General features: G+C 62.3%; 59 protein-coding genes (2 of these 59 cut by a window edge). 41 read left to right on the top strand and 18 right to left on the bottom strand.

The window, feature by feature from the left end:
* Positions 1–891, bottom strand: partial view of an acyl-CoA carboxylase subunit beta gene (locus ACWGTO_RS12740; RefSeq protein ID WP_454575204.1) — the 5' portion only. Its footprint begins 642 nt before the window's first position; only the first 891 of its 1,533 coding nucleotides appear in the window; its start codon is at positions 889–891; its stop codon lies off the left edge, out of view.
* A 63-nt stretch (positions 892–954) separates the two neighbouring features.
* Between ACWGTO_RS12740 and ACWGTO_RS12735 the strand changes: the two genes are divergently transcribed.
* The 3 genes from ACWGTO_RS12735 to ACWGTO_RS12725 all read left to right on the top strand — a co-directional run bounded on the left by ACWGTO_RS12735 (position 955) and on the right by ACWGTO_RS12725 (position 3,263).
* On the top strand, positions 955–1,191 hold the full coding sequence (locus ACWGTO_RS12735) for a transcriptional regulator (RefSeq protein WP_454575203.1): 237 nt from the start codon (positions 955–957) through the stop codon (positions 1,189–1,191).
* A gap of 6 nt (positions 1,192–1,197) precedes the next feature.
* Positions 1,198–1,485, top strand: a complete 288-nt coding sequence (locus ACWGTO_RS12730) for a type II toxin-antitoxin system RelE/ParE family toxin (protein ID WP_454575202.1) — start codon at positions 1,198–1,200, stop codon at positions 1,483–1,485.
* Between the two features lie 341 nt (positions 1,486–1,826).
* The gene (locus ACWGTO_RS12725; RefSeq protein WP_454575201.1) at positions 1,827–3,263 is read left to right on the top strand and encodes a DEAD/DEAH box helicase; all 1,437 of its coding nucleotides are present in this window, start codon (positions 1,827–1,829) and stop codon (positions 3,261–3,263) included.
* 97 nt (positions 3,264–3,360) lie between these two features.
* On the opposite strand, the gene ACWGTO_RS12720 is transcribed toward ACWGTO_RS12725, so the two are convergent.
* Together ACWGTO_RS12720 and ACWGTO_RS12715 are read right to left on the bottom strand one after the other, a co-directional pair.
* The gene (locus ACWGTO_RS12720) at positions 3,361–4,335 is read right to left on the bottom strand and encodes an alpha/beta hydrolase (RefSeq protein WP_454575200.1); all 975 of its coding nucleotides are present in this window, start codon (positions 4,333–4,335) and stop codon (positions 3,361–3,363) included.
* A 71-nt stretch (positions 4,336–4,406) separates the two neighbouring features.
* Entirely contained in the window at positions 4,407–5,228 is an 822-nt protein-coding gene (locus ACWGTO_RS12715) for an SDR family oxidoreductase (RefSeq protein ID WP_454575199.1), read from the bottom strand.
* 216 nt (positions 5,229–5,444) lie between these two features.
* Between ACWGTO_RS12715 and ACWGTO_RS12710 the strand changes: the two genes are divergently transcribed.
* Both ACWGTO_RS12710 and ACWGTO_RS12705 read left to right on the top strand, forming a co-directional pair.
* Positions 5,445–6,479: a cysteine synthase A gene (locus ACWGTO_RS12710; protein WP_454575198.1), complete on the top strand. Its 1,035-nt coding sequence runs from the start codon at positions 5,445–5,447 to the stop codon at positions 6,477–6,479.
* Entirely contained in the window at positions 6,479–7,222 is a 744-nt protein-coding gene (locus ACWGTO_RS12705; protein ID WP_454575197.1) for an alanyl-tRNA editing protein, read from the top strand. The genes ACWGTO_RS12710 and ACWGTO_RS12705 overlap by 1 nt, the downstream gene beginning before the upstream one ends.
* 50 nt (positions 7,223–7,272) lie before the next feature.
* Here ACWGTO_RS12705 and ACWGTO_RS12700 read toward each other — a convergent pair whose 3' ends face one another.
* Both ACWGTO_RS12700 and ACWGTO_RS12695 read right to left on the bottom strand, forming a co-directional pair.
* Positions 7,273–8,112 carry an alpha/beta fold hydrolase gene (locus tag ACWGTO_RS12700; protein WP_454575196.1) on the bottom strand — a complete coding sequence of 280 codons (840 nt, stop codon included), beginning with the start codon at positions 8,110–8,112 and terminating at the stop codon, positions 7,273–7,275.
* A 34-nt stretch (positions 8,113–8,146) separates the two neighbouring features.
* The gene (locus ACWGTO_RS12695; protein WP_454575195.1) at positions 8,147–8,983 is read right to left on the bottom strand and encodes an Lpg1974 family pore-forming outer membrane protein; all 837 of its coding nucleotides are present in this window, start codon (positions 8,981–8,983) and stop codon (positions 8,147–8,149) included.
* 269 nt (positions 8,984–9,252) lie between these two features.
* Between ACWGTO_RS12695 and ACWGTO_RS12690 the strand changes: the two genes are divergently transcribed.
* The gene (locus tag ACWGTO_RS12690; protein ID WP_454575194.1) at positions 9,253–10,455 is read left to right on the top strand and encodes a cytochrome P450; all 1,203 of its coding nucleotides are present in this window, start codon (positions 9,253–9,255) and stop codon (positions 10,453–10,455) included.
* Between the two features lie 9 nt (positions 10,456–10,464).
* Here ACWGTO_RS12690 and ACWGTO_RS12685 read toward each other — a convergent pair whose 3' ends face one another.
* Genes ACWGTO_RS12685 through ACWGTO_RS12675 form a run of 3 tightly spaced genes read right to left on the bottom strand, consistent with a single transcriptional unit; the run spans position 10,465 to position 12,586 of the window.
* Positions 10,465–11,253: a Stf0 family sulfotransferase gene (locus tag ACWGTO_RS12685; RefSeq protein ID WP_454575193.1), complete on the bottom strand. Its 789-nt coding sequence runs from the start codon at positions 11,251–11,253 to the stop codon at positions 10,465–10,467.
* Between the two features lie 35 nt (positions 11,254–11,288).
* Positions 11,289–12,155 carry an alpha/beta hydrolase gene (locus ACWGTO_RS12680; RefSeq protein WP_454575192.1) on the bottom strand — a complete coding sequence of 289 codons (867 nt, stop codon included), beginning with the start codon at positions 12,153–12,155 and terminating at the stop codon, positions 11,289–11,291.
* A complete protein-coding gene (locus tag ACWGTO_RS12675; RefSeq protein WP_454575191.1) occupies positions 12,155–12,586 on the bottom strand; it encodes a hypothetical protein in 432 nt (143 codons plus the stop codon). Before ACWGTO_RS12675 ends, ACWGTO_RS12680 begins: the two co-directional genes overlap by 1 nt.
* A 114-nt stretch (positions 12,587–12,700) precedes the next feature.
* On the opposite strand from ACWGTO_RS12675, the gene sseA reads away from it, so the two are divergent.
* The 3 genes from sseA to ACWGTO_RS12660 all read left to right on the top strand — a co-directional run bounded on the left by sseA (position 12,701) and on the right by ACWGTO_RS12660 (position 14,793).
* Positions 12,701–13,552, top strand: coding sequence for a 3-mercaptopyruvate sulfurtransferase (gene sseA, locus ACWGTO_RS12670; protein WP_454575190.1), 852 nt, complete (start codon positions 12,701–12,703; stop codon positions 13,550–13,552).
* A 5-nt stretch (positions 13,553–13,557) separates the two neighbouring features.
* Entirely contained in the window at positions 13,558–14,121 is a 564-nt protein-coding gene (locus ACWGTO_RS12665) for a GNAT family N-acetyltransferase (protein ID WP_454575189.1), read from the top strand.
* Between the two features lie 204 nt (positions 14,122–14,325).
* Positions 14,326–14,793 (top strand): DUF1203 domain-containing protein, encoded by a 468-nt coding sequence (locus ACWGTO_RS12660; protein ID WP_454575188.1) that lies wholly within the window; start codon positions 14,326–14,328, stop codon positions 14,791–14,793.
* A 383-nt stretch (positions 14,794–15,176) separates the two neighbouring features.
* Here ACWGTO_RS12660 and ald read toward each other — a convergent pair whose 3' ends face one another.
* Positions 15,177–16,292: an alanine dehydrogenase gene (ald, locus tag ACWGTO_RS12655; RefSeq protein WP_454575187.1), complete on the bottom strand. Its 1,116-nt coding sequence runs from the start codon at positions 16,290–16,292 to the stop codon at positions 15,177–15,179.
* Between the two features lie 155 nt (positions 16,293–16,447).
* Here ald and ACWGTO_RS12650 point away from each other — a divergent pair, with 155 nt between their 5' ends.
* Positions 16,448–16,921 carry an Lrp/AsnC family transcriptional regulator gene (locus ACWGTO_RS12650; protein ID WP_112395099.1) on the top strand — a complete coding sequence of 158 codons (474 nt, stop codon included), beginning with the start codon at positions 16,448–16,450 and terminating at the stop codon, positions 16,919–16,921.
* Here ACWGTO_RS12650 and ACWGTO_RS12645 read toward each other — a convergent pair.
* Together ACWGTO_RS12645 and ACWGTO_RS12640 are read right to left on the bottom strand one after the other, a co-directional pair.
* Positions 16,918–17,331 (bottom strand): hypothetical protein, encoded by a 414-nt coding sequence (locus ACWGTO_RS12645; protein WP_454575186.1) that lies wholly within the window; start codon positions 17,329–17,331, stop codon positions 16,918–16,920. The two genes, ACWGTO_RS12650 and ACWGTO_RS12645, sit on opposite strands and share 4 nt — an antisense overlap.
* A 152-nt stretch (positions 17,332–17,483) precedes the next feature.
* The gene (locus ACWGTO_RS12640; protein ID WP_454575185.1) at positions 17,484–18,155 is read right to left on the bottom strand and encodes a 5-formyltetrahydrofolate cyclo-ligase; all 672 of its coding nucleotides are present in this window, start codon (positions 18,153–18,155) and stop codon (positions 17,484–17,486) included.
* 179 nt (positions 18,156–18,334) lie between these two features.
* On the opposite strand from ACWGTO_RS12640, the gene ACWGTO_RS12635 reads away from it, so the two are divergent.
* Together ACWGTO_RS12635 and ACWGTO_RS12630 are read left to right on the top strand one after the other, a co-directional pair.
* Positions 18,335–19,600: an NAD(P)/FAD-dependent oxidoreductase gene (locus ACWGTO_RS12635; protein ID WP_454575184.1), complete on the top strand. Its 1,266-nt coding sequence runs from the start codon at positions 18,335–18,337 to the stop codon at positions 19,598–19,600.
* 139 nt (positions 19,601–19,739) lie between these two features.
* On the top strand, positions 19,740–21,719 hold the full coding sequence (locus ACWGTO_RS12630; RefSeq protein WP_454575183.1) for a bifunctional 2',3'-cyclic-nucleotide 2'-phosphodiesterase/3'-nucleotidase: 1,980 nt from the start codon (positions 19,740–19,742) through the stop codon (positions 21,717–21,719).
* 33 nt (positions 21,720–21,752) lie between these two features.
* On the opposite strand, the gene ACWGTO_RS12625 is transcribed toward ACWGTO_RS12630, so the two are convergent.
* Positions 21,753–23,003: a class I SAM-dependent methyltransferase gene (locus ACWGTO_RS12625; RefSeq protein WP_454575182.1), complete on the bottom strand. Its 1,251-nt coding sequence runs from the start codon at positions 23,001–23,003 to the stop codon at positions 21,753–21,755.
* 262 nt (positions 23,004–23,265) lie between these two features.
* Here ACWGTO_RS12625 and ACWGTO_RS12620 point away from each other — a divergent pair, with 262 nt between their 5' ends.
* From ACWGTO_RS12620 to ACWGTO_RS12595, 6 genes are all read left to right on the top strand, one after another.
* Positions 23,266–23,400 carry a hypothetical protein gene (locus ACWGTO_RS12620; RefSeq protein WP_454575181.1) on the top strand — a complete coding sequence of 45 codons (135 nt, stop codon included), beginning with the start codon at positions 23,266–23,268 and terminating at the stop codon, positions 23,398–23,400.
* A 115-nt stretch (positions 23,401–23,515) separates the two neighbouring features.
* Positions 23,516–23,806, top strand: a complete 291-nt coding sequence (locus ACWGTO_RS12615) for a Dabb family protein (RefSeq protein WP_454575180.1) — start codon at positions 23,516–23,518, stop codon at positions 23,804–23,806.
* A 324-nt stretch (positions 23,807–24,130) separates the two neighbouring features.
* Entirely contained in the window at positions 24,131–25,030 is a 900-nt protein-coding gene (locus ACWGTO_RS12610; RefSeq protein WP_454575179.1) for a VOC family protein, read from the top strand.
* Positions 25,027–25,875, top strand: a complete 849-nt coding sequence (kdsA, locus tag ACWGTO_RS12605) for a 3-deoxy-8-phosphooctulonate synthase (protein WP_454575178.1) — start codon at positions 25,027–25,029, stop codon at positions 25,873–25,875. The genes ACWGTO_RS12610 and kdsA overlap by 4 nt, the downstream gene beginning before the upstream one ends.
* Before the next feature lie 86 nt (positions 25,876–25,961).
* Positions 25,962–26,165 carry a dodecin family protein gene (locus ACWGTO_RS12600; protein ID WP_454575177.1) on the top strand — a complete coding sequence of 68 codons (204 nt, stop codon included), beginning with the start codon at positions 25,962–25,964 and terminating at the stop codon, positions 26,163–26,165.
* An 85-nt stretch (positions 26,166–26,250) separates the two neighbouring features.
* Positions 26,251–26,616 (top strand): PRC-barrel domain-containing protein, encoded by a 366-nt coding sequence (locus tag ACWGTO_RS12595; protein ID WP_454575176.1) that lies wholly within the window; start codon positions 26,251–26,253, stop codon positions 26,614–26,616.
* A 69-nt stretch (positions 26,617–26,685) separates the two neighbouring features.
* On the opposite strand, the gene ACWGTO_RS12590 is transcribed toward ACWGTO_RS12595, so the two are convergent.
* Positions 26,686–26,808 (bottom strand): hypothetical protein, encoded by a 123-nt coding sequence (locus tag ACWGTO_RS12590; RefSeq protein ID WP_454575175.1) that lies wholly within the window; start codon positions 26,806–26,808, stop codon positions 26,686–26,688.
* Positions 26,809–27,006: 198 nt separating this feature from the next.
* Between ACWGTO_RS12590 and eno the strand changes: the two genes are divergently transcribed.
* From eno to ACWGTO_RS12535, 11 genes are all read left to right on the top strand, one after another.
* Entirely contained in the window at positions 27,007–28,281 is a 1,275-nt protein-coding gene (gene eno, locus ACWGTO_RS12585; protein WP_454575174.1) for a phosphopyruvate hydratase, read from the top strand.
* Between the two features lie 138 nt (positions 28,282–28,419).
* Positions 28,420–28,743, top strand: a complete 324-nt coding sequence (locus ACWGTO_RS12580) for an FtsB family cell division protein (RefSeq protein ID WP_352558862.1) — start codon at positions 28,420–28,422, stop codon at positions 28,741–28,743.
* 196 nt (positions 28,744–28,939) lie between these two features.
* Positions 28,940–29,986, top strand: coding sequence for a pyruvate dehydrogenase (acetyl-transferring) E1 component subunit alpha (gene pdhA, locus ACWGTO_RS12575; protein WP_454575173.1), 1,047 nt, complete (start codon positions 28,940–28,942; stop codon positions 29,984–29,986).
* 15 nt (positions 29,987–30,001) lie between these two features.
* Positions 30,002–31,387, top strand: a complete 1,386-nt coding sequence (locus tag ACWGTO_RS12570) for a pyruvate dehydrogenase complex E1 component subunit beta (protein ID WP_454575172.1) — start codon at positions 30,002–30,004, stop codon at positions 31,385–31,387.
* Positions 31,388–31,405: 18 nt separating this feature from the next.
* A complete protein-coding gene (locus tag ACWGTO_RS12565; protein WP_454575171.1) occupies positions 31,406–32,791 on the top strand; it encodes a pyruvate dehydrogenase complex dihydrolipoamide acetyltransferase in 1,386 nt (461 codons plus the stop codon).
* Between the two features lie 14 nt (positions 32,792–32,805).
* Entirely contained in the window at positions 32,806–33,231 is a 426-nt protein-coding gene (locus ACWGTO_RS12560) for a hypothetical protein (protein WP_454575170.1), read from the top strand.
* On the top strand, positions 33,228–33,869 hold the full coding sequence (locus tag ACWGTO_RS12555) for an SGNH/GDSL hydrolase family protein (protein WP_454575169.1): 642 nt from the start codon (positions 33,228–33,230) through the stop codon (positions 33,867–33,869). The genes ACWGTO_RS12560 and ACWGTO_RS12555 overlap by 4 nt, the downstream gene beginning before the upstream one ends.
* 82 nt (positions 33,870–33,951) lie before the next feature.
* Positions 33,952–35,418 carry a dihydrolipoyl dehydrogenase gene (gene lpdA / locus ACWGTO_RS12550; RefSeq protein WP_454575168.1) on the top strand — a complete coding sequence of 489 codons (1,467 nt, stop codon included), beginning with the start codon at positions 33,952–33,954 and terminating at the stop codon, positions 35,416–35,418.
* Positions 35,419–35,520: 102 nt separating this feature from the next.
* Positions 35,521–35,778, top strand: a complete 258-nt coding sequence (locus tag ACWGTO_RS12545) for a GlsB/YeaQ/YmgE family stress response membrane protein (protein WP_181056890.1) — start codon at positions 35,521–35,523, stop codon at positions 35,776–35,778.
* A gap of 126 nt (positions 35,779–35,904) precedes the next feature.
* Complete coding sequence (lipA, locus tag ACWGTO_RS12540) at positions 35,905–36,882, top strand: lipoyl synthase (RefSeq protein WP_454575167.1); 978 nt, start codon at positions 35,905–35,907, stop codon at positions 36,880–36,882.
* A gap of 57 nt (positions 36,883–36,939) precedes the next feature.
* Positions 36,940–37,401, top strand: a complete 462-nt coding sequence (locus ACWGTO_RS12535; RefSeq protein WP_454575166.1) for a type II toxin-antitoxin system RatA family toxin — start codon at positions 36,940–36,942, stop codon at positions 37,399–37,401.
* On the opposite strand, the gene ACWGTO_RS12530 is transcribed toward ACWGTO_RS12535, so the two are convergent.
* Positions 37,377–37,886: a CinA family protein gene (locus ACWGTO_RS12530; RefSeq protein WP_454575165.1), complete on the bottom strand. Its 510-nt coding sequence runs from the start codon at positions 37,884–37,886 to the stop codon at positions 37,377–37,379. The genes ACWGTO_RS12535 and ACWGTO_RS12530 overlap by 25 nt on opposite strands.
* Positions 37,883–39,106 (bottom strand): bifunctional 2-C-methyl-D-erythritol 4-phosphate cytidylyltransferase/2-C-methyl-D-erythritol 2,4-cyclodiphosphate synthase, encoded by a 1,224-nt coding sequence (locus tag ACWGTO_RS12525; protein WP_454575164.1) that lies wholly within the window; start codon positions 39,104–39,106, stop codon positions 37,883–37,885. Before ACWGTO_RS12525 ends, ACWGTO_RS12530 begins: the two co-directional genes overlap by 4 nt.
* Before the next feature lie 139 nt (positions 39,107–39,245).
* Here ACWGTO_RS12525 and dusB point away from each other — a divergent pair, with 139 nt between their 5' ends.
* From dusB to hflX, 8 genes are all read left to right on the top strand, one after another.
* Positions 39,246–40,268 carry a tRNA dihydrouridine synthase DusB gene (dusB, locus tag ACWGTO_RS12520; protein WP_454575163.1) on the top strand — a complete coding sequence of 341 codons (1,023 nt, stop codon included), beginning with the start codon at positions 39,246–39,248 and terminating at the stop codon, positions 40,266–40,268.
* Entirely contained in the window at positions 40,265–41,410 is a 1,146-nt protein-coding gene (locus ACWGTO_RS12515) for a two-component system sensor histidine kinase NtrB (protein WP_454575162.1), read from the top strand. The genes dusB and ACWGTO_RS12515 overlap by 4 nt, the downstream gene beginning before the upstream one ends.
* On the top strand, positions 41,407–42,864 hold the full coding sequence (ntrC, locus tag ACWGTO_RS12510) for a nitrogen regulation protein NR(I) (RefSeq protein ID WP_454575161.1): 1,458 nt from the start codon (positions 41,407–41,409) through the stop codon (positions 42,862–42,864). The genes ACWGTO_RS12515 and ntrC overlap by 4 nt, the downstream gene beginning before the upstream one ends.
* Positions 42,865–43,006: 142 nt before the next feature.
* Positions 43,007–45,295: an ATP-binding protein gene (locus ACWGTO_RS12505; RefSeq protein WP_454575160.1), complete on the top strand. Its 2,289-nt coding sequence runs from the start codon at positions 43,007–43,009 to the stop codon at positions 45,293–45,295.
* Positions 45,285–46,646 carry a nitrogen assimilation response regulator NtrX gene (gene ntrX, locus ACWGTO_RS12500; protein WP_181056899.1) on the top strand — a complete coding sequence of 454 codons (1,362 nt, stop codon included), beginning with the start codon at positions 45,285–45,287 and terminating at the stop codon, positions 46,644–46,646. Before ACWGTO_RS12505 ends, ntrX begins: the two co-directional genes overlap by 11 nt.
* 102 nt (positions 46,647–46,748) lie before the next feature.
* Entirely contained in the window at positions 46,749–47,609 is an 861-nt protein-coding gene (locus tag ACWGTO_RS12495; RefSeq protein ID WP_454575159.1) for a D-amino-acid transaminase, read from the top strand.
* Between the two features lie 145 nt (positions 47,610–47,754).
* Positions 47,755–48,000 carry an RNA chaperone Hfq gene (hfq, locus tag ACWGTO_RS12490; RefSeq protein WP_006202172.1) on the top strand — a complete coding sequence of 82 codons (246 nt, stop codon included), beginning with the start codon at positions 47,755–47,757 and terminating at the stop codon, positions 47,998–48,000.
* Positions 48,001–49,392 (top strand): GTPase HflX, encoded by a 1,392-nt coding sequence (hflX, locus tag ACWGTO_RS12485; RefSeq protein WP_454575158.1) that lies wholly within the window; start codon positions 48,001–48,003, stop codon positions 49,390–49,392.
* A gap of 6 nt (positions 49,393–49,398) precedes the next feature.
* On the opposite strand, the gene mazG is transcribed toward hflX, so the two are convergent.
* Both mazG and ACWGTO_RS12475 read right to left on the bottom strand, forming a co-directional pair.
* Entirely contained in the window at positions 49,399–50,223 is an 825-nt protein-coding gene (gene mazG, locus ACWGTO_RS12480) for a nucleoside triphosphate pyrophosphohydrolase (protein ID WP_454575157.1), read from the bottom strand.
* An 81-nt stretch (positions 50,224–50,304) separates the two neighbouring features.
* Complete coding sequence (locus ACWGTO_RS12475) at positions 50,305–51,489, bottom strand: amino acid aminotransferase (RefSeq protein ID WP_454575156.1); 1,185 nt, start codon at positions 51,487–51,489, stop codon at positions 50,305–50,307.
* Between the two features lie 194 nt (positions 51,490–51,683).
* On the opposite strand from ACWGTO_RS12475, the gene ACWGTO_RS12470 reads away from it, so the two are divergent.
* On the top strand, positions 51,684–52,841 hold the full coding sequence (locus ACWGTO_RS12470; protein ID WP_454575155.1) for a TIGR03364 family FAD-dependent oxidoreductase: 1,158 nt from the start codon (positions 51,684–51,686) through the stop codon (positions 52,839–52,841).
* Positions 52,841–53,653, top strand: coding sequence for a phosphonoacetaldehyde hydrolase (phnX, locus tag ACWGTO_RS12465; RefSeq protein ID WP_454575154.1), 813 nt, complete (start codon positions 52,841–52,843; stop codon positions 53,651–53,653). Before ACWGTO_RS12470 ends, phnX begins: the two co-directional genes overlap by 1 nt.
* Positions 53,654–53,673: 20 nt before the next feature.
* On the opposite strand, the gene ACWGTO_RS12460 is transcribed toward phnX, so the two are convergent.
* Positions 53,674–54,105 (bottom strand): DUF3592 domain-containing protein, encoded by a 432-nt coding sequence (locus ACWGTO_RS12460; RefSeq protein ID WP_454575153.1) that lies wholly within the window; start codon positions 54,103–54,105, stop codon positions 53,674–53,676.
* Positions 54,106–54,285: 180 nt separating this feature from the next.
* Here ACWGTO_RS12460 and ACWGTO_RS12455 point away from each other — a divergent pair, with 180 nt between their 5' ends.
* Both ACWGTO_RS12455 and ACWGTO_RS12450 read left to right on the top strand, forming a co-directional pair.
* On the top strand, positions 54,286–54,807 hold the full coding sequence (locus ACWGTO_RS12455) for a sigma-70 family RNA polymerase sigma factor (protein WP_454575152.1): 522 nt from the start codon (positions 54,286–54,288) through the stop codon (positions 54,805–54,807).
* A protein-coding gene (locus ACWGTO_RS12450; protein WP_454575151.1) for an anti-sigma factor family protein crosses the window boundary here: on the top strand, positions 54,804–55,449 show its 5' portion. It continues 131 nt past the right edge of the window; 646 of the gene's 777 nt are visible here — the first part of the coding sequence; its start codon is at positions 54,804–54,806; its stop codon lies beyond the right edge, outside the window. Before ACWGTO_RS12455 ends, ACWGTO_RS12450 begins: the two co-directional genes overlap by 4 nt.

Genomic DNA, 55,449 nt, shown 5'->3' with positions numbered 1-55,449 from the left:
GAAGAAATCGCCTTCGTCGGCAACTTTGAGGATCAATTCCTTGATATCATAGGGTTTGTTGGCGTTATCCGGGATCAGCCGATCGAGCGACATGTCGTGGTCCGTGACCGACTGGTAGCATTCGATCTCGGGAAGCTCCGACGTGTTGGATGCCGGCAAAAGATCGACCAGCCGGCGCATCTGCAAGAGCGCTTCGACGTCATTGTCATAGGCGCCGTCGGCGATCGAGGACTTTGTCGTGTGGACGGAAGCGCCGCCAAGACTCTCGGCCGTCACTGTCTCGTTGGTGACGGTCTTCACCACATCCGGCCCGGTGACGAACATGTAGGAGGTGTCGCGGACCATGAAAATGAAGTCGGTCATGGCCGGTGAATAGACGTCGCCGCCGGCGCAGGGGCCCATGATCACGGAGATCTGCGGGATGACGCCGGAGGCCAGCACGTTGCGCTGAAAAATTTCGGCATAGCCGCCAAGGGCCGCCACGCCTTCCTGGATGCGGGCGCCGCCGGCATCGTAGAGGCCGATGATCGGCGCGCGGTTGCGCAGCGCCATCTCCTGCACCTTGATGACCTTCTCGGCGTGCGCCTCCGACAGCGAACCGCCGAACACGGTAAAATCCTTGGCGAAGAGGTAGACTGGACGGCCGTTGACCGTACCCCAGCCGGTGACGACGCCATCGCCGGCGATCTTGGTTTTTTCCATGCCGAAATCGGTCGAGCGGTGCTCGACATACATGTCGAACTCCTCGAACGAGCCTTCGTCGAGAAAAACCTCGATGCGTTCGCGGGCGGTGAGCTTGCCCTTCTTGTGCTGGGCATCGATGCGCGCCTTGCCTCCACCCAAGCGGGCGATGTCGCGGCGGCGCTCGAGTTCCTTCAGCACGTCCTTCATCGCTCGGTCCCCTATGCGCGATACTTCTTGGCAGGCATTCGCCAGATATGGCAGAATAAGCCTATGAAGAACAACGTAGAAATATCCGAGGACCTGAACCGACGGATCGAGATGCTGACCTCGCGCTCAACGCTGACGCGCGGTCAGATCATTGAGGATGCCCTATCCCATGGGCGTTCGCTGGCGTGGCAAGAAAAGTGGATCGCAGGCGTTCAGGCGGGAATAGAGGCCGCCGACCGTAGCGACTTTGCTAGCGAAGAAGAGATCGCTACGGTCCTCAACAAGTACAGCCAGGCATGAGCCTCGGTGCGAATTGTCTGGACCCGACACTATCTGATCGAACTTGCATCAATCGGCGACTACATTGGCCAACATAATCCGCGGGCCGCTGCCAGGGTCGTCAATGAGATTCACTCAAAGACCGCGCGCCTGTTATCAGCCAATCCGTTTATCGGCCGAGTTGGTGAGATCAGGGGCACGCGTGAACTGGTTATCCCTGGCACGCCCTACATCGTTGCGTATCGGGTGAAGGAAACTCAGATAGAAATTCTGTTTGTCCAACATGGCGCCCGGAAATGGCCCGACGAGGTTTGAGCGGTCATTTACGGCCGGTCTCTGATCAGATTTGTTGCACTGCAACATAGTGCCCCTTGCATTCCGGAGCGAACTCAGCCATATGCAGCCCATAGGCGCTTGGGCCGGGAGATTCCGGCCTTCTCGACGAATGAGACTGGTTGCGTCTGTTTTCCCTCTTTCCGTTTGAACGGCAAGGTGGCGGAAAAGCCCCGTGGCATGATGCCTGCGGGCACGACAGCGCAGCCGAGTGGACGTTACCGTCCGCCCGCCTTGTCGTTTCATATCAAATTTATCGACGGCAGGTTGCGCCCTGCCGCCATCGATGTTTGCGGCCGCAGGCCGCGTGAAAGAAGACTATTTTGACCAACGAAAACACCTCGACCGGTAGCAACACTGTGACTGGCAACACTGCGGAACTCACCGGTTTCGCAGCACTTGGAATTACCGGCGCTCTGCTTAAGGCGACCCTTGGCGCCGGCTTCACCGAGCCGAAGCCGATCCAGATGCAGGCGATCCCGCCGCAGATGGAAGGCCGTGATATCTTCGGCATCGCCCAGACCGGCTCCGGCAAGACCGCTGCCTTCGCGCTGCCGATCCTGTCCAAGATCATCGCGCTCGGCACAAAGCGTCGGGCCAAGACCACCCGTGCGCTGATCCTGGCGCCGACGCGCGAACTCGCCGTGCAGATCGAGGACACCATCAAGATCCTCGCTAAGGGCGCGCATGTCTCGACCGCACTCGTGCTTGGCGGCGTTTCGCGCTTCAGCCAGGTGAAGAAGGTTGCTCCCGGCGTCGACATCCTGATTGCCACGCCCGGCCGTCTGACCGACCTGGTGCGCGAGGGCGACCTCATCCTCTCCGATACCAAATGGCTGGTGCTGGACGAGGGCGACCGCATGCTCGACATGGGCTTCATCAATGACGTCAAGCGCATCGCCAAGGCGACCGCGCCCGACCGTCAGACGGTGCTGTTCTCTGCCACCATGCCCAATGAAATCGCCGAACTGGCGAAGGGCCTGTTGAAGAACCCGATCCGTGTCGAAGTGGCGCCGCAGAGCACCGCGGCGGCCGAGATCGTGCAGGGCGTCGTCTTTGCCCGCACCAAGCAGAAGCGCCAGGTGCTGTCGACGATGCTCGCCGACGCGGCGATGAAGTCTGTCATCATCTTTTCGCGCACCAAGCATGGCGCCGACCGGGTGACCAAGGACCTCGAGCGCGACGGCTTCAAGGCCGCCGTCATCCACGGCAACAAGTCGCAGAACGCCCGCCAGAAGGCGCTCAACGATTTTCGCGAGGGTTCGGTGCGCATTCTGGTCGCGACCGATATCGCGGCACGCGGTATCGACGTGCCCGGCATCAGCCATGTGGTGAATTTCGACCTGCCGGACGAAGCGGAAAGCTACGTCCACCGGATCGGCCGCACCGGCCGCAACGGCATGGACGGCATCGCGATCACGCTTTGCGATCCTTCCGAAAACAGCAAGCTGCGCCAGGTCGAGCGTATTATCCGCAGCAAGCTGCCGATCGTTGCCGACCATCTCGGCAGCCCCGATCCGGCGCGCAATCCGGCTGAAAAGAACGAGCGCTTCGAACCCGCGAACGATCGCAACGACCGCAATGGCCGTCGCGACGGCAGGCGGCCCGGTGGCCAGAACAATGGCTTCGGCAAGAAGCGCTTCGGCGACAAGCCGGCCTTTGCAGGTGCCGGCGAGCGCAAGCCGGAAGGCGCCAAGCCGTTCAAGGGCAACAACAAGCGCCGCTTCGGCGGCAAGCGCCCCGCGGCGCGGGCTGCCTGATCGGACAATAGGCCAAGCTCGTCGAGAGCTGGCTTGATTGCTGACTGTAGAAATGAGGACGGCCGGAGCAACGCTTCGGCCGTCTTTTTGTTTGTGGCTACTCGGTAATTGCCTTCACCCAAACGACAACCCGCTGCGCCAGGAAGGCCGTGGTCGATGGCGACAGCGCGTCGCCGGCAATGACGTGGTTGTCGGGATCGCCATTGTCGTCGACCGGCACCAGTTCGTGCGGTGCGCCCCAGCGGCCGGCGATTTCGCGGGTGCGGTCTTGGCGCACGACTGAGTCCGAATCCGAGAAGATGAACAGGGCCGGTATCGTCGCTTTTTCTACCGGGGTCGCGTAAGCGAGCTCGGTCAACGCCGCCATCGGCACTACGGCGGCCATCGGATAAGTATGGGTCCAGAGTTTCGCGTGCAGCGCATTGCGGGTCGGAAAGCTGCGCTCCTTGCCGCCGACGAGTTCGGCAATCTGCTTGCCCCACGGCATGGTCAAGAGTTCGGCGCCGGAGGCCCTGACGCCGAAATTCGGCGAGATGAACGCGATGGCGGCGACGCCCACCGACGCGCCAGGCTCGGTCGCCGCCCATGCCGCCAGCGATCCGCCGGTCGAGGTGCCGATGACGATCACCTTGTCGCCGATCGCTCGGCCGATGGCGAGCGCCTCCTCATAGTCGTTGATCCAGGCATTGACGCTGCCTTGCGCCATTGCGGCGCCGTCCTGCCCATGGCCGGTGAGGCGGGTGTAGAAAAGGTTGGCGTCGAGCTGGTCGGCGACCTCGTCGGCCAGCGGGCGAACCTCGCCCTTCGATGCCGAGAAGCCATGGATGTAGACGACTGCCAGCGGCGTCCTCGCGTGAACCATCGGATCGGCCCAGATGATTTCCTTCTCCAGCCCGTCGCGGATATTGGGAACGGCAGCCTCTTCGCGCGCCAGATAGGCCTGCGGATCGTCGCCGATCACTTTGGGATCGAAACGGATCGTGGTGTCGACGGGAACGCGCGGACCAAGGAGGAAGGCCAGGATAAGGATGACAACGACCCCCAGCACCGCAAGCACGATCCGTCGCCCCATCGCAGACTCCACGCAACAAATTTCAACCTATGGCGGCAGCTGCGCCCGGGCAACAGCCGGCCTGTGGACAGTTATTCGTTCGGCGGCTTGCGATCGAAATTCAGTGGCCGGCCTGTCCAGCGGGTCGCCGTGCTGATGAACCAGCGGATAACCGGCCTGGGCAGAAGCGCCAGCAGCTTCAGCCCCCAGCTCAATCGGCGCGGGAAGGTGACCTCGAAGCCGCCGGTTTCGATGCCGCGCAGCATGCGTCGCGAGGCGCGGTTGACCGGCATCAGTCCCGGCATCGGCAGCATGTTCTTTTCGGTCAGCGGTGTGTCGATGAAGCCCGGATTCATCACTTGGACGCGGACATTCATCTTGTCGAAATCGTATTTCAGCGACTCTGCCAGGATGTTGATCGCCGCTTTCGAGCCGCCATAGGCGGCCGTGGTCGGCCAGCCGAAATAGGCGGTAACCGATCCGACGAGCACAATATGACCCCGCGCGCGGATGCGCATGCGCTCCATCAGCGGGACGAGACCATTGATGATGCCGAAATAGTTGACCTCGAAGGACTGGCGAAAATCGCGGACCCTGAGGTCTTCGCCGGGCGTGGCGATGTAGTTGCCGGCGTTGAAGACGGCGAGCACAATCGGGCCAAGATCCTTTTCGATCGCCGCCACGGTGCTTGCCATGCGCGGCTCGTCGGTGACGTCGCAAGGGTAGGCAACCACGCGTCCCGGCATCTGTGCCGTCTCGACGATGAGCGAGTCGATCGGATGCTCGTCGAGCGCGCTCACCGCGACGGCAAAGCCCTTTGCCGCAAGATCCTTGGCCAGAGCGCGGCCGATGCCGCTGCTGCCGCCGGTGATCCAGGCGACGCCGTGCTTCGGGTTGGCCCGGTAAAGTGTCATTCTGCGCCCTGCCGATCTGTCATTAGTGCTCTAGCGGTGAAAAAATCGAATGAAAAGAGCGCTTTTCCGCATAGGGGTGAAATGATCGTCATCGCGCGTCATCCGGCGGCAGGAGATTGCAGTACCCGAAATGCGACTGGACCAGGCGAATTCTTGCCTTGAAACGCAAGCTTCGGGTTTCTAGGGTCTCGCCGCAGCTACATGAAGGAATCCCGAATGCCCCGTTCTGTGATCGAAGCGATCGGCAACACGCCCCTGATCCGCCTCAACAAGGCCTCGGAAGCAACCGGCTGTGAGATTCTGGGCAAGGCCGAGTTTATGAATCCGGGGCAATCGGTCAAGGACCGCGCTGGCCTGTTCATCATCCGCGACGCCGAACAGCGGGGGCTGTTGAAGCCGGGCGGCGTCATCGTCGAAGGTACGGCCGGCAATACCGGCATTGGCCTGACGCTGGTCGCCAAGGCGCTGGGCTATCGCACCGTGATCGTCATTCCCGACACGCAGAGTCAGGAGAAGAAGGATACGATCAAGCTGCTCGGCGCGGAGCTGATCGAAGTGCCGGCGGTGCCTTACAAGAACCCCAACAATTACGTGAAACTGTCGGGACGGCTGGCTGAGCAGATGGCACGCTCGGAGCCGAATGGCGCGATCTGGGCGAACCAGTTCGACAATGTCGCCAACCGCGATGGCCACATCCGCACCACGGCGGAAGAGATCTGGGCGCAGACCCACGGCAAGGTCGACGGCTTCGTGTCGGCAGTCGGGTCGGGCGGAACGCTGGCCGGCGTCGCCTTCGGGCTGAAGGCCAAAAGCAAGGGCGTCAAGATCGCGCTCGCCGATCCGCTCGGCGCCGCACTTTACTCCTTCTACACCAGCGGCGAATTGAGGTCTGACGGCAACTCGATCACCGAAGGCATAGGGCAGGGGCGCATCACGGCAAATCTCGAAGGGTTCACACCGGACTTCTCGTTCCAGGTGCCGGATGAGGAAGCGCTGCCGATCGTCTTCGACCTGATCCAGGAAGAAGGCCTGTGCGTCGGCGGTTCGACCGGCATCAACATTGCCGGTGCGATCCGGTTGGCGCGTGAGCTTGGTCCGGGCCACACCATCGTGACCATCCTTGCCGACTACGGCACGCGCTACCAGTCGAAGCTGTTCAACCCGGAATTCCTGCGCGAGAAGAACCTGCCGGTGCCGGGCTGGATGGACGAGCGCAGCACAATTCCGGTGCCGTACGAGAAGGTCGTCTGATGGCGCACATGACCGAAGCGCTGTTTCGTGACGACGCCTATTTGAAGGCGGCCGAAGCCACGGTGGTCGCGATCAATGAGCGTGGCGGCATCATTCTCGATCGGACGATCTTCTACGCCACATCGGGCGGCCAGCCGGGGGACACTGGCGCGCTGGAGCGCGCCGACGGCAACCGCATCGCCATATCAGCTACAATCACCGGCGAGACCAAGGACGAAATCATCCATGTGCCCGCGCCGGAGCAGGCCGTGCCCGAAATCGGCGAGCGGGTGAAACTCGCCATCGATTGGGAGCGGCGGCATCTGCTGATGCGCATGCACGCTGCCTGCCACCTGCTCACCGTCGTCTGTCCGTTTCCGATCACCGGGGCTGCGGTTTCCGAGGATGACAGCCGTGTCGATTTCGACGCCCCGGAAGCCGGCTTCACCAAGGAAGATGTTACCGCCAGGCTGATGGAACTGGTGCGTGCCGATCATCCAATCTTCATCAGGCTGATCACCGACGAGGAACTGGCGGCCAATCCGGGCCTGGTGAAATCCAAGAATGTCCGGCCGCCGGTCGGCACCGGCAAGATCCGCCTGGTCTGCATCGGCGACAATGCTTCGGTCGACAGCCAGCCCTGCGGCGGTACCCATGTCAAAAGCACCGGCGAAGTCGGCGAGATCCATATCGGCAAGATCGAGAAGAAGGGGCGCGAGAACCGGCGTTTTCGCATTCGCTTCGGACCGATAATGGCGAATTAAGGCCAGATAGGCCCAGTCTATAATTGCTGAGGCGGTCCTGAAACGCTTGCTTACCCAAGGTGTCGGAAGCTGGACAGTGGTCGCTCCACCCACGCTTCGATCTGCTCGGTGACGAACCTGGCTGCCTGATGGTGGATGAAATGACCGGCGCCGGGCAGGGCTATCAACGCGGTCACATTGTCGACCTCACGGAAGGTGCCATCGAAAGCACTGGCCGGAACATAGGGGTCGTCGGTGCCGAATAGCACAAGGGTCGGCGCCTTGACCAAAGGCAGTTGGCCCAGATCCGGCACTCTGCCAAGCGGAATGTTGGCCCTGTAGTAGCCCAGCATCGCTTCCGGATCGGATTGCCTGAGCGAATCGACCAAAGCCTGCCTGTCCTGCGGATCGCTGACCCAGGTGGCAAGTTCGTCGATATCCAGCATCTGGGCGGCGCCCGGGACCTGGAAGCGACGTATATATCCGGTGATCTCGGCATTGACCGGATCGGCAATAGCACGCAGATGGTTGCGGGGGTGAGGCGTCGACAGCAGGACGAGATGGCGCACGACCTGCGGTACGCGCATAGCCAGCCACCACGCGATGATCCCGCCCCAGTCATGGCCGACAATGGCAGCCTGGGTCAGCTTTTCAGCGGCGAGAACGGCCAGCACGTCGTTGATTAGGTTCGTCAGCACATAATTGCCGTGGCCCTGTGGCGCATCGCTTTGTCCGAAGCCCCGCAGGTCCGGCGCAATCACCCGGTAGCGGCCGCAAAGCGCTTGCATCTGCCGGCGCCAACCCATTCCGTGATCGGGAAAGCCGTGCAGAAAAACGATCGGCGGGCCGGAGCCCGCCGCCGTGTAGTGCAATTTGACGCTGCCGTTGACCGCGATCCTGGCTTCGAACATCGCGTCCAAGCTCACCGCGTGCGGGTTACTACGATCACATTTTGACTTCGAGACGAAGGAACGGGCCGTGGAAGGTCTGCGTGGTGCTGTCCGCATTGAGAAGCAGATTGTGCCACTGCTCGATCTTGTAGCCTGCCGTAAAGGTCGCACCTTCAAGGGGCATCCAGCTCAGGCCGGCAGAGGCGTCGAGATTTGTCACTGTCTGGCTCTTGGACTCGCTCCCCAACGGGATAGAGCCCTGTTGACCCGTTGTGAAGTCGTAGTTGAATCCGGCGCGGTTTTCACGGCGGCCCCACATGACGGAGCCGGAAACAGCGCCTGTCAGCCCCCAGGTTTCGTTCAGCGGGTAGTACGCCTCGGCGCCGACACGCGGGCCAATGCCCCAATATTCCGACGATCCTATCTTGTCGACGGTGCCGCCCTTGTCGGCTGGATTATCCGGGTTGAAGCTTTCGGAGACAACAACTCTTTCATCCGAATGCACCAGGCGCAGACCGCCAAAGAAGCGGATATCGGCGGCCTGAACCTTGACGTGCTTGCCGACGTCGAAATCGATCGCCTGGAAATTGTAGTCGTCGCCGTAGCCTATGGTCAAAAAGCCTTCTGGTATCTGGCCACTCTCTTCCCAAGAACGGTTCTTGCCCAAGTGAAACGCACCTGCAAGGCGCCAATCCATGTCCGACGAAATCTGCTTGGTCAGCGCGATCGAACCTGAGAAGTCACCGTTGCTGTTTCCAAGCTTGTCGGTTCCGCCGGTCTTGTCGTCCTCATGGACGTTGTTTTGAAAGAACGCGCCCTCGAAGGCGATTTTGACGCGCGAATCGATGACCGACGGGTCCATGACCTTCGCATCTTCTGCATGCGCGGACATCACGCCCGCCGAAGTCACAGAAGCGGCGGATGCCGCGACAGTCGCCAATAGTTTACCCGGTGCCTTAGCCCGCATTTACTTAACCCCGCCCAGAATCTTGCCCTAAAACCCAGCATTACAGACATAACCTAACGGGACATTGCAGCAAGTCCGGCCAGCAATTTTATAGGATGGTGTTGCGGCCTTGCCACGGTGCCCGGTAGCGCCGCTGGACAGATGTGGTAAGCGTCGCGTTGGGGCTGACCGAGCCGCGGCTGACAGGGGGTTTGGTGGACAATCCAGCGCAAATCGAAAGCGTGCTCAACAACCTTGTCTATGCGCTTTTCGCCCAGAGCGGGCAGGTGGGGCCGAACGGGAGAGCCCGAGATCTCGGCAATCTGACTGTCTTCGACAATCCCGAGGCGGTCGACGTCATCGTCAAAGCGCCGGAGCTCTTTCGAAAGAACTTCTCCCTGATCTCGGCGCTGGGTTTCAGCCGCTTCAACACCAATGATGAGGACTGGTCTGTCCGGCGCGCCATTACCCAGGATACATACTTGGCGGCCGCCAGGCCGGCGCAGCAGCATTCCGTGGCGGAAATCTTCGCCGCCTGTCTGTCCAATAGCGACGCTACGTTGCCAGCCATCCAGCAAGCGTTGTTCGCCGCGTCGATGACGATATTTTATCGGGCTTTCGGCCTTGTTCCTGATATGGCGGCGACGCTTTTGCTGCTCGACAGGGTACGCGACGTACTGAGGCGTCTCCAATACTATTCCTGGGTGACGCCGACGACCGCAGAACGTGGGAACGCCATCCAGGACGCTCGCGCGGTGGTCGCCGATTTCGCATCGCTGCTGATGGCGGATCCCCGCGCCGCTGCGGAGATGGACCGCTTTAGAAGCGAAGCCACAGATGTCGAAGGCTTCTCGCCGGTCGAGGAGTTCGTCATGAACTTCTTCGCTGGCGTTGAGACAACGGTGACAACCGCGCTTTGGGTGGCCGACCGACTGGGGGCGAACCAGAAGGTGCAGGAGCGTATCCACGCAGAGGTTCTCTCGGGCGCTGCGCAGACGCCGTACATCGATTGCATTATCAACGAGACGATGCGTTATTTCCCGCCGATACCGTTTCTGACCCGGGAGGTCGGCGCCGATACGGTTCTCGACGGCCAGAACCTCTATGCTGGGCAACTGATCATGGTATCGATCATCGGCGTGCACCAGAATCCGGCTTTCTGGTCAAACCCGCATATCTTCGACTCCAGCCGCAGGGAATTCCTCGAGAACAGCTTTGATCGACGGGCCTTTATTCCCTTCCTTACCGGACCGCGCATGTGCGGTGGCGCGCGTCTCGGCCGGCTGGAAGTCAGGGAGGCGGTCCTCGCCATCGTGCGGCAGTTCGCTTTCAGCCGTACCGACGATGTGATTCGGTTCGACTACGCGCTCGCATTGCGTCCAGCGCAGGGGTCTTCCGTCAGTGTTTCGCGCCGATGAAACGCCAAGTCAGATATGGTCCTGCCAGAACCGGCGGAGGTAGTCCCCAAATTGCCTTTTGATCATGGTCTTGAATTCGACATCATGCGCATAGCGCGTGCTCGCCGATATGGCCTTTGATTTCGGCTCGAAGCCCGGGAACCAGTTGCTCATTGTGGCGGAAACGTCTTCTTGCTGGTTCGCTACAAAGTCCTCATAGCAGACGTGGGCCACTCTGCGGCGATCAACAGTGTTCAGATAATTTTTCCACCTGATTTCGCTATCGAGAATGTGCAGCGCGACATCCTTGACAACCTTTTCGCTCAGAGTTGTCACCATGGGAACTCCAGCCAGTGTCTCCTGGCTGTCGAACGGCTGTCCCGTATGCAGCATCGAGAGCAGGCTTATGGTCTGATCGATCTTGTTTCTCCTGGAGAGGAAGACATAGAACGAGTTGCCGTCGTCATCGCCGATTGAACTGCGCGCGAATGGCAGGTTTTCGAAGAAGATCTTGGCGGCGAATACGCCGTTCTCAGTCCTTTTTGCCAGGAGACGGCTACCATAGGCGGGCGCCAGCTGATTGAGCTTTTCAAGGTCCATGCTGTCGTCGGCCGACCACCGTCTCATCAGCGGCAAGGCATACTGCCACTGGAAATACTCCGTGGGTATTCCCAGACCCAACTGCTGCAAGACCTGACAATAGGAGTGGCCCGCCGTTCGCGGAGTCGTGCAAATCAGGATTTTAGCTGGGTTTTCTGCAGAGCTTTGGCGATCATATGTCGCGGCGATATACTCGCTGTATAGATCGTCGAAATGCATTTCCGGAACCAACCTCACCACTACACGCCAAATTTTCAGACGGCAGACAGGAACCCCAGGATGAGCAGTGCCTGGTCCAGTGTCATCAATGACGGAGGATCGCCCGCGTCGATATTGTCGACAAGCCACAGGTCAGGCCGTGTCAGCCGCGTGCGGTCGATGGCTTGCCTGTCAATGACCTGGCTGCCACGGCTGTACATCAGCAGGATGCGGGCGTCGATTCGGGCGGCGATTGGGAACAGATCGTATTCGCGGCCGGTCAGGGCGGCGAAATTTCCCGTCGTGGCCGGGTCATAGGCGAGCCGGAAGCCATTGGGGCCGGCTGCGATCCTGTTCTCGACATAGCGATTGAACACTGCGTCCTCGACAGGGCCTGTGACGGCTCTGGTGGCGCTCAGATAATCCTTGGCTGCTGCGCGGGTTTCGAATGCAAGCGTACTTTCTCTGAGGACTTCGTGTCTCATCGCGTCGACTCTTGGTCCGCCTAGCATGGGTACGTCGTTGAGAACGATTCTAGCGGCCTTGGAGCGAGTCATCTGCAGAAACAGCAGCAAAATCGTGCCGCCCCACGAAGTGCCGATGAAGTGGTTCTCCGTGCCGGCGAAGTCGCCTAGCGCAAGCAGGCATTTGGAGTAGACGTTGATGTCATATCCCGAACCCAGATAGGCGCTGCGCCCGCGTCCCAACAGGTCGGGACAGATCACCAGGAAGCCGTTACGGCACAGGAAGGTGGCGAGGTAATCAAAGTCGGCACCGTTGCCGGTAAAGCCATGCAGGCAGAACACGGTTGCGCGCGGGGTACCGGCGGGCTGCCAGATGCGCACGAACATTGCGGCATAGCGGTCGTCCAGCCGGATGAGGATCTCTTGCGTCAGCGCCTCGGCGGAGCCGGCCGTATCCATCAGACGTCACGCTTGCGGACGGCACGCTTGACCGAGCCGCGGTTGTCGATGAAGTCGCGCTTCCAGAATACCGATTTGTCCAGGTTGATGCGCTTGGCTTCTTTGATCATCGGCAGGATGTGGGACGAAGACCGCGTCGCCAGCACCGTCACGGCGGTGGCATCGCCGCCGGGAAAGGGGTTGAGTGGCCCGCCATTCGTCGCCCAGGCCTCCGCTATCTCGCGGCTGGTTTGGATCCAGCCTACATAGGCGACGATGGCGTCGTCGATCGACCCGATCATGTGGGTTTGCTGGTCCAACTGATAGCGTAGCGTCTTGACCATCAGGCCAAATTCGTAACCGTCGAACGGTGGATAGTGCGCAATGAAGTTGCAAACAAGCCCAAGCGAAAGCGGATTGCTGGGGATACGGGAAAACAGAAGACTGCTCATGCCAGGATTCTTGACCCCACCCACCCCAGATCATAACCATCAATCCGTACTCGCCATAAAATGCGAAAACAATTGGAATTAGCATGCTGCCAAAGACGAAGCAGGAGAACAACAATGGCCGATGACAGCCCTTTCACCGTCGATGCGGACTGGTTGCAGAGCCGTCTTGGCGAACCCGGCCTGACGATTGTCGATGCGTCCTGGTATCTGCCGGCACAGAAGCGCGACGCGCGCGCCGAGTATGAGGCGGCGCATATTCCGGGCGCCCGTTTCTTCGACCACGATGCGGCCTCGGACCCGGATGCCAAGCTGCCGCATACGCTGCCTTCGCCACAGCATTTCGCGCAGTATGTCGGCACGATGGGCATTTCGGCCGACGACACCATTGTCGTCTATGACGGTCCGGGCTTCTTTTCGGCGCCGCGCGCCTGGTGGATGTTCCGTGTCATGGGCGTGTTCCAGGTCTATGTGCTGGACGGCGGCTTCGACCGCTGGAAGGCGGCGGGCGGGCCAGTGACGGCGGAACCAACCAAGATCGCGCCAAATGTGTTTCATGCCGATTTCGACGCCGTCCGCGTCGCCAGCCTTGCCGACATGCGCCGCATCGTCGAAACGAAAGAGAGCCAGATAGCGGATGCCCGTGGCGCCGGCCGCTTTACCGGGGTCGAGCCAGAGCCTCGCGCGGGTGTGCGTTCCGGCCACATGCCTGGCGCGCGCAATGTGCCTTATTCGGCGCTGTCGCAAGATGGCGCGCTGTTGTCGAAGGATCAACTGCGCAAGGCCATTGAAGATGCCGGCATCGACCTGTCGAAACCTGTCGTCACCTCTTGCGGCTCCGGCATAACGGCGGCTGTGGTCACGCTGGCGCTGGAGACGCTCGGCCACACCGACAATCGGCTCTATGACGGCTCATGGACGGAATGGGGCGGATTATCCGATACGCCCGTTGCAACGGGCAAGGAATGATGGCGATGGAAAACGGTGCGCTGGAAGACATCGAAGTTACGGTGACGTTTCTGGAAATGCACGTGCCGCCGGCCTATTCGCCGCCCGTGCCCTACAACAAGCAGGTCGCGCTGTTGAAGACCAAGGACATTCCACTGCACTTCTACCGCTATCTGATGGATCGCGTCGGGCGCAAATGGCACTGGGTCAATGTGCTGCGGCTGGACGACGACGAGCTTGCCGCCGGCATCCACCGCGAGGACCGCGATATCAGGGTGCTTTATCTCGACGGCGCGCCGTCGGGTTTTTTCGACCTCAAGCCGCATCTGCCTGAGGAAGTCGAGCTCGCTTATTTCGGCATGATGGAGCATGCGACCGGGCAAGGCATAGGCCGTTGGTTCCTGGGCGCGGCGATCGCCGCCGCTTGGTCCTACGGCCCGAAGCGCGTGACGGTTCAGACCTGCACGCTCGATCATCCGGCCGCCTTGCCGCTCTACCAGAAGCTCGGTTTTGCGCCGGTGGCGCAAAAGAAGGAGACCGTGCATCCGCTGCCGTTTTCCGAGCGCTCGGCCAGCGTCATGCGGCCGTAATCTCTCTCCGAAAACTGAACCATCTGTTCGTCGGCGCTTCTGGCCGCCTTTGCCATGGTGACGCCCACACTGACGCGACCGATATTGAAGCAGCCCGGCTTGAAATAGCCGGGCTGCCGGCGGTCTCACAGCCTTGGCAGGAATCGGGTGGGAAGCACCTGCGTGGCGGCATACTTTCCGGTCAGCGACACCGGAGATTCAGCCATGACCGTTCTGTTCAAAGCCTTGCCGACGGAAGATGTGAGAGCGCTGCAGCGCGGCGGGCCGGACGCCTACGGGCAGACGCCCGAGCGCAGGATTTCCGGCGGCGACGGCGTGCCGTGCCGGCATTGCCTAAGCAATGTCTCGGCTGGCGAGGGCTATCTGATCCTGGCTTACCGGCCGTTTCCGGCGTTGCAGCCTTACGCCGAGACCGGGCCAATCTTCCTGCATGCTGACGAATGCGAACGCGCAGCCGAGGCTGAAGCGCTTCCAGACATGCTTGAGAGCAGCGACTATATCGTGCGCGGCTATGGAGCAGATGACCGCATTGTCTATGGCAGCGGCGGTGTCATTCCTACGGAGGCCATCCTGGCGCGGGCAGAGACGCTGTTTGAGCGCGACGACATCGCCTATGTCCATATCCGCTCGGCGCGAAACAATTGCTATCAGTGCCGCATCGAGCGCGCGTGACGGCAAGGCAAAAAGATGCCCGCCGGTGGTCTGGCGGGCAGTTGGGAACCGTGTGACGGCACGCGCCGTCAAGTTGGCCGCTCTGTCTGCGCAGGTTTTTCGAATGCCCGATGTGAAGCACTTCACACAGCGCCGCCGATCGTCGCGAACACGGCGGCGCGCGCAGCCGTAGCCGGTTGAGAGTTGTCGCACTCCCGTCGCATTCGTCCTGTAGAAAATGAGTGTCGATGGATTTGCCGACCGCGGATGAACCGGCGGGAATCTCGACGACTGAGGAAGCGGGGCTTTGGCTCCGCTTTTTTGTTGCCCGCTCTATTCCGCGCCAAGAAAAAGCCCGCCGGAATGACCGGCGGGTGAGGAGGCAGAAACGTCTTGAAGTCTGGTCAGGCGGCCAGAACCGCCTTCGGTTCGACCAGCTCATAGCCGAGCGCTTCGGCGACAGCGCGATTGGTGATCTTGCCCCTGTGGACATTGAGACCGTTGCGCAGATGATGGTCGTCGACCAGCGCCTTCAGGCCCTTGTCGGCCAGCTGCAGGCCATAATGCAGCGTCGCGTTGTTGAGCGCGTGCGCCGAGGTGACAGGCACGGCGCCTGGCATGTTGGCGACGCAATAATGGATGACGCCATCGACCTCATAGGTCGGCTCGGCATGGGTGGTGGCGTGCGAGGTCTCGAAGCAGCCGCCCTGGTCGATGGCGACGTCGACCAGCACCGAGCCCTTCTTCATGCCCGACAGCATTTCGCGAGTCACCAGCTTGGGTGCAGCCGCGCCCGGGATGAGCACCGCGCCGACGACGATGTCGGCGGAGAAGCATTCTTCTTCCAGCGCCTCGACAGTGGAATAACGGGTATGGACGCGGCCGGTAAAGAGGTCGTCGAGCTGGCGCAGACGCGGGATCGAGCGGTCGATGATGGTGACATCGGCGCCAAGGCCGACCGCCATGCGGGCGGCATGCAGGCCGACGACGCCGCCGCCAAGCACGGTGACCTTGCCGGGCAGCACGCCGGGCACGCCGCCGAGCAGCACGCCGCGGCCGCCATTGGCCTTTTGCAACGCGGTGGCGCCGGCCTGGATCGACAGGCGGCCGGCGACTTCCGACATCGGCGCCAGGAGCGGCAGGCCGCCGCGGTCGTCGGTTACCGTCTCGTAGGCGATTGCCGTGACGCCGGAGGCGAGAAGACCCTTGGTCTGTTCCGGATCCGGAGCCAGGTGAAGATAGGTGTAAAGGATCTGACCGTCGCGCAGCTGCGCCCATTCATTGGGCTGCGGCTCCTTGACCTTGACGATCATGTCGGACTTGGCGAACACGTCGGCGGCGGTCTTGGCAATGGTGGCGCCGGCGGCGCGATAGGCATTGTCATCGGCGCCGATGCCGGCGCCGGCGCCGGTCTCGACCAATACCTCATGGCCATGCGCGACATATTCGCGGACCGAGCCCGGCGTCATGCCGACGCGGTATTCGTGGTTCTTGATTTCCTTGGGGCAACCGACGCGCATCGTCTTCTCCTGATCCGGCCCTTGGGGCTCGTTCCCTGTATGAACTCAGTGAACCACGAATCGTTGCGCAGGTGTTTGCGAATGCGCTTGCGTGGGATCGCCTGTTTCGATAATCGTTGCGCCAAATCGCATGATTTTCGCAGGAATCACGAAAAATGCCGCTCGACAGGATTGATATCGCCATTCTCGAGACTTTACAGAAGGATGGGCGCATACCCAATGCGGCGCTCGCCGAAAGGGTCGGGCTGTCGCAATCGGCCTGTTCTCGTCGCCTCGACAATCTGGAGAAATCCGGGACCATTCGCGGCTATCACGCCCGGCTTTCGAATGCCGCGCTCGGCCACCAGATGACAGCGATCGTGCATATATCGCTGTCGGGACAGTTCGAAAAGACGCTGTCGGATTTCGAGGCGGCGATCAAGCGCTGCCCGAATGTGCTGTCCTGCCACCTGATGTCGGGCGAATACGACTACATCCTGCGCATCGCGGCCAAGGACCTTGTCGACTATGAGCGCATCCACAAGGAATGGCTGTCCGCGATGCCGCATGTGACCAAGATCAATTCGTCGTTTGCCTTGCGCGAGATCGTCGATCGGACCGCCATGGGCATGAAGCCGGAACTGGCTTAACGCCAAAGGCAAATCCGGACGTCCTTCCCAATATAGCAGGCGCCTTCGCGGCGAAGCTCTTGCCAACGTTCATCGCCGTGCGTTGCGCGAATGTCGGAGTTCGCATAGCCCGCCCACACATCACCGTCCTTGTAGACAACCGCCCAGTAATCTTTCGACATTTCACCAGCGCCACTATGCGTATCAGGGTAGTCGATACCGGCAAAAACCTGCCGAGGCCCCTGGATATTAAAATCGCCGCCAGTCTCGATTTGATAGGAGCATCTTCCGGAGATGCGAGTCTGACCGTCAACAACGAGCAAGCAGCGGCCCCATTTGTAGCCGCCCGGTAAACGATGCTGTGGTTGCGCATGCAAAGGCGAGAACGAAAACGCAATTGCAAGGGCAGCCGCTAAAGTTCGTCCGAGCATCTCGTCATCCGTTGTGATGCAGCCAATCCAAAGAGTGACCGGACACTGTTGGATCCGCCCAGAGCGCCTGTCGAAACAGTGCTTCGCAGCGTGGTCTCCTCGAAGATTATATCATCGACCAAGTCGGATTTTTGTCACGTGACGTTGCGCTGCTAGAAGGCGGAGGCCTCGGTGACGATCCGATCCATCGGGATATCATGCGGTTGCGGGTAGATGGTGGCGATCCGCTGCAACTCGTAGCCGACGCCGATGACCAATGGCTTGAAAGGCATCGTGGCCAGCGTGCGGTCGAAAAAGCCGCCGCCATAGCCCAGGCGGTAGTTTTTGGGATCGATGCCGACGATCGGCGAAATGACAATGTCGGGCAGCACCGGATCGCCTTTGGCGGGGATCGGGATGTTCCAGACGCCCTTTTCCAGCCGGTCGCCAGGGACGTAGGCGCGGAACATCAGCGGCTGGGCCTTCTCGATGACGATGGGCAGGGCCGTGCGGCCACCGCGCTCGTTGATCGACGCCATCCATGGCCGCAGGTCCGGCTCGCCCCGAAACGGCCAATAGAGGCTGACCATACGGCCGGCGATGTCGCCGATCACCGCGTCCAGGCCGTTGGCAATCCGCTGCGACCTGGTTGTGCGCGCATCGGCCGAAACCGCCAGTCGCGCCGCGATCAGCCGTTCGCGCTCGACCTTTCGCCAGCGCCTGACGTCGGACCAGTCGGATAGCGGCACGCGAAATTCCGGGTCGAGTTCGTGCATGAAACAAGGCGGCGAGGCGTATAGCGCCGGGCCGTCGTGATCTTTGGCGTCGTCATCGTCGTTGGCCATGCTCACTCCCGTGGTCCTGCCGTGTGAGGCTATACCCGTCTGAACCTGACAACGTAGGCATTCACGACATTGGAAGGCGAGTCTGGGGCAGCCTTGATGCATGGCAGTCCTGCGCACCACGACATTGTTGCGGTGCACAAGAACCACTAAATACGGACGGTGAAAACGAGATGAGTGCGATGAACGAAACAAGCCATCATGTCGTTGTCGTCGGTGCGGGATTCGGCGGTCTCGAACTCACCCGCTCACTGGCCGGTGCACCCGTGCGCATCACCATGATCGACAAGCGCAACCACCACCTTTTCCAGCCGCTGCTCTACCAGGTGGCGACCACATCGCTCGCAACCTCCGAGGTTGCCTGGCCGATCCGCCATCTCTTGCGCAATCGCAAGGATGTGACGACCCTTCTGGGCAACGTCATCGGCGTCGACCGTGCCGGCAAACGTGTAATGCTCGAGGACGGCAGTTCGATCGCCTACGACACGCTGGTGCTCGCCACCGGCGCCCGCCACGCCTATTTCGGCCATGACGAATGGGAGCCCTTTGCGCCTGGGCTGAAGACGCTTGAGGACGCCACTACCGTTCGCCGCCGCATCCTGCTTGCCTTCGAGCAGGCCGAGCGAGAGACCGATCCGGCCACGCGCCAGGCGTTGCTGACGCTGGTCATCGTCGGCGGCGGCCCGACCGGGGTGGAGCTTGCCGGCACCATTGTCGAACTCGCGCATGAGACGCTGCGGGGCGAATTCCGCAACATCGACACGCGTGAGGCGCGCGTGGTGCTGGTCGAGGCCGGCGACCGGATCCTGGCCAATTTCGCGCCGGAACTGTCCGACTATGCCCGCAAGGCTCTGGAACGGCTGGGCGTAACGGTCGAACTCGGCCGCGCCGTTACGCGCCTCGATGCCGAAGGCGTTGTCTTTGGCGAGACGCATCTTCCGGCAAGGACGATCCTGTGGGCCGCTGGCGTCGCCGCTTCGCCCGCAGGAGAGTGGCTGGGAGCGCCGGTCGACCGGGTGGGCAGGGTGATGGTCGAGCCCGATCTTACCGTGCCGAACAATCCGGAGGTCTTCGTCATCGGCGACACTGAGCATGTGTTGCGGCCGGACGGCAAGCCGGTACCCGGCGTGGCGCCTTCCGCAAAGCAGGAAGGCAGGCATGTCGCGGCAACGATCAAGGCGCGGCTGGCCGGTGATAGCGCGTCGCGCCCTTTCCGCTACAAACATGCCGGCGACCTGGCGACGATCGGCAAATGGGCAGCCGCGATCGATTTCGGCTGGATCAAGCTGACCGGCTGGCTCGCCTGGTGGCTGTGGGGCGTGGCGCATATCTACTTCCTGATCGGCTTCCGCAACCGACTGTCGGTATCGCTTAGCTGGCTATGGATCTATTTCACCGGCCAGCGCAGCGCGCGGCTGATCACCCAGGGCGACGACGACAAGGGCTGACATCGTCCCTCCCGCCGCGGTTAATCATCCAGGCGTCACCTTTTGCTGATCGACTGACTTCCCGATGGACACGGTCGGTTTTCGGCGCGAAGCTCCCGCCGGGGCTGGGATATCGTCACGTCGCTGGGAAGGAAAACCGATGTCGCAACTCACCCACCCCGTCTCTCGTCGCGGTTTTCTTGCCGGTGCGGCCGCTAGCGGGGCGCTGATCATTCTGCATCCGTTCTCCGCCCGCGCTGAGGCCAATCAGGCGCATCTGAGGATCATGGAGACGACAGACATCCATGTGAATGTGCTGCCTTACGATTACTACGCCGACAAAGCGAACGACACGATGGGCCTGTCGCGGACGGCCTCGCTGATCGCGGCGGTGCGCAAGGAAGCCACCAACGCGATGCTGATCGACAATGGTGATCTGCTGCAGGGCAATCCGATTGGCGACTACATCGCCTACGAGAAGGGCCTCAAGGATGGCGACCTGCATCCGATCATGAAGGGCATGAACCTGCTCGGCTATGAATGCTCGACGCTCGGCAATCACGAGTTCAATTACGGCCTGTCGTTCCTCGACAAGGTGCTGGCCGGTGCCAATTTCCCTTTCGTGTGCGCCAATCTGATCCGTGGCACCGAACTCGCCGTCAACCCGCGCGACGACAAGCTCTATCTCAGGCCCTATGTCATCCTCGACAAGAAGATCAAGGACGGGTCGGGCGCCGAACAGCCGATCAAGATCGGTGTCATCGGCTTCGTGCCGCCGCAGGTCATGGTCTGGGACCTGAAGAATCTGGAAGGCAATGTCCGGACGCGCGACATCGTCGAGGCGGCCAAGGCCTGGGTGCCGCAGATCAAGGAAGAGGGCGCCGACATCGTCATTGCGCTCTCGCATTCCGGCATCGATACCAAGCAGGGCGACGGCATGGAGAACGCCTCGTTCTTCGTTGCCGGCGTCGACGGCATCGACGCGGTGTTCACCGGCCACCAGCATCTGGTCTTCCCTGGCAAGAAGGATTTTCAGGCGCTCGACGGCGTCGACACCGAAAAGGGCACGCTGCAAGGCAAGCCGGCGGTGATGGGCGGCTTCTGGGGATCGCATATGGGCCTGATCGACCTGCTTCTGGAGCGCGACGGATCGAAATGGCGCGTGGTCTCGGCGACCTCGGAAGCACGGCCGATTTACGAGCGCGTCGACAAGGCGAACAAGCCGACTGTTGCCGACGACCAGCGCATCGTCGATGCGTTGAAGGCCGACCATGAGGCGACACTTGCCTATGTTCGCCGTCCGGTCGGCAAAACGTCGGCGCCGCTCTATTCCTATTTCGCGCTGGTGGCAGACGATCCGTCGGTGCAGATCGTCAACCAGGCGCAGAGCTGGTATCTCAAGGACATATTGAAGAGCACGCGGTGGAAGGACGTGCCGCTCCTGTCGGCGGCTGCCCCCTTCAAAGCCGGCGGTCGCAACGGCGCTGACTATTACACCGACGTGCCGGTTGGCGACATCGCCATCAAGAACGTCGCCGACCTCTATCTCTATCCCAACACCGTTCGCGCCGTCGAAATCACCGGGGCACAGGTCAAGGAATGGCTGGAAATGTCAGCCGGCATCTTCAAGAAAATCGAACCGGGCAAGGCCGACCAGGCGCTGATCGACACCGAATTCCCGTCCTACAATTTCGATGTGATCGACGGCGTCAGCTACAGGATAGACCTGTCGCAGTCGCCGAAATACGATGCCAAGGGTGGCGTCGCCAATGCCGGCTCCAGCCGCATCGTCGACCTCAACTTCGAGGGCAAGCCCATTGATCCCTCAGCGAAATTCGTCGTAGCCACCAACAATTACCGTGCCGGCGGTGGCGGCAACTTCCCTGATATCGACGCCTCGAAGATTATCTATGAGGCACCGGACACCAACCGCGACGTGATCGTGCGTTACGTCGTCAGCGAGGGCACGATCAATCCGTCGGCCGATGACAATTGGTCGTTCACGCCGCTGCCAGGAACCAGCGTCGTGTTCGAAACCGGACCCAGGGCGAAGGATTTTATCGCGGGGGTGAAGTCCCTCAAGATCGAGCCCGTTGGCGAGGGTGAAGCCGGGTTTGCGAAGTATCGCATCCTGCTTTGAGAAAGGAGCGGGCAAACGCCCGCCCAATTGCCTCTACGCCTTGTAGACCACCTGGCGCACGTCGATGTAGCTGGCGCGGAAGCCGGCTTCGCAATAGTGGAGGTAAAACTCCCAGAGCTTCTTGAAGCGGTCGTCGAAGCCGAGCGGGACGATCTTTTCCCACGACTGCCAGAAGCGGTTGCGCCATTCGGCAAGCGTGCGGGCATAGTCGTCCGGAAAGACGCGCTCGCGCAGATGGGCAAGGCCATGGTCGCTGCCCAGCGACTTAAGGATCGACGGCGTCGGGAGCATCCCGCCCGGGAAGACGTAGCGCTGGATGAAATCCGGCCGCGCGCGATAGGTGTCGTAGGCGGCCTCGTTGATGGTGATGATCTGCAGGCCGGCGGTGCCACCGGGCCTCAGGCACGCCTTCATCTTGCCGAAGAACACCGGCCAGTATTTCTCGCCGACCGCCTCGAACATCTCGATCGACGCAATGCGGTCGTAAGTGCCTGTTTCGTCTCGGTAATCCTGAAGCTTGATGTCGACCTTGTCAGACAGCCCGGCCTTCTGGATGCGCTCCTTGGCGAAATCGTGCTGTTCGCGGCTGATGGTCAGTCCGGTGACGCGGCAGCCGATCTCGCGCGCGGCAAATTCGGCAAAGCCGCCCCAGCCGCAGCCGATCTCGAGCACATGGTCCTTCTTGCCGATGCCAGTGTCCTTGGCCAAAGCACGGTATTTGGCGGCCTGCGCGCTTTCCAGGTCGTTCGCGCCGGTGGCATAGAGCGCCGACGAATAGGTCATCGAGGGATCGAGCCATTGCTTGTAGAACGCATTGCCGAGATCGTAATGCGCCGAAATGTTGCGCTTCGAGCCGGTTCGGGTGTTTTCGTTGAACCAGTGGCGGATCCGCTGGACCGTGTTGATGAGCCAGCTGGCGCCCCCGGCGACGCGTTCGCCAATGGCCGAGTTGACGACGAACAGTTCGAGGAAGCTGGTCACGTCAGGGCTTTCCCAGTCACCGTCCATGTAGGATTCGGCAACGCCGATGGTGCCGCCGGAAAAGGCGCGGCCTGGCAAGCGCCAGTTCTTCAGCACCAGTTCGGCATCGGGGCCGGGCGCATTGCCGCCGACAAGTACAGCGCGGCCATCCGGCATTCTTACCTTGAGCGAGCCGCGAGGAAGTTTCATCGCCGCCGACAGCACCATGCGCGCCTTGGCCGGCAACCCCTTGACGATCTCGGCGAAGTTGAGCTCGTCCAGCCTGATGGCGTCGCCGACGCCCTTGTTTTCCCTAGCAGCCATCTCGTGTCCCCCCTGGACTTCCGCGGGGACGGCGCAAAGATCTGCCGGCCTCCACATCCTCCACATTTCATTCGCAGGCGCGAACGCCGCTATCTGCGTGAATTTTCGCCACAATCTTCCACCGCATCGACCAGAACTTCAAGAGGCAGGCTGTGTGCGCGGCTGGACCAAAGGCAACCCGCCCGAGGCCAGAATTCGGGCGAGTATCGGGCGTCGGCGAAATCTCTATGGTTACGGACACCCGCATGCGCTAGCTTCAGTCATGCGTTACGTCGTCGTCATCATGGCCATCGCCTTTTTCCTGATCTGGGATGGCCTCTACAACAATGGCCGTTATCTCGACAGCACGGTCAGGGAGATGTCGCGCGTCGTGCGCTACGTCACTGGCGGGGGCTAGGTTTTTGCGCCTCCGCGAAGTCGCCTTCCGGCGTTGCCGGGCGCGACATCGTGGCGGTTGACGCGACCGTTTCGCTCACACAAAACATGCCGGCAAATCGAATTTGGAGGCAGGCGTGATCCGGCATATCGTTTTCTTCAGCGCTCGGCGCAAGGACGATGTCGAGGCCGTGCGCACGGGTTTGCTCACGCTGGGCAAGATTCCGCATTCAAGCCTCTTCGAGGTCACGCTCAACACCAAGGTCGATCCGCTGTCAGACGCGATCGACGTGGTCGTCTATGCCGAGTTCGAGGACGATGCGGCCTTGGCCGCCTACAAGGCGCACCCGCTCTATGCCGAGACGACCAGTCGGGTCAAACCCCTGCGCGAATTGCGCTATTCGGCCGATGTCGTGGCGATGGCCTGATCAGGCCGGCCAGAAACTCGGCAGTTCTTCACAGGCGGAATTCGTACATCGAAGTGCGCGAACAACCGAAGCCGACCTTGAAAGGCTCGTCGCCGATGGCAGCCAGCCGGCACATTTGACGTGCATCCTGGGCGACAGCTGCACTTGCCGTGGGCTGCCCGGAATGTAGGTGGTGAGCACAGTCTGGGAGACGCCCGCGCGGGGGATGCCGTGGCATCCAGTTGGTTCCCGATTAGGGAAATCGCAGGAAACCGTCCTGGCATGACATGCTCCCTCATGAGCGGACGACGCCCCGATCAAGGCGCCATCGGCGGAAATGCTTGAATGGATTTCCGGAATGATGCACACCGCGCCGGCATGACCAGCACAATCCATCCGCTTGACCACCTGGTGCTGCCGACGGCGCGCCTCGATGTGGCGCGAGCGCGGCTGACATCGCTTGGCTTCATCGTCGCTCCAACCGGCATTCACCCCTTCGGCACCGAAAATTGCTGCGTCTTCTTCGCCGACGGGACCTATCTCGAACCGCTCGCCGTGGGAGACCGCCAAGCTGCCGCGCGGGCGATTGCCGATGGCAATGTGTTTGTCGCGCGCGATCGCCTTTATCGCGCCAATCTGGGCGATGAGGGCTTTTCCGCCGTGGTGGTGGGCACCGGCAATGCCGACGCGGATCACGCGCGCTTTGTCGAAGCCGGACTGTCGGCGGGCGAAGTATTGAGTTTTTCGCGCACGTTCACCGACACTGCCGGAAAGAGCGACATGGCGTCGTTCAAGCTGGCATTCGCTTCCGGCGGCGGGGCGACGGACGCTTTTCTGTTTGCCTGCGAGCGGATCAATGCGCCTGATATCGACCGCAGCGCGCTGCAAGCCCATGCCAATGGCGTGACCGGCATTGCCGAAATCGTCGCGGTCAGCGATGCGCCGTCCGAGCAGGGCAAGCTGATTTCCGTGGCGACGGGTTTGGAGCAGGGCGCAACGTTCGACCTGCCGAATGCGACCTTGACCGTGCTTGACCCCCGAGCCTTTACCGCGCGCTTCAGGCTTGCGGCTGGTGAGCCGAGCGATCTGCACTTTGCTGCGGTATTGTTCTCAGTCCGCAATGCCGATGCTACCGCAAGGCTGCTTGCAGCCAACGCCATCCAATACGATATAGCGGGCAACGAACTTGTCGTGCAGCCGGCATCCGGGCAGGGCGCGGCATTCATCTTCCGGGAGATTCAATGAGCAAGCCCCTGGCTCCGAATTCGGCGGTAACCGTCGGCAACGTGGTCTTCGATAACAACGCAGCCCTGGCACTGATTGCCGGTCCGTGCCAGTTCGAATCGCGCCAGCACGCCTTCGACATGGCCGGCGCGCTGAAGGAATTGACCGGCAAGCTCGGCATCGGCCTCGTCTACAAGACCAGCTACGACAAGGCCAACCGCACCTCGCTGTCGGCGACGCGCGGCGCCGGGATGGATGCGGCACTTCCGGTCTTCGACGAGTTGCGCAAGGAATTTTCGCTCCCCATTCTGACCGACGTCCACACCGAGGAGCAGTGCGCGATCGTCGCGCCGCATGTCGATGTGCTGCAGATTCCAGCCTTCCTGTCGCGTCAGACCGATATGCTGGTCGCCGCCGCCAAAACCGGCAAGGTGATCAACGTCAAGAAGGGGCAGTTCCTGGCGCCCTGGGACATGAAGAACGTCGTCGCCAAGATCACCGGGTCCGGCAACCCCAATGTGCTCACCACCGAGCGCGGCGCGTCCTTCGGCTACAACACGCTGGTGTCGGACATGCGCGCTTTGCCCGTGATGGCCGAGATCGGCGCGCCGGTGATTTTCGACGCCACCCATTCGGTGCAGCAGCCGGGCGGGCAGGGCGGTTCTTCCGGCGGCGAGCGCCGCTTTGTCGAAACACTTGCTCGTGCTGCCGTCGCCGTCGGCGTCGCCGGTGTCTTCATCGAGACCCACCAGGATCCGGACAATTCGACCTCGTCAGACGGTCCGAACATGCTGCCGCTGAGGGACATGCCGGCTCTGCTCGAAAAGCTGATGGCGTTCGACCGCATCGCCAAGACCACTGGCTGAACGGCCACGATGACGGCCAGCTTGTAGTCGGCAAAGGCCGGCTGTAGGCTCCTCCTTGCAAATGAGCGTCTTGGCAGGAGGAAGCCATGTCTGTCGCCCGCGTCACCGAAATCACGTCGTCATCGAAGAAGAGCTTTCAGGACGCCATCGAGAAGGGAATTGCGCGCGCCTCAAAGACCCTCAAGAACGTCGAAGGCGCCTGGATCCAGGACCAGAAGATCGTCGTCGAGGACGGCAAGATCGCGGCCTATCGCGTCAACATGAAGGTGACTTTCATCCTCGCGGATTGAGCGCCTGCCGCTGAAAAAAATCGGGAACTTTCGCCCGCGCCCCTCATTGTCAAAGTACCATCAACGACAGTGAGGAGCATCAGACATGACCACCCAGACAGGCCACACCGAAGCCATTGCCGCTTCGCGCGTCATCGGCACGTCGGTGTACAACACCGAAGGCAGGAACATCGGTAGCATCGAGGACATCATGCTCGACAAGACGTCGAACGGTATCATGTTCGCGGTTATCGGCTTTGGGGGCTTTCTCGGCATTGGCGAGAAGTATCACGCCATTCCATGGGCGAGCCTCGACTATGATGAGAACAGAGGCGGCTATGTCGTGCCGTTCTCCAAGGACCAGCTGAAAGCGGCTCCAGCCTATTCGATCAATGAACTGGCCGGCGCCGATGGCGAGGCCGCACGTGACGCTTCCTATGACTACTACAAGGTCACGCCCTATTGGCATTGATCCGGCGCGCTGACGCCTGACGAGAAAAGGCCCCCGACGGGGGCCTTTTTCGATCCGATGGGACAGTTCCTATTGGCCTGCGTAAAGCGTCGACAACTCAGTTGCCGCCTTTGGCGACTGCTGGGTGTCGCATGACGTCAGGAACGCCGCCGCGATCAGAAACAAACTCACGATACCGCTTAACTCGGACATGGCGAAACTCCTCCTGTTTCGCCCCGCGCAGCTGCAACCATAAACCAGAAACGGCCACGCCATGCATGAATTATGATGACAGAAAATTGCGCTTCGTGAATCCCTGACGCGGCACTATTTGCAAGCGCCCCGATTGCCTTTTGCGGCGCTTTGGCTAAGAGGGGCGCGACGCTTAATCGATCAATCGGGGACATCGCAATGACCGCCATCATCGACATCATCGGGCGTGAAATTCTGGACAGCCGCGGAAATCCGACCGTCGAGGTCGATGTTGTTCTCGAAGACGGCTCGATGGGCCGTGCCGCGGTGCCGTCGGGCGCCTCGACCGGCGCCCATGAAGCCGTCGAGCTTCGCGACGGCGGCGCCCGCTATCTCGGAAAGGGCGTGCTGAAGGCGGTTGAGGCCGTCAATGGCGAGCTGTTCGAGGCGATTGGCGGCATGGAGGCCGAGAACCAGATCCACATCGACCAGACCATGATCGAGCTCGACGGCACGCCCAACAAGAGCCGCCTCGGCGCCAACGCCATCCTCGGCGTCTCGCTGGCGGTGGCCAAGGCGGCCGCAGAAGCCGCCGGCCTGCCGCTCTATCGCTATGTCGGCGGCACCAAGGCGCATCTGCTGCCGGTGCCGATGATGAACATCATCAATGGCGGCGCGCATGCGGACAACCCGATCGACTTCCAGGAATTCATGATCCTGCCGGTCGGTGCGCCGACGCTGCGCGAAGGCGTGCGCTGGGGGTCGGAAATCTTCCACACGCTGCGCAAGAAGCTCAAGGACGCCGGCCACAACACCAATGTCGGCGACGAAGGTGGCTTTGCCCCGAACCTGAAGAGCGCACCGGTGGCGCTCGACTTCATCATGGAATCGATCGAGAAGGCCGGCTTCAAGCCGGGCGAAGAGATCGCGCTCGGCCTCGATTGCGCGGCGACCGAATTCTTCAAGGACGGCAACTATGTCTATGAAGGCGAGAAGAAGACCCGCGATCCCAAGGCGCAGGCCAAATACCTGGCCAAGCTCGCCGCCGACTATCCGATCGTCTCGATCGAGGACGGCCTGGCCGAGGATGACTGGGAAGGCTGGAAATACCTGACCGATTTGATCGGCAAGAAGACGCAGCTGGTCGGCGACGACCTGTTCGTCACCAACACGGCGCGGCTGCGCGACGGCATTCGCATGGGCGTCGCCAACTCGATCCTGGTGAAGGTCAACCAGATCGGCTCGCTGACCGAGACGCTCGACGCCGTCGAGACCGCGCACAAGGCCGGCTACACTGCCGTCATGTCACACCGTTCGGGCGAAACCGAGGATTCGACCATTGCCGATCTCGCCGTCGCCACCAATTGCGGGCAGATCAAGACCGGCTCGCTGTCGCGCTCCGACCGCATGGCCAAATACAATCAGCTGATCCGCATCGAGGAAGAGCTCGGACAGCAGGCGCGCTACGCCGGCAAGTCGGTGGTGAAGGCGTAAGTTCAGCCGAATTGGCGAAAACGACGAAGGGCGGGATCTTTCCCGCCCTTTTTCGTTTTAGCCGCTGGCCAATGCGCCTGTCCGTAACCGTCCATTAAGCACAATCGGGCGACAAAAGGCGGTCAAAGGATTGCGACGATGTGGACACGCCAGCACAAGCAGAGAAACACCGGCCGGCTGATCATCCCGTCGCTTTGCGTGGCGTTCCTGGCCTATTTCGGCTTCCACGCCTATCATGGCGAGTTCGGCATCTACTCCAAATACCAGCTCGAAGCGCAGACCGTCGAATTGCAGGCGAAATACGATGCCATCAAGGCGCGCCGGGTCGATCTGGAGCGGCGCGTCCAGCTGATGCATGAGGGCACGCTGGAGAAGGATATGCTTGACGAGCAGGCGCGCCGGGCGCTTAATCTGTCCCAAGCCGATGAAATCACCATCATGCTGCCGGCGAATTCGAAATAACTGAATTTCAGTTAATCGCTATTATATCAAATGATTCTAACCGTTTAGACGCATGACAGCCATGCATTTTTCAGCATGGCGAAACGCTTTCTCGCGTGTTAGCCTCCTTGAAATCGGTGGGGAGAGCTGATCTCCCTCGGAGCAGATTTTTGTGCTGCTCTTGTGTCCGCAAAGAGACGCCAACAGGGAGTGATGCATGGCCACCGCCGCCAAAAAAGCGCCTGCCAAATCCGTCAAATCGACATCCGCCAAATCCACGGGGCTTTCCGCTCCCAAGCCAGCCGAATTCACCAAGGACGAGGAGCTTGCCGCCTACCGGCACATGTTGCTCATCCGCCGCTTTGAGGAAAAGGCCGGCCAACTCTACGGCATGGGCTTCATCGGCGGCTTCTGCCACCTCTATATCGGCCAGGAAGCGGTCGTCACCGGTATGAAGATGGCGCTGATCGACGGCGACCAGATGATCACCGCCTATCGCGACCACGGCCACATGCTGGCGATGGAGCTATCGCCGCGCGGCGTCATGGCCGAGCTGACCGGCCGCCGCGGCGGCCTGTCGAGGGGCAAGGGCGGCTCCATGCACATGTTTTCCAAGGAGAAGCATTTTTATGGTGGCCACGGCATTGTCGGCGCGCAGGTGTCTCTCGGCACGGGGCTGGCCTTCGCCAACCGCTACCGCGACAACAACAATGTGTCGCTGACCTATTTCGGCGATGGTGCAGCCAACCAGGGTCAGGTCTATGAAAGCTTCAACATGGCCTCGCTGTGGAAGCTGCCGGTGATCTACATCATCGAGAACAACCGCTACGCCATGGGTACTTCAGTGTCGCGCTCGTCGGCCGAAACCAATTTTTCGCATCGGGGCGCCTCGTTCAAGATTCCCGGCATCCAGGTCGATGGCATGGATGTGCGCGCGGTCAAATCCGCCGGCGATCAGGCGACTGAATGGTGCCGTGCCGGCAACGGGCCGATCATTCTGGAAATGCAGACCTATCGCTATCGCGGTCACTCGATGTCGGACCCGGCGAAGTACCGCTCCAAGGAAGAAGTGCAGAAGATGCGCTCCGACCATGACCCGATCGAACAGGTCAAGGCGCGGCTGACGGCCAAGAAATGGGCAAGCGAAGACGAGCTCAAGTATATCGACAAGGAAGTCCGCGACATCGTCGCCGACGCCGCCGAATTCGCCCAGCATGACGTCGAGCCGGATCCGTCCGAGCTCTGGACCGACATCGTATTGTAACGGGAGGGCAAGGACATGCCGATCGAAATTCTCATGCCCGCTCTCTCGCCGACGATGGAAGAGGGCAATCTTTCCAAGTGGTTGAAGAACGAAGGCGACAAGGTGGTCGCCGGCGACGTGATCGCCGAGATCGAGACCGACAAGGCGACGATGGAAGTCGAAGCGGTCGATGAAGGCACGCTTGCCAAGATCGTGGTGCCTGCCGGTACCGAAGGCGTCAAGGTCAATGCGGTGATCGCCGTGCTTGCGGTTGACGGCGAAGACGTCGACAAGGCTGGCGAAGGCATCGGCGAAGAGCCTCCCAAGGCTGAAGCAGCCGCGCCTGCGCCAGCTGCCGCGAAGAGCGAGGCTGCCGCGCCCGTCGCTGCCGCACCGAAGACGGAAGTCGCCGCCGATCCCGACATCCCGGCCGGCACAGAGATGGTCTCGACCACGGTGCGCGAAGCCTTGCGCGACGCGATGGCCGAAGAGATGCGCCGCGACGGCGACGTCTTCGTCATGGGCGAGGAGGTTGCCGAGTACCAGGGCGCCTACAAGATCACTCAAGGGTTGCTGCAGGAATTCGGCCCGCGCCGCGTCGTCGACACGCCGATCACCGAGCACGGCTTTGCCGGCGTCGGCGTCGGCGCGGCGATGGCCGGCCTGAAGCCGATCGTCGAGTTCATGACCTTCAACTTCGCCATGCAGGCGATCGACCAGATCATCAACTCGGCGGCCAAGACGCTTTACATGTCGGGCGGCCAGATGGGCGCGCCGATCGTCTTCCGCGGACCGAATGGGGCGGCTGCCCGCGTCGGCGCCCAGCATTCGCAGTGCTACGCCGCCTGGTACAGCCATATCCCGGGCCTGAAGGTGGTGATGCCCTATACGGCCTCGGACGCCAAGGGCCTGCTCAAGGCGGCGATCCGCGACCCGAACCCGGTCATCTTCCTCGAAAACGAAATCCTCTACGGCCAGTCCTTCGACGTGCCGAAGCTCGACGATTTCGTGCTGCCGATCGGCAAGGCGCGCATACACAAGCAGGGCAAGGATGTCACCATCGTCTCCTTCGGCATCGGCATGACCTACGCGATCAAGGCGGAAGCCGAGCTGCGCGGCATGGGCATCGACGCCGAGATCATCGACCTGCGATCGATCCGCCCGCTCGACCTCGACACCATCGTCGCCTCGGTGAAGAAGACCAACCGCCTGATCGTGGTGGAAGAAGGCTTCCCGCAGAGCTCGGTCGGCGACCACATCGCCAACCAGGTATCGCAGCGCGCCTTCGACTTCCTCGACGCGCCGGTCATCACCATCGCCGGCAAGGACGTGCCGATGCCCTATGCGGCGAACCTCGAAAAGCTGGCGTTGCCCAATGTCGGCGAGGTCATCGAGGCGGTCAAAGCCGTCACCTATCGCTAAGCCGGCTGGGAGGACATCATGCCAATCAACATCACCATGCCGGCGCTCTCGCCCACGATGGAAGAGGGCAATCTTTCCAAGTGGCTCGTGAAAGAGGGCGACAAGGTTTCGCCGGGCGACGTGATCGCCGAGATCGAGACTGACAAGGCGACGATGGAAGTCGAAGCGGTCGATGAGGGCACCGTCGCCAAGCTGGTCGTTCCGGCCGGCACCGAAGGCGTCAAGGTCAATGCTCTGATTGCCATTCTGGCCGGCGAAGGCGAGGATGCCGGCGCCGCGGCAAAGGGTGGCGGCGATGCCGCGCCCAAGGCCGAGGCTCCGAAAGCCGAGGCTCCGAAAGCCGAAGCTCCGAAAGCTGAAGCACCAAAGGCGGAAGCCGCTGCCGCGGCGCCCGCGCCGACGAAGGCCGCGGCCGCGCCAGTTGCTAACGGCCACGCCGGGGGCGAGCGTACCTTCGCATCACCGCTGGCTCGTCGCATTGCCAAGGATGCCGGCCTCGATGTCTCTGCCGTGACCGGCACCGGGCCACATGGCCGCGTCGTCAAGGCTGATGTCGAAGCGGCGATTGCCGGCGGCGGCGCCAAGGCGGCACCGGCCGCAAAGGCACCTCCTGCCGCCGGCGCGCCCGCTGCTCCGGTTGCCGCGCCCAAGGCGATGTCGGACGAGCAGGTGCTGAAGCTGTTCGCCGAAGGCTCCTACGAACTCGTCCCGCACGACAATATGCGCAAGACCATCGCGCGCCGCCTGGTCGAGGCCAAGTCGACCATCCCGCACTTCTACCTGACGCTCGATTGCGAGCTGGATGCGCTGTTGGCGCTGCGTACGCAGTTGAATGCCGCCGCTCCGACGAAGAAGACCGACAAGGGCGAAGCTCCCATCTACAAGCTGTCGGTCAATGACATGGTGATCAAGGCGATGGCGATGGCGCTGATGGCGGTGCCGGATGCCAACGCGTCGTGGACCGACAGCGCCATGGTCAAGCACAAGCATGCCGATGTCGGCGTTGCCGTGTCGATCCCCGGCGGCCTGATCACGCCGATCATCCGCCACGCCGACGAAAAGACGCTGTCCACCATCTCCAACGAGATGAAGGACCTGGCCAGCCGCGCGCGCAGCCGCAAGCTGAAGCCGGAGGAATATCAGGGCGGCACCACGGCGGTGTCCAATCTCGGCATGTTCGGCATCAAGGACTTTGCCGCCGTCATCAACCCGCCGCATGCGACAATCCTCGCGGTGGGTGCCGGCGAGCAGCGCCCGGTGGTCAAGAACGGCGAGATCAAGGTCGCCAATGTCATGTCGGTGACGCTGTCGACCGATCACCGCGCCGTCGACGGCGCGCTCGGCGCCGAACTTCTGGTCGCCTTCAAGCGCATGATCGAAAATCCGATGGGCATGCTGGTCTAGGAAGGAAAAGGGCGGTGCGGATAGTCTTCACCTCCTTCATGGCCTTCTTCCTGTCCTTGCTTGCCGGCGCCATCGGTGCGGTAGGATTGGCAGTAAACACAGGCGCGCACGAAGAATACATTCTCGTGTTCTTCGCGTGCGGGCTGGTCACCGCTGCCGTGACGATATTGTTTTTCATTGCACAGTTTTTTCCCAATCCGCTCAAGGCCATCAATTGGGTTGGGATCGGCACATTCGCCTTGTTCGCGCTGATTGGTTTCGGCTTGATCGGCTGGACTTTTTCCCAACCGCCCGAGGGGCGCGATTGGGGAGGGAACCTGCCAATCATCGCGGGATTGGTTCTGTCGAGCCTGGCTACGATTGTGGTGCATTGGCTGTTCGTACAGTGGCGGGTTAGGCGCGGGCAGCCGGGTTTTGGCAGAGGCGAGGCAAGGGCGTGAAGACAATTCTCTGCTATGGCGACTCCCTGACCTGGGGCTACGACGCGGCAAGCCTTGGGCGGCATGCGCTGGAAGACCGCTGGTCGAGCGTGCTCAAGGTGGCGCTGGACGACGATGATATCGAAGTCATCGCCGAGGGCCTGAATGGCCGCACCACCGCCTTCGACGACCATCTGGCAGGCGCGGACCGCAACGGTGCAAGACTGCTGCCGACGATCCTGACGACGCATGCGCCGATCGACCTGATCATCATCATGCTCGGCGCCAACGACATGAAGCCGTGGATCCACGGCAATCCGGTCGCCGCCAAGCAGGGCATGCAACGCTTGATCGATATCGTGCGCGGCCACGACTATCCGTTCGACTGGCCCGCGCCGCAGATCCTGATCGTGGCGCCGCCTGCGGTCAGCCGGACCGACAATGCCGAATTCAAGGAAATGTTTGCCGGCGGCGACGAGGCCTCGAAGCGGCTGGCGCCGCAATATTCGATCCTTGCCGACGAGGCCGGCTGCGGCTTTTTCGACGCCGGGACCGTGGCTGAGACCACGCCGCTCGACGGTGTTCATCTCGATGCGGAAAACACGCGCAACATAGGTGAGGCATTGGCGCCATTGGTGCGCGTGATGCTGGAACTCTAGATCATAGAAGTGAGCATGATGTCGTCCGAAAACCGCTTCACACTTTTCGGCATCGTGCTCTGAACAATCAGGGAGAAACCCCGTGGCAGAATCCTACGACGTCATCATCATCGGCTCCGGCCCCGGCGGCTATGTCACGGCGGTGCGCTCCGCCCAGCTCGGCTTCAAGACGGCGATCGTCGAACGCGAGCATCTCGGCGGCATCTGTCTCAACTGGGGCTGCATCCCGACCAAGGCGCTGCTGCGCTCGGCCGAGATCATGCATTATTCGGATCATCTCAAGGACTACGGCCTGAAGCTCGAAGGCGGCAAGGTCAGCGCCGATACGGCCGCCGTGGTCGACCGCTCGCGCAAGGTGTCGCTCAGGCTCAATGGCGGCGTCGCCTTCCTGATGAAGAAGAACAAGGTCGACGTCATCTGGGGTGAGGCCAAGCTGTCGAAGGCTCCTTCAGGTGATAAATTGGGCGAGATCGTCGTTTCCAAGACCGCCAAGAAGGCGATGGAGCCGCAGCCGCCGGTGCCGAAAGGCGTCAAGGGCGAGGGCACCTACGCCGCCAAGCACATCATTCTCGCCACTGGTGCGAGGCCGCGCGCGCTGCCCGGCATCGAGCCGGACGGCAAGCTCATCTGGACCTACTTTGAAGCCATGGTGCCGAAGGAGATGCCGAAATCGCTGCTGGTGATGGGCTCCGGCGCCATCGGCATCGAATTCGCCTCCTTCTACCGCACCATGGGCGCCGAGGTCACGGTGGTCGAACTGTTGCCGGCGGTGATGCCGGTCGAGGACGCCGAAGTCTCGAAATTCGCGCAGAAACAGTTCGAGAAGCAAGGGATGAAGATCATCCTCGAGGCCAAGGTGACCAAGGTCGAGAAGGGCGCCAACTCCGTCACCGCGCATGTCGAGATGAAGGACGGCAAGGTCGAGAAGATATCAGCCGACCGCATGATCTCGGCCGTCGGCGTCCAGGGCAATATCGAAAACCTCGGCCTCGAGGCGCTCGGCGTGAAGACGGATCGCGGCTGCGTCGTCGTTGATGGCTACGGCAAGACCAACGTGCCTGGCATCTACGCCATCGGCGATGTCGCCGGACCGCCGATGCTGGCGCACAAGGCCGAGCATGAAGGCGTGGTCTGCGTCGAGAAGATCGCCAATTTCCCTGGCGTGCATGCAACAGACAAGCTGAAGATTCCGGGCTGCACCTACTGCAACCCGCAGGTCGCCTCCGTCGGCTTGACTGAAGCCAAGGCCAAGGCCGAAGGCAAGGACATACGCGTCGGCCGCTTCCAGTTCGGCGCCAACGGCAAAGCGATCGCGCTCGGCGAGGACCAGGGTTTCATCAAGACCATCTTCGACAAGAAGACCGGCCAGTTGCTCGGCGCCCACATGGTCGGGGCCGAAGTGACCGAGCTGATCCAGGGCTTTGTCGTGGCGATGAACCTGGAGACGACGGAAGAAGAGCTGATGCACACCATCTTCCCGCATCCGACGCTGTCGGAAATGATGAAGGAAAGCGTGCTCGACGCCTATGGGCGCGCGCTCAACGCATGATAAATTGCTGCCGCGAGACTCAGACGCATGCGCCGGAGGAACCTTACGGCAAGGCAGTTCGTATCCGGATGCATTTTCACCTGATCAAGGAGGAGTTGGCATATGGACGTGAATGGCGTGGGCTGGATTGCAGCCATCATCATCGGCGGCTTGGCCGGGTGGCTGGCCGAGATGGTCATGAAGAGCAACACCGGCATCTTGATGAACATCATTATGGGCATTGTCGGTGCGGTGGTGCTCAACGCCATCCTCAGGGCTCTCAACATCGAGCCCTTCGGCGTCGGCTGGCTCGCTTACCTGATCACCGGCTTCATCGGCGCCTGCCTGCTGATCTTTGCAGGGCGGCTCATTCGCCGCTAGAGCCCGCTATGCGAAAAAGGCTGTGGCGGCATGCGCCGCCGCGGCCTTTTTCTTTGCCCCGAAAAGTCTTAAGTGACGTTCTAAAGGCTGACGCCGACGGGCAGACGCCAACAAGTCAGGTTTGAGATGGTCACTGTCCTCGACACGATCGCCAACGCGCCGCGCCTGCGGCACCCCGAAAAGGCGCACAAGCCCGACCAGGACGTGCTGCGCAAGCCCGACTGGATCCGCGTCAAGGCGCCGGTGTCCAAGGGCTATGCCGAAACGCGCGAGATCGTGAAGTCGCACAAGCTGGTGACGGTGTGCGAAGAGGCCGGCTGCCCCAATATCGGCGAGTGCTGGGAAAAGAAGCACGCCACCTTCATGATCATGGGCGAGATCTGCACGCGCGCCTGTGCCTTCTGCAATGTCGCCACCGGCATCCCGACCGCGCTCGATGCCGATGAGCCGGCGCGCGTCGCGCATGCTGTCAAGCAGATGGGGCTGACCCACGTCGTCATCACCTCCGTCGACCGCGACGATCTTGCCGATGGCGGCGCGCAGCATTTCGCCGAGGTCATCCGCGCGATTCGGGCGGCGACGCCTTTGACCACAATCGAAATCCTGACGCCCGATTTCCTGCGCAAGGAAGGCGCGCTGGAGATTGTCGTGGCGGCGAAGCCCGATGTGTTCAACCACAATCTCGAAACCGTGCCGTCGAACTATCTGACGGTGCGACCGGGCGCGCGCTATTTCCACTCGATCCGGCTGTTGCAGCGGGTGAAGGAACTCGATCCGTCGATCTTCACCAAATCCGGCATCATGGTCGGCCTCGGCGAAGAGCGGAACGAGATCCTGCAGCTGATGGACGATCTGCGTTCGGCCAATGTCGACTTCATGACCATCGGCCAGTATCTGCAGCCGTCGAAGAAGCACCATCCGGTGATCCGCTTCGTCACGCCGGAAGAGTTCAATTCCTTCGCGACGATCGGCAAGACCAAGGGTTTCCTGCTGGTGGCGTCGAGCCCGCTGACGCGCTCCTCGCATCATGCCGGCGACGATTTCGCCAGGCTGCGGGCGGCGCGCGAAGCGCAGCTCAAAAAAGCTGCCAACGCCCTGCTTTAAATCTGTGATGCAAGTCGTTTTCTCAAAACCGGGGCCACTTTTGAGCGACATGCATTAATGCCGAAATTCGAAGCCACCCGCCGCGTTTCCCACACGCCGGAGCAGATGTTTGCGCTGGTCGCCGATATCGAGACCTATCCGCAGTTCCTGCCACTCTGCGAAGCGCTGACGGTGCGCTCGCGCAAGGAGCGTGACGGCCGCACCATTCTCGTCGCCGATATGAGCATCGGCTACAAGGCGATCCGCGAGACCTTTACGACGCAGGTGCTGTTGAAGCCGGACGAGAACACCATCGACGTCAAATACATCGACGGGCCATTCAAATATCTCTCCAATATCTGGCGCTTCGAGCCGGCCGACGGTGGCGGCTGCAGCGTGCGCTTCTTCATTGACTATGAGTTCAAGAGCCGCATCCTCGGCGCGCTGATGGGGACCATGTTCGACCGCGCCTTCCGCATGTTTTCGGAAGCCTTCGAAAAGCGCGCCGACGTCATCTATGGAACGACGCCCATTTCGTGAGTGTCGCCGAGCGCCCGCAGGCCGATCTCCAGCGCATGCCTGACCGTCTCGCTGCGAATGAAGTCGCGGCCATTGTCGGCAAACAGATTGAGCTCGGCGGCCACCGGCCCACCCCTGAGCGCCACCCCGAACCAGACCAGGCCGACCGGCTTGTCCGGCGAGCCGCCACCGGGGCCGGCGATGCCGGTGACGGCAAGCGCCAGGCCGGCGCGCGAGCGGGCCAATGCGCCGGCGGCCATCGCCAGAACCGTTTCGCGCGAGACGGCGCCATGCGCTTGAAGCGTGGCGGCCGGGACGCCGAGCATCTCCATCTTGGCTTCGTTGGAATAGGTGATGAGGCCGCGATCGACGACGGCGGACGAGCCGGCAATGTCGGTGAGGGCAGCAATGATCATGCCGCCGGTGCAGCTTTCGGCGGTCGCCAGCATGATGCCGCGCTGCTGGCAGGCCTGTAGCAGGGCGTTAGCGAGGTCGCTGTTGTTCATGCCGGGACGTCCCCGGGAAAGACGACGCTGGCGGTGGCGATGGCGGCAATGCCTTCCTCGCGGCCGACAAAGCCGAGTTTTTCGTTGGTGGTCGCCTTGATCGAGATGCGATCGGCGGAAATGCCCAGCATCGCCGACAAGGCCTTCGTCATGGCCTCGCGATGCGGGCCGACGCGCGGCGCCTCGCAGATCAGCGTGATGTCGGCATTGGCGATGCGCCCGCCGCGTTCGCGCACCAGCTTTGCTGCATGTTCGACGAAGATTTTTGAAGCCGCGCCCTTCCATTGCGGATCGGAAGGCGGGAAATGCGTGCCGATGTCGCCGGCGCCGCAGGTGGCAAGCAGCGCATCGGTAAGCGCATGCAGGCCGACATCGGCATCCGAATGTCCGGAGAGCTTTTTGCCGTGGGGAATGGCGACGCCGCACAAGGTGACATGGTCGCCGGGCTCGAAGGCATGCACGTCATAGCCATTGCCGGTGCGGATGTCGGGAAAGCGTTCGCCGGTAAGCCGCTGATCGGCCATCGCAATATCCCTAGCCCAGGTGAGTTTGACATTATCCGGCGACCCCTGGACGATTTTGACCGGAATATGCGCCCATTCGGCGATCGCGGCATCGTCGGTGAAATCCGATTTGCCAAGATGATGGGCCTTTTCGTGTGCCGCGAGCAACGGCCAGAACGGAAAGCCTTGCGGCGTCTGTGCAGCATGAAGGCCCGCCCTCGGCACCGTCTCCTCGATCATGCCGGTGACCGATTCGCGCTTCAGCGTATCGGCGACGGGCAGCGCCGGCAGCGCGCCCTGGCGCTCGCCAATGGCCGCGATGGTGCGGCCGATCAGGGCCGCGTCGACAAATGGCCGCACCGCATCGTGCACGAGGACACGGCCCGGCGCCTGGCCCCTCAGTTCGAGCAGTCCCAGCCGAACCGAAGCTTGGCGCGACTCGCCGCCGACCACGGTGGTGACCCGCTCGGCATTGGCGCCGGCTGCCTTGTCGAAAAGTGCGCGGTCATCGGCATGGATGGCGACGACGACTGGCCCAATCTCAGGGTGCGCGAGGAATGTCTCCAGCGTGCGCGCAATGACGGCACGGCCGCCGATGCGCTGATATTGTTTCGGTCCGTCGGCCTGTCCGGCACGGGCGCCGCGGCCGGCGGCGACGATGACCACGCCGACCTTGTCGGTCGCCGGCCCGGCCAGTTTTTCGCTTGCTTCTGTCATGCCGAGAGGCTTAGTCGCGGCTCATGGCTAAGGCCAGCATTTTCCCAAATGCGCCGCCATGTGACGTCATTGCGCGTTGCACAATGCCTCTCTTATGTCTAGAGAATGTGCAGCGATCCGATATGCTTGGTTTTTGTGCATGCTTGAACTGACAAAATTGGCTTCGCCGCTCGATGTCGGCGGCGTAAGGATCCGCAATCGCGTCTTCCTCGCGCCGATGTCTGGGATAACCGACGAGCCGTTCCGGCAGCGCGCCTACGCGCACGGCGCTGGCCTGGTCGTATCGGAGATGGTGGCGAGCGGCGAGCTTGCCAAGGGCAGGGCCGGCTGCGACCTGCGCATCCGTCATTCCGGGCTGCCCGTCCACATGGTCCAGCTTGCCGGCCGGGAAGCCTCGCATATGGCCGAGGGTGCGCGCATCGCTGCCGGTGAGGGCGCCGACATCATCGACATCAACATGGGTTGCCCGGCCAAGAAGGTGACCGGCGGCTATGCCGGCTCGGCGCTGATGCGCGATCTAGACCACGCAATGTCGTTGATCGAAGCGGTGGTCGGCGCGGTCCAGGTACCGGTCACTGTGAAGATGCGGCTCGGCTGGGACGACAATGCGCTGAACGCGCCCGCTCTGGCGCGCCGTGCTGAAGAGGCCGGTGTCAAAATGGTGACGGTGCATGGCCGCACGCGATGCCAGTTCTATCAAGGCAAGGCCGATTGGGGCGCGATCGCCCGAATCAAGGACGCCGTCTCGATCCCGGTCGTTGCCAATGGCGATGTCGGCTCGCCGGCGGAAGCTGCCGAAATCCTCGAACAGTCGGGCGCCGATGCGGTGATGATCGGCCGCGCGCATTACGGCGCGCCGTGGACGGCGGGCCGTATCGCGGCGACGGCTGCGGGCGGGGCGCCCTCTGGCGTGCCGGACAGCCCGGAAGCCATGGCCGACTACATTGCTACCCATTACGAGGACATGCTGACGCTTTACGGCGTTGAAAGCGGCCTGCGCCAGGCCCGCAAGCATCTCGGCTGGTATATCGACCGCCATGCCGCCGGCGTCACTGACGATCGGCGCAAAATCATCCTCACCTCGTTCGAGCCCGCCTGCGTCATCGCTGTGTTGCATGAGGTGTTTTCCGGCGAAGCAGCGCCCCTGCGGAGTGCCGCATGAACGCGCCTGCCGCACCGGGTACCGAGATGGCGGATGCCGCCCATATCGTGCTCAACACCATCCGCCGTCCGGTGATCATGGTCGATCCCGATGGGTTCATCACCTACGCCAATGCCGATGCGGAGGATTTCTTCCGCTCGAGCGCGACCATGCTGGCGCGCAACACGCTATCCAAGCTTATCCCGTTCGGCAGCCCGCTGTTACAGCTGGTCGACCAGGTGCGCGAGCGCCGCGCGCCGGTCAACGAGTACCGTGTCGACGTGTCGTCGCCGCGGCTCGGCATCGAGAAGGTCGTCGATCTCTATGTCGCGCCGGTGCCGGAATTCCCCGGCTCGGTCGTGGTAATGTTCCAGGAACGCTCGATGGCCGACAAGATCGACCGGCAGATGACGCATCGGGGTGCTGCACGTTCAGTCACCGGCCTTGCCGCCATGCTGGCGCACGAGATCAAGAACCCGCTGTCGGGCATACGCGGCGCGGCACAGCTGCTCGAACTGTCGGCGTCCGACGAAGATCGCGCTCTGACCCGGCTTATCACGGATGAGACCGATCGCATTGTCTCGCTAGTCGACCGCATGGAGGTGTTTTCCGACGAGCGACCGATCGACCGATACCCCGTGAATATCCATGTCGTTCTGGATCACGTAAAGGCGATCGCCAAGAACGGTTTTGCCAAAAGAATCAGGATATTGGAGGACTATGATCCATCATTGCCCCCGGTTTTCGCCAATCGCGACCAGCTGATCCAGGTGTTTCTCAACCTGGTCAAGAATGCCGCCGAGGCGATCGGCGGCGACCCGCAAGGCGAGATCGTGCTGTCGACCGCGTTCAGACCGGGCATTCGAGTTTCCGTGCCGGGAACGCAGGACCGCGTATCGCTGCCGCTGGAGTTCTGCGTGCGCGACAATGGGTCCGGCGTTTCGGAAGACATCCTGCCGATCCTGTTCGACCCGTTCATAACCACCAAGCCGAACGGCTCGGGGCTCGGCCTGGCGCTGGTGGCGAAAATCGTCGGCGAGCACGGCGGCGTCATCGAATGCGATTCGACGCCGCGCGGCACCACCTTCCGCATCCTGATGCCGGCCTGGAAAGAAACACCGATCGACACTGCCGATGATGAAGGCGAAGGAGACCGCAAATGACGGTTCGCGGCAATATTCTCGTCGCCGACGACGATGCGGCCATCCGCACCGTGCTCAACCAGGCGCTGTCGCGCGTCGGCCATGAGGTACGCGTGACCTCCAACGCTTCGACGCTGTGGCGCTGGGTGGCGGCGGGCGAGGGCGATCTGGTCATCACCGACGTGGTGATGCCGGACGAAAATGCGTTCGACATGCTGCCGCGCATCAAGAAGGCGCGGCCTGAGCTTCCGGTCATTGTGATGAGCGCCCAAAACACCTTTATGACCGCGATTCGTGCTTCAGAAACGGGCGCTTACGAGTATCTTCCGAAGCCGTTCGACCTGACCGAACTGCTCAGCATCGTCAACCGGGCGCTGTCCGAGCCGCGGCGGCCGAAGATCGACGCCCGGCCGGAAGAACAGCCTGACGCGATGCCGCTGGTTGGCCGCTCGGCGGCCATGCAGGACATCTATCGCATGCTGGCGCGCATGATGCAGACCGATTTGACGGTGATGATCTCGGGCGAATCCGGCACCGGCAAGGAACTGGTGGCGCGCGCGTTGCACGAGTACGGCCGGCGCCGCGGCGGTCCGTTCGTGGCCATCAACATGGCGGCGATCCCGCGCGACCTCATCGAATCGGAACTGTTCGGCCACGAGAAGGGCGCGTTCACCGGGGCGCAGAACCGGTCGACCGGCCGTTTCGAGCAGGCGGAAGGTGGCACGCTGTTCCTGGACGAGATCGGCGACATGCCGATGGAGGCGCAGACGCGGCTGCTGCGCGTGCTGCAGCAGGGTGAATACACCACGGTTGGCGGGCGCACGCCGATCAAGACCGACGTGCGCATCGTCGCCGCCACCAACAAGGATCTGCGCACGCTGATCAACCAGGGGCTTTTCCGCGAGGATCTGTTCTATCGCCTGAACGTCGTGCCGCTGCGGCTGCCGGGCTTGCGTGAGAGGTCGGAAGACATTCCCGATCTGGTGCGGCATTTCTTCAAGGTCGGCGCCAGCGAAGGCTTGCAGACCAAGCGCATTTCGACCGGCGGCATCGAATTGATGAAGCGCTATCCTTGGCCGGGCAATGTGCGCGAACTGGAAAACCTGGTGCGCCGGCTTGCCGCGCTCTACTCCCAGGACGAAATATCCGCCGAGATCATAGAAGCCGAACTGAAGACAGGCGAAAGGCCGGTCGTTCCCGGCGGCGGCAACCTGATCCCGGACGATCTGTCCATCGGCCAGGCGGTGGAGCACTTCCTGCAGCGCTATTTTGCCTCTTTCGCCGGCGAACTGCCGCCGGCCGGCCTCTATGAGCGCATCCTGTCCGAGGTCGAATATCCGTTGGTCCTCGCTTCCATGACGGCAACGCGCGGCAACCAGATCAAGGCGGCCGAATTGCTGGGTTTGAACCGCAACACGCTGCGCAAGAAGATTCGCGAACTCGGGGTCAACGTCTACAAATCGTCGAGATCGTGAACGCGCACCGGTCGAAGTGACGCGAGGTCATCCCTTTTCAGGGGATCGGCGGCTGAAAGTTTCCCTCGCGGCCACACTTGTTGCATAATCGCCACAATGCGTTGCATACATCCGACGCAATCACTGGCTCTTAGACGGCGACATGGCTTCGCAGGCTCTTACATCAAACGAACCGCTCTTCAGCAGGCCCGGCGGAAGGGATGGACGCCGGCTGCTTGCGCTGCCCGGCGTTGTCGCAATCACCGGGGCGCTGGTTACGGCCGCAATCTCCTTTGCGATCCTGGTCGGCGCGACGCCGATCACGCCGGACGCAAACACGACGCTGACGCTGATTGCCGTCAACGCCGGGTTCGTGCTGGCGCTGATTGCCCTGGTCGGCCGCGAGGTGCATCGCATCGTCATGGCGCGCCGGCACGGCAAGGCGGCGTCGCGGCTGCATGTGCGCATCGTGGCGATGTTTGCGCTGGTCGCCGCCATCCCCGCCATCATGGTGGCCATCATTGCCTCGATCACGCTCGATATCGGCCTCGACCGCTGGTTCGAGATCCGCACCAAGACGATCGTCAACTCGTCGCTGTCGATTGCCGATGCCTATGTGCAGGAAAATGCTCGCAATCTTCAGGGCACGACGCTGTCGATGGCTTACGATCTCGACGCTTCACGCACGCTTTACGGCCTCGATCGAACCGGTTTTCTCGACCTTATGAACAAGGAAGCCGTGGGCAGGAGCCTGGCGCATGCGGCGCTGATCAAGCCGGATGGCTCTTTCGTCATGAGCGCCAAGACCGATACGAATTTCGCCATGCCGGAGCCGCCGGAAGGGGCTGTGGCGAGTGCGGCCGACGGCAAACCGGTGCTGATCGAGCCGAAGACGCGCAACATCATGGGCGCCATCGTCAAATTGCGGGAGATCGAAGGCCTCTATCTCTACACCATTCGTCTCGTCGATCCCCAGGTGATCAAGGCGCGGCAGATCGTGCAGTCCAACACCGCAGAATATCGCGGCCTGGAAGATAATAGACGGACCTCGCAGGTGGCGTTCGCGCTGCCCTATCTGTCGCTGACGCTGATCATCATCCTGTCGGCCATCTGGACCGGCATAGCGGTTGCCGACCGTCTGGTGCGGCCCATTCGCCAGCTCATCGGCGCGGCCGACGAGGTTGCCACCGGCAATCTCGATGTCGCCGTGCCGGTGCGGCCTTCCGACGGTGATGTCGCCTCGCTCGGCGATACGTTCAACAAGATGCTGCTTGAGCTGAAATCGCAGCGCAACGAGATCCTGTCGGCCAAGGATTTGATCGACGAGCGGCGGCGTTTCTCGGAAGCGGTGCTGGCCGGCGTCACCGCCGGCGTCATCGGCGTCGACCCCTACGGCATCGTCACCATCGTCAACAAGTCCGCCGAAACGATGTTGGCCATATCGGCGACGGCAGCGCTCGGGCAGAACCTGTCGGCCGTGCTGCCTCATGTCGGCCGCGTCTTCGAGATCGGCCGCAAATCCGGCAAGCCGGTCTATCGCGAGCAGGTCACCTTCTACCGCGCCGGCGCCGAGCGCACCTTCAACGTGCAGATCACCATCGAGGCCGGCGACGACGGCTCGGAGGAGAAGTCCTACGTGGTGACGGTCGACGACATCACCGATCTGGTCCAGGCGCAGCGCTCTTCGGCCTGGGCGGACGTGGCACGGCGTATTGCGCATGAAATCAAGAACCCGCTGACGCCAATCCAGCTTTCGGCAGAGCGCATCAAACGCCGTTTCGGCAAGGTCATCACCGAGGACCGCGAGATTTTCGATCAGTGCACCGACACCATCATCCGGCAGGTCGAGGACATCGGCCGCATGGTCGACGAATTTTCTGCTTTCGCCCGCATGCCGAAGCCCGAGATGAAGGCCATCGATCTGCGCGAATCATTGCGCGAGGCCTCGTTCCTGGTCGAGGTGAGCCGTGCCGACATCGCTTTCGAACGCGTCTTCGGCAACGAGCCGCTCAAGGGCACTTTCGACAGCCGCCTGATGGCGCAAGCTTTCGGCAACGTCATCAAGAACGCCGCCGAAGCGATTGACGGACTGGAACAAAAGGACGGTTCGCACGGCATAATCCGGATTCAAGCTACCCGGCAGAATGGCGCGATCAGAATCGACGTCATCGATAATGGCAAAGGCCTGCCGCGCGAGAATCGCCAAAGGCTGCTCGAGCCCTATATGACGACGCGCGAGAAGGGCACCGGGCTCGGCCTCGCCATCGTCAAGAAGATCGTCGAAGACCACGGCGGGCGGCTCGAACTGCACGATGCGCCTGCGGACTTCCACGGTGGACGCGGCGCGATGATCTCGATCATCCTGCCACCAGCCGCCGCAACCGCGCCGCCACGCGGTCAAGGCGAAACGGAACACGAAAGAGAAACTGAAAAGGTCGGTAATGGCGTCTGATATTCTCATCGTCGATGACGAGGAAGACATCCGTGAACTCGTCGCGGGCATATTGAGCGACGAAGGACATGAAACCCGCACGGCGTTCGATGCCGACAGCGCGCTCGCGGCAATAGCCGATCGTGCGCCGCGGCTGATTTTCCTCGACATCTGGCTGCAGGGCTCGCGCCTGGACGGGCTGGCGCTGCTCGACGAGATCAAGACGATGCATCCGAGCCTGCCGGTGGTGATGATCTCGGGCCACGGCAATATCGAGACGGCAGTGTCGGCCATCCGCCGCGGCGCCTATGATTTCATCGAGAAGCCATTCAAGGCCGACCGGCTGATCCTGATTGCCGAGCGGGCGCTCGAAACCTCGAAGTTGCGGCGCGAAGTTTCCGACCTCAAGCAGCGCAGCGGCGAAACCTTCGACCTGATCGGCATGTCGTCGGCGATGAGCCAGCTGCGCCAGACCATTGAGCGCGTCGCGCCGACCAACAGCCGCGTCATGATCATCGGCCCGTCCGGTTCTGGCAAGGAGCTCGCCGCGCGGGCCATCCACACGCTGTCGACGCGCAAGGGCGCGCCGTTCGTGACGCTGAGTGCGGCCAACATCACGCCCGAGCGCATGGAGATCGAGCTGTTCGGAACCGAATCGAACGGCACCGAGCGCAAGGTCGGCGCGTTGGAGGAGGCGCATCGCGGCATTCTCTACATCGACGAAGTCGCCGACATGCCGCGCGAGACGCAAAACAAGATCCTGCGCGTGCTGGTCGAGCAGCAGTTCGAGCGGGTCGGCGGCACCAAGCGGGTCAAGGTCGACGTCCGCATCATTTCCTCGACCTCGCAGAACCTCGAAGCGATGATCGCCGACGGTCGTTTCCGCGAGGACCTCTATCACCGTCTGGCGGTGGTTCCGGTCATGGTGCCGGGCCTGGCCGAGCGGCGTGAGGACATTCCGTACCTCGTCGACAATTTCATGAAGCAGATCGCACGCCAGGCCGGCATCAAGCCGCGCCGCATTGGCGACGATGCGCTGGCCGTACTGCAGGCGCACAACTGGCCGGGCAATGTCCGCCAGTTGCGCAACAATGTCGAACGGCTGATGATCCTGGCGCGCGGCGACGATGTCGATGCACCGATCACCGCCGACCTTCTGCCGTCGGAGATCGGCGATGTCATGCCGCGTACGCCGAACCAGTCGGACCAGCACATTATGGCGCTGCCGCTGCGCGAGGCCCGCGAACAGTTCGAGAAGGATTACCTGATCGCCCAGATCAACCGGTTCGGCGGCAACATCTCGAAGACGGCGGAGTTCATCGGCATGGAGCGCTCCGCGTTGCACCGCAAGCTGAAGTCGCTGGGGGTCTGATCCCCATTGTTGTTGGGCCGCGGGCCGTGGCCCATGCAATTGCCGGTTACGGCGGCGGCGGAATCGCCTAGAAATAGCGGGACTTTTCAGAGGGATCACTGGATGCCGCGCATTGCCTATGTGAACGGGCGCTATGTCGCCCATGCCGCCGCTGCCGTGCATATCGAGGATCGCGGCTATCAGTTCGCCGACGGCGTCTACGAGGTCTGCGAGGTGGCGCAAGGCTTTATCGTCGACATGCCGCGCCATCTTGCCCGGCTGAACCGCTCGCTCAGCGAACTTTCGATCGACTGGCCGGTCACCAAGGGCGTGCTGCCGCTTCTCCTACGCGAGGTCGTGCGGCGTAATCAGGTCGTCAACGGCCTGGTCTATGTCCAGGTGACGCGCGGCGTCGCCAGCCGCGACTTCGTTTTCCCGACCGACACACTGTCGTCGCTGGTCATTACGGCCAGAAAAGCCGATCCGGCGGCGGCCGTAAAGCGGGCCGAGACCGGCATCAAGGTCATCACCGTGCCGGAAAACCGCTGGGATCGTGTCGACATCAAGAGCACCGGCCTGCTGCCCAATGTGCTGGCCAAGCAGAAGGCCAAGGAAGCCGGCGCCCAGGAGGCCTGGTTCATCGACACCGACGGCAACGTCAAGGAAGGCGGTTCGTCGAATGCCTGGATCGTCACCCGGGACGGCGTCCTGGTGACCCGGCCGGCCGAGCACGGCATCTTGCGCGGCATCACCCGTACCACCATGTTCGAGGTGGCGGCCAAGCTCGGTTTGAAGATCGAGGAACGCGGTTTTTCGGTCGCCGAGGCCAAGGCGGCGCGCGAAGCTTTCATCAGTTCGGCAACGACAATCGCCATGCCGGTGGTGGCAATCGACGGCGCTGCGGTCGCCAATGGCCATCCCGGCTCAATAACACTTTCATTGCGGCAAGCCTTTTTTGACGTTGCGGAAAAAAGTCCAGCCTGATAACCGCACAGGTGGAATGAACATCAATATATCTCGTTCTGCTTGTCGTTACTGACGGCAAGGGGGTGTTTGCAAGCTTGACATGTGCCCGCTAATTTGGCGCATTAGCCTGCAAACCGAAGGGGATCGGCGAAAGACAAAAACAATGGCGGAACGATCGCAAAACCTTCAGGACCTGTTCCTGAATTCAGTTCGCAAGAGCAAAAATCCACTCACCATCTTTCTCATCAACGGTGTCAAGCTGACCGGCGTGGTCACTTCCTTCGACAATTTCTGTGTTCTGCTGCGCCGCGACGGCCACTCCCAGCTCGTCTACAAGCATGCCATTTCCACGATCATGCCGAGCCAGCCGGTTCAGATGTTCGATGGCGAGGAAAGCCAGGGCGCCTGATTGGCACGTGAGAAAGACGCGGACCGCAGCGTCCGCGGGAAACCAGCGCATCACCCCGGGACGGAAGCCAAAGGTCCGACCCGGGCGGTTGTCATTGTGCCGGTGCTTACCCGGCATCAGCGCAGCGATGACGAGACGAACCGTCCAAGGCTAACGCGATCGGCCGAGGCCCGCCACGACGAGGCGGTCGGCCTTGCCCGCGCAATCGACCTCGACCTGATTCATACGGCGGTGGTGACCGTCAACGATCCACGCCCGGCAACCTTGCTCGGCAGCGGCAAGGTCGCGGAGTTCGCGGAAATCGTGAAAGAAGGGCACGCGGAGGTGGTCATCGTCGACCATCCGCTGACGCCGGTGCAGCAGCGCAATCTCGAGAAGGAATTCAACGCCAAGGTGCTCGACCGCACCGGGCTGATCCTGGAAATCTTCGGCGAGCGCGCGCGGACCAAGGAAGGCACGCTGCAGGTCGAGCTTGCCCATCTCAACTATCAGAAGGGTCGCCTGGTGCGGAGCTGGACCCACCTTGAACGCCAGCGCGGCGGCGCCGGCTTCCTCGGCGGCCCCGGCGAAACGCAGATCGAGTCGGACCGGCGGCAGCTGCAGGAAAAGATCATCAAGCTCAAACACGAGCTGGAAACGGTGCGCCGCACCCGCGACCTGCACCGCGCCAAGCGCAAGAAGGTGCCGTTCCCGGTGGTGGCGATCGTCGGCTATACCAATGCCGGCAAGTCGACGCTGTTCAACCGGCTGACCGGGGCAGACGTGCTGGCTGAAGACATGCTGTTTGCTACGCTCGACCCGACGCTGCGCCGCGTGCGCCTGCCGCACGGCACGCCGATCATCCTGTCGGATACGGTCGGCTTCATTTCGGATTTGCCGACGCATCTGGTCGCCGCCTTCCGCGCCACGCTGGAAGAGGTGGTCGAGGCGGACCTGGTTATCCATCTGCGTGATATCTCGGATCCGGACACGGCTGCCCAGGCCGAGGACGTTGAGCGCATCCTGGCCGATCTTGGCGTCGATGCGGGCGACGCCAAGCGTGTTGTCGAGGTGTGGAACAAGGTCGACCTGCTCGACGACGGCAACCGGGAGCGCCTGCTTGCCAATGGCGCCGACGGCAACAAGGCCCCGCCGATCGCCATCTCAGCCGTCACCGGCGAAGGCATCGATGCGCTGAAGGCGCTGATCGAGACCAGGATGTCGGGCGAACTGGAGGAACTGACGGTGACGATCGAACCGGCGCAGTTTGGCCTCGTCGACTGGCTCTACCGCAATGGCGACATCGTTTCGCGGACAGACAATGACGATGGCAGCGCCACCATCGCGCTCAAGGCAACGCACAGCGCCCGGCAAGAGATCGAAAGCCGATTGCACCGCAAAAACAGAGCGTAAGCCTGCTTAAGTCTTGCCCTTGGCCTGCTGCCAGAGCGCTTCCATTTCGTCCAGCGTGGCTTTTTCCAGCGTGCTTCCCGACGCATCGATTGCGCGCTCGACATAGTGAAAGCGCGAGCGGAACTTTTCGTTGGTGCCGCTGAGTGCCGCTTCTGAATCGAGTTTGAGGTGACGTCCCAGATTGACGACGGCAAACAGCATGTCGCCGAACTCGTCCTTGATCTCGACCGTTTCGCCCTTGGCCAGCGCCTCGCGCAACTCGCCGATCTCTTCCTCGATCTTGTCGAGGATGGGGGCTGCCTCGCTCCAGTCGAAGCCGACCCGCGCCGCCTTCTCCTGCAGTTTCAGCGCGCGCGTCAAGGCGGGCAGGGCGACCGGCACGCTGTCCAGAAACCCTTTTCCATTGTCTTCCGGGTCGAGGCCGCGGGCCAGCCGCGCGCTTCGCTTTTCCGCCTTCTCCTGCGCCTTGATCTTTTCCCACATGCCCTTGGCCATGCCGGCGCTGCGCGCGTCTTCGTCGCCGAAGACATGCGGATGGCGGCGGATCATTTTGGTGGTGATGGCCTCAACCACATCGCCAAAGGCGAAGTCGCCGGCCTCCTCAGCCATCTGCGCGTGGTAGACGACCTGCAGCAGGAGATCGCCGAGCTCGTCGCGCAGGTCGTCGAGGTCGCCGCGCGCAATGGCGTCCGCCACCTCATAGGCTTCCTCGATCGTATAGGGCGCGATGGTCGAGAAATCCTGCTCGATGTCCCAGGGACAGCCGGTCTTCGGCGCCCTGAGCGCGGCCATGATCTCGATCAGCCGGGAAATGTCCTTGGATGGGGTCATGCGGCGAATGCTATCCCGCTGCCTCTGTCGCGGCCAACGCTGTCAGCCGGCGGCCCGATCTTGTCCACAGCTGAAGCCGTATCAGTCGAGCACCGAGACAACAGCCTTGGCGAGATCGTCCATGCCGTCTTCGGGCAGGCCGGCGACGTTGATGCGGCTGTCGCCGACCATGTAGACGCCGTACTCGGCCCGAAGCCGCTCGACCTGCGCTTCGGACAGGCCAAGCCTTGAAAACATGCCGCGATGGCTGGCGATGAAATCGAAGCGGTCGGAATTGGATTGCCGCCGCAACGCGTCGGCGAACTGGACGCGAAGTCTCAGCATGCGCAGTCGCATCTCCTCGAGTTCCGCCTCCCAATCGGCGCGAAGGCCATCGTCTTCCAGCACCATGCGCACCGCGGCGGCGCCATGGTCCGGCGGCATCGAATACATGGCGCGCGCCGCCGCCAGCATCTGGCTCATCGCCACATCGGCCTCAGCGCTGTTCCTCGCCATGATCATCGCCGCGCCGACGCGGTCACGGTAGACGGCAAAGTTCTTCGAACAGCTCGAGGCAACGACCATTTCGGGAACCTTTGCCGCCAGCAGGCGCAAGCCGGCGGCGTCGGCGTCGAGGCCTTCGCCAAAGCCCTGATAGGCAATGTCGACGAACGGCAACAACCCGCGCTCGGCGACGAGATCGGTGACCTTCGCCCATTGCGCGGCATCGAGATTGGCGCCGGTCGGGTTGTGACAGCAGCCGTGCAGCAGCACGATGTCGCCGCCCTCGGCTGTACCCAGCGCTGCCAGCATGTCGTCGAAGCGCACAGCGCCCGAAGTTGCGTCGAAATAGGGATAGTCGCGCACTTTGAGGCCAGCGCCGCGCATCACCGGCGGGTGGTTCGGCCATGTCGGGTCCGACAGCCAGACGGTTGCGTCCGGGCGGGTCCGCTTAAGCAGCTCCGCCACCAGCCGCAGCGCGCCGGAACCGCCCGGCGCTTGCGCCGCGCGGATGCGCGTCATGTCGGCAGCCGGACCGAAGGCCAGCTTGACCATCGCGATGTTGAAGCCGGTGTCACCCGGAAGCCCGAGATAGGTCTTGGTGTCCTGAGCCTGCAGCAGCCGCTTCTCGGCCTCGCGCAGAGCGCGCATGACCGGCGTCCTGCCGTCGCGGTCCTTGTAGACGCCGACGCCGAGGTCGATCTTGCCGGGCCGCGGATCGGCACGGTAGGCGCCGATCAGAGCGATGATCTTGTCGGCGGGAGCAGGCTGCAGTGTTTCGAACATGGAGAGCGGTTTCCGGTGGCGGCGGAGTGATACGCAAATCGGCCGTGCTTCGCCAGCGCTTTCATGTGCGCCAGGCGGAAAGCCCTGCCAGGACCAATGTCGAGGCCGAAGCCCGGCCTACACGTTCCTGTCACATCGGCGTAGTTTGAATAGGTTTGCCGGGATACGACAAGAGCGGTGGCGAAAGGATAATAATGAGCCAGCAAGACAAGTTCGACCTCGCCATTGTCGGCGCCGGCATTGTCGGTCTTGCGCATGCACTCGCTGCCGTCCGCCGCGGCCTTTCCGTCGTCGTCGTCGACCGCGACGCGCAGGCCAACGGCGCCTCGGTGCGCAATTTCGGCTTTGTCACGGTGAGTGGCCAGGAACGCGGCCAGGTGTGGCGACGTGCCATGCGCTCCCGCGACATCTGGCTGGAAGTGGCCGGGCCGGCCGGTATCGAGGTCATCCAGCGCGGCACGGTCGTTGTCGCGCGTCGCACCGAGGCACGCAGCGTGGTCGAGGCATTCCTGCGGACCGAGATGGGCGAGGAATGTTCGCTGCTCGAACCGGACGACCTGCGCCCCCAGTATCCGCAGCTTGCCGGGCAGGATTTCGCCGGCGCCCTTTGGAGCCCCCACGAGGTGCGCGTGGAATCGCGTGAGGCAATTCCGCGCCTTGCTGCTTTCCTTGCCGAACAGCACGGCGTCGAGTTCCGGCGCGAAACGGCGGTGCGCGGGATCGACCCGCCTGCCATCGAGACCAGCCGCGGCACAGTTCGCGCGGACAAGGTGGTTGTCTGCCCCGGCGACGATTTGGCAACGCTCTATCCCGAACGCATCGCGCTTTACGGCGTGAAGCGCTGCAAACTGCAGATGATGCGCCTTGCCGATCCCGGCTTCCGGCTTCCGGCCCCGATGATGTCGGATCTCGGGCTTGCCCGTTACGCCGGCTACGCCGCCTTGCCGGAAGCTGTGGCCTTGCGGCGTCGGCTTGAGAGCGATCAACGCCATGCGCTGGACAATGGCGTGCATCTGATCGTGGTGCAGAGCGCCGACGGGACGCTGGTGGTCGGCGATTCGCACCATTACGCGGCGACGCCCGACCCGTTCGCCTCGGAGCGGGTCGACGAAATCATCCTGGAGGAATTCAGCGCCGTCTTCGGCGGTACGCCGCCGCGCGTGCTGGAACGCTGGACCGGCATCTATGCCTCGGCGGCCGACCGCACGATGTTCGCCGACGCGCCGCAGGAGAATGTGCGACTGGTGATGATCACCAGCGGCACTGGCGCCTCAACTTCGTTCGCAATCGCGGAAGAGGTGATCGACGAACTCTTCGGTTCAACTACGGCAGACGCCAGAAAGATCGCCTGATGACCCCCCAGCACCTGCTTCGCGCCGTCGTTTTCGACTGGGCCGGTACTGTTGTCGATCACGGCTCGCTGGCGCCGATGGGCGTCTTCGTCGAAGCGTTCCAGGAATTCGGCGTTGCCATCAGCATCGAAGAGGCGCGCGGACCGATGGGCATGGCCAAGCGCCCGCACATTGCCGCGCTGATGGCGCTGCCGAGAATCTCGACCGCCTGGATAAGGCAGCATGGGCACGCACCGACCGAAGCCGATATCGACGCCGTTTACGATGTCTTCGTGCCGAAGAACCGGGCGGTGGCAGCTCGCTTTTCCGATGTCATTCCCGGCGTCGCCGACGTGGTCGCCACGTTGCGCGCACACGGCCTCAAGATCGGCTCGACCACCGGCTACACGCGCGACATCATGGCCGAAATCCTGCCGGGTGCGGCAGTGCATGGTTTTGCGCCGGATTGCCTGGTCTGCACCGGCGACACGCCGGATGGCAGGCCGACGCCGTTCATGCTGTGGAAGGCGCTGACCGAGCTTGGCGTCTATCCGCCATGGCTCAGCGTCAAGGTCGACGACACCGAGGTCGGCATTTTAGAAGGCATCAATGCCGGCGCCTGGACGGTCGGCGTGTCGGTCACCGGCAATGTCTTCGGCCACTCGCTGGCCGAAACGCAGGCACTGGCGCCGGACCTGTTTCGCACCAAGCGCGCCGAGGCAACGGCCAAGCTCAGCGCTGCCGGCGCGCACTATGTCGTCAACGGCGTTGCTGATCTGTTGCCGGTCATTGCGATGATCGAAGGCAGGCTGCGGCGCGGCGAGCGGCCCTGAGCAGGGCCATTCCGAGGCGGTCAGTGGGTCGTGATGACCCGCCGCATAAGCGCCCTTCCAAGCACGGTGAGCACGATGCCGACCAGCAGGAAGAAACCGCCCAGCATGCCCGCCAACCCGGCAAGGAACCAGCGTCCGGCAAAGCTGTCGATGGAGGCATTTTGCGGATTGGTTGGGTCGTAGGCGACAGGGACGCTGTCGCCATCGCCCCAGAACGAGCTGTGGACGGCATTGTTAAAACGGATGACGGTGCCGTCGGCTGTCGAGAACTCGATGAGGGGATTGTATTCGGCGGCGACAATCTTGCCTGTCGCCGAAGCGGTGCGAGGGCCATACATCTCGACGATGGCTAGCACGCCGGAGACGATCAGTCCGACAATGCCAAGAAACATGAACACTCTGCCGACGATCGGCAGCGCCGCGGCACCCGTCACCCGATCCCCGCCGACCATCTTTTGCTCCTTGGAAAGACGGAAAGGCTAAGCCATCAGCATGAAGCAAACATCTGCCGCGCGGGAGATGGGCGGTTGCGAAGTGCACTTCTGACGGCATGGACGCGCACGCAGCAGAAAGTTTGGCGTGCGAGGGATTAAAATCCCCACATGCTCCGTAAACAGGGCATGAAACGGTCGATGCCACGCTTCGATATAGTTGGACAATTGGGTTCGTTGCGGCGCTACGCTCGCTCGCTGACGCGCGACAGCACCGATGCCGAGGATCTGGTGCACGATGCGCTGGTGCGCGCCTATGAGCGGCGCGGCACGTTCCGGTCCGGCGGCAATCTGCGGGCATGGCTGCTGTCGATCGTCCACAACGCTTTCATCGATAAAATGCGATCGCGCCGTTCGGAAGCGGCGCGTGTCGAACAGGCCGGCTATCTCACTGATGCCAGCACGCCGCCGCCGCAGGAACATTCCGTGCGTCTGGCGCAGGTGCGCGAAGCCTTTTTCAGCCTGCCGGAAGAGCAGCGTTCGGCGCTGCATCTGGTCGCCATAGAGGGCCTCTCGTACCAGGAGGCTGCCGACGCCAGCGGGGTGCCGCTGGGAACACTGATGTCGCGCATCGGCAGGGCGCGTGCCGCGCTGCGCTCGATGGAAAGTGCAGCCTTCTCGCCGGCCAAAAACCATCTGAGGATCGTGGGAGACCCGTCATGACCGATCTGTTGCGGGACCCGGTGACCGAAGCCGATCTCGACGCCTATGTCGACGACCAACTGGATGTCACGCGCCGCATTGAGGTCGAAGCGTTTCTGTCGGCGCGTCCTGAAGCCGCGGCGCGGGTGATGTCCGACTTGAGGACGCGCGACGAGCTGCGCCTGGCGCTGGCTGCTTCCACCGGGATGGCGCGGCCGGCCACGACTGAAGTCGCACGCCGGCTGGGCAGGGGGCTGGCCAGTCGCCGTGTCTTCGCCGTGCTGCAGCGGGCGGCCGCGGTCGCCGTCTTTGTCGCCGCCGGCTGGCTGGCGAACGGCCTCTTCGGACCGCTGCTGGTGACCAAGGTGGTGGCTTCGCCGCCGCCGCCCGCCTATGTCGAAGAAGCGATCCGGGCGCACAAGACGACGCTCATGCGCGAGGCCATGCCCTCGCAGCTCGAGGCGCCGAACTACAATGCCGATGAAATTCGCGCCGCGACCGCCATCGTCATGCCGTCACTGCCCAAAGACTGGACGATCCGCGACGTGCAGATCTACCCGTCGCGCTTCGGGCCGAGCGTCGAGGTGGCGCTGGAGACGAAGGATATGGGGCTGGTCTCGCTGTTTGCGATCCGGCCGGGAACGTTCGACGTGGTCAAGCCGG

The organism is Mesorhizobium sp. PL10 (genome assembly GCF_053714315.1).
This window is presented reverse-complemented; position numbering and strand designations above follow the sequence as displayed.

Coding starts and splice junctions, on each gene's coding strand:
- ACWGTO_RS12735 (WP_454575203.1), top strand. CDS start 955: ATGAAGAACAACGTAGAAATATCCGAGGACCTGAACCGACGGATCGAG.
- ACWGTO_RS12720 (WP_454575200.1), bottom strand. CDS start 4,335: ATGGGGCGACGGATCGTGCTTGCGGTGCTGGGGGTCGTTGTCATCCTT.
- ACWGTO_RS12715 (WP_454575199.1), bottom strand. CDS start 5,228: ATGACACTTTACCGGGCCAACCCGAAGCACGGCGTCGCCTGGATCACC.
- ACWGTO_RS12710 (WP_454575198.1), top strand. CDS start 5,445: ATGCCCCGTTCTGTGATCGAAGCGATCGGCAACACGCCCCTGATCCGC.
- ACWGTO_RS12705 (WP_454575197.1), top strand. CDS start 6,479: ATGGCGCACATGACCGAAGCGCTGTTTCGTGACGACGCCTATTTGAAG.
- ACWGTO_RS12700 (WP_454575196.1), bottom strand. CDS start 8,112: ATGTTCGAAGCCAGGATCGCGGTCAACGGCAGCGTCAAATTGCACTAC.
- ACWGTO_RS12695 (WP_454575195.1), bottom strand. CDS start 8,983: ATGTCCGCGCATGCAGAAGATGCGAAGGTCATGGACCCGTCGGTCATC.
- ACWGTO_RS12685 (WP_454575193.1), bottom strand. CDS start 11,253: ATGCATTTCGACGATCTATACAGCGAGTATATCGCCGCGACATATGAT.
- ACWGTO_RS12680 (WP_454575192.1), bottom strand. CDS start 12,155: ATGGATACGGCCGGCTCCGCCGAGGCGCTGACGCAAGAGATCCTCATC.
- ACWGTO_RS12675 (WP_454575191.1), bottom strand. CDS start 12,586: ATGAGCAGTCTTCTGTTTTCCCGTATCCCCAGCAATCCGCTTTCGCTT.
- sseA (WP_454575190.1), top strand. CDS start 12,701: ATGGCCGATGACAGCCCTTTCACCGTCGATGCGGACTGGTTGCAGAGC.
- ACWGTO_RS12665 (WP_454575189.1), top strand. CDS start 13,558: ATGGAAAACGGTGCGCTGGAAGACATCGAAGTTACGGTGACGTTTCTG.
- ACWGTO_RS12660 (WP_454575188.1), top strand. CDS start 14,326: ATGACCGTTCTGTTCAAAGCCTTGCCGACGGAAGATGTGAGAGCGCTG.
- ald (WP_454575187.1), bottom strand. CDS start 16,292: ATGCGCGTCGGTTGCCCCAAGGAAATCAAGAACCACGAATACCGCGTC.
- ACWGTO_RS12650 (WP_112395099.1), top strand. CDS start 16,448: ATGCCGCTCGACAGGATTGATATCGCCATTCTCGAGACTTTACAGAAG.
- ACWGTO_RS12645 (WP_454575186.1), bottom strand. CDS start 17,331: ATGCTCGGACGAACTTTAGCGGCTGCCCTTGCAATTGCGTTTTCGTTC.
- ACWGTO_RS12640 (WP_454575185.1), bottom strand. CDS start 18,155: ATGGCCAACGACGATGACGACGCCAAAGATCACGACGGCCCGGCGCTA.
- ACWGTO_RS12635 (WP_454575184.1), top strand. CDS start 18,335: ATGAACGAAACAAGCCATCATGTCGTTGTCGTCGGTGCGGGATTCGGC.
- ACWGTO_RS12630 (WP_454575183.1), top strand. CDS start 19,740: ATGTCGCAACTCACCCACCCCGTCTCTCGTCGCGGTTTTCTTGCCGGT.
- ACWGTO_RS12625 (WP_454575182.1), bottom strand. CDS start 23,003: ATGGCTGCTAGGGAAAACAAGGGCGTCGGCGACGCCATCAGGCTGGAC.
- ACWGTO_RS12620 (WP_454575181.1), top strand. CDS start 23,266: ATGCGTTACGTCGTCGTCATCATGGCCATCGCCTTTTTCCTGATCTGG.
- ACWGTO_RS12610 (WP_454575179.1), top strand. CDS start 24,131: ATGGATTTCCGGAATGATGCACACCGCGCCGGCATGACCAGCACAATC.
- kdsA (WP_454575178.1), top strand. CDS start 25,027: ATGAGCAAGCCCCTGGCTCCGAATTCGGCGGTAACCGTCGGCAACGTG.
- ACWGTO_RS12600 (WP_454575177.1), top strand. CDS start 25,962: ATGTCTGTCGCCCGCGTCACCGAAATCACGTCGTCATCGAAGAAGAGC.
- ACWGTO_RS12595 (WP_454575176.1), top strand. CDS start 26,251: ATGACCACCCAGACAGGCCACACCGAAGCCATTGCCGCTTCGCGCGTC.
- ACWGTO_RS12590 (WP_454575175.1), bottom strand. CDS start 26,808: ATGTCCGAGTTAAGCGGTATCGTGAGTTTGTTTCTGATCGCGGCGGCG.
- eno (WP_454575174.1), top strand. CDS start 27,007: ATGACCGCCATCATCGACATCATCGGGCGTGAAATTCTGGACAGCCGC.
- ACWGTO_RS12580 (WP_352558862.1), top strand. CDS start 28,420: ATGTGGACACGCCAGCACAAGCAGAGAAACACCGGCCGGCTGATCATC.
- pdhA (WP_454575173.1), top strand. CDS start 28,940: ATGGCCACCGCCGCCAAAAAAGCGCCTGCCAAATCCGTCAAATCGACA.
- ACWGTO_RS12570 (WP_454575172.1), top strand. CDS start 30,002: ATGCCGATCGAAATTCTCATGCCCGCTCTCTCGCCGACGATGGAAGAG.
- ACWGTO_RS12565 (WP_454575171.1), top strand. CDS start 31,406: ATGCCAATCAACATCACCATGCCGGCGCTCTCGCCCACGATGGAAGAG.
- ACWGTO_RS12545 (WP_181056890.1), top strand. CDS start 35,521: ATGGACGTGAATGGCGTGGGCTGGATTGCAGCCATCATCATCGGCGGC.
- lipA (WP_454575167.1), top strand. CDS start 35,905: ATGGTCACTGTCCTCGACACGATCGCCAACGCGCCGCGCCTGCGGCAC.
- ACWGTO_RS12535 (WP_454575166.1), top strand. CDS start 36,940: ATGCCGAAATTCGAAGCCACCCGCCGCGTTTCCCACACGCCGGAGCAG.
- ACWGTO_RS12530 (WP_454575165.1), bottom strand. CDS start 37,886: ATGAACAACAGCGACCTCGCTAACGCCCTGCTACAGGCCTGCCAGCAG.
- ACWGTO_RS12525 (WP_454575164.1), bottom strand. CDS start 39,106: ATGACAGAAGCAAGCGAAAAACTGGCCGGGCCGGCGACCGACAAGGTC.
- dusB (WP_454575163.1), top strand. CDS start 39,246: ATGCTTGAACTGACAAAATTGGCTTCGCCGCTCGATGTCGGCGGCGTA.
- ACWGTO_RS12515 (WP_454575162.1), top strand. CDS start 40,265: ATGAACGCGCCTGCCGCACCGGGTACCGAGATGGCGGATGCCGCCCAT.
- ntrC (WP_454575161.1), top strand. CDS start 41,407: ATGACGGTTCGCGGCAATATTCTCGTCGCCGACGACGATGCGGCCATC.
- ACWGTO_RS12505 (WP_454575160.1), top strand. CDS start 43,007: ATGGCTTCGCAGGCTCTTACATCAAACGAACCGCTCTTCAGCAGGCCC.
- ntrX (WP_181056899.1), top strand. CDS start 45,285: ATGGCGTCTGATATTCTCATCGTCGATGACGAGGAAGACATCCGTGAA.
- ACWGTO_RS12495 (WP_454575159.1), top strand. CDS start 46,749: ATGCCGCGCATTGCCTATGTGAACGGGCGCTATGTCGCCCATGCCGCC.
- hfq (WP_006202172.1), top strand. CDS start 47,755: ATGGCGGAACGATCGCAAAACCTTCAGGACCTGTTCCTGAATTCAGTT.
- mazG (WP_454575157.1), bottom strand. CDS start 50,223: ATGACCCCATCCAAGGACATTTCCCGGCTGATCGAGATCATGGCCGCG.
- ACWGTO_RS12475 (WP_454575156.1), bottom strand. CDS start 51,489: ATGTTCGAAACACTGCAGCCTGCTCCCGCCGACAAGATCATCGCTCTG.
- ACWGTO_RS12470 (WP_454575155.1), top strand. CDS start 51,684: ATGAGCCAGCAAGACAAGTTCGACCTCGCCATTGTCGGCGCCGGCATT.
- phnX (WP_454575154.1), top strand. CDS start 52,841: ATGACCCCCCAGCACCTGCTTCGCGCCGTCGTTTTCGACTGGGCCGGT.
- ACWGTO_RS12460 (WP_454575153.1), bottom strand. CDS start 54,105: ATGGTCGGCGGGGATCGGGTGACGGGTGCCGCGGCGCTGCCGATCGTC.
- ACWGTO_RS12455 (WP_454575152.1), top strand. CDS start 54,286: ATGCCACGCTTCGATATAGTTGGACAATTGGGTTCGTTGCGGCGCTAC.